Raw genomic sequence first — 57,671 nt, 5'->3', positions numbered from 1 at the left:
CTTTTAGTTAGTAAGACTGTAGGTTATACGCAATACCAACTTTACCGTGTTAAGATTCTGTACCCTGCTTCATTAGTAGACTTCAAAGGAATCTTAATAGAGGAGAAAGTAAAGATTAACGCTTATGGTGTTGTCGCTATCATCTTTATAGGGCATGAACAAATCTATTATGATAGCGGCCATTTATCGGCCCAAAATTATGAGGTTAACTGGCTGTTCCATAAGCTAATACGAGAGCATACAGAAGACATTAATGAGATTCGTCGAATTATCTGGGATGGTTACAGTAGGTTTTACCGCAACCCACCGTATTTCGATCCATTCAAGCATGCAGCAAACAAGATGTTAAGGCAACAGTTGAGAAGAAACAAACCCATAGAGCTCTCTTGATTATCTGAATTTAGATAATTGAGGGAGTTTTCTGTTTACAGAGACCCAAAATCAGGCTTAGTGAGAATAGGCCATAAGGAGGACTCCAAGAGTACTCCACAGGTATCAACGGTATTGATTTAGTGAAGTACGGAAATTAAAAATTTTAAGAGCGACTACTTACATTCTCTGCAAGAACTATCCGTTTAGCAACTGTTTTACGGACGCCGTACACGGCATCTTGGAGTGGCACGAAACCATCAACAATTATATGGAGGCGTTGAAACTTGGAGAAAAGACAAATTGCTGACGAGATGGTCACTCTGGTTCGTCAACTGGTAGCTCAGAACCAGATCAAGGTAGCTGGATTGGTATTGCAGACGTATTTCATTCGAGTTTGGAAAAAAGAGAAGGACATAGCAGCCCATTATGTGCGTGCTTACTTCAAAAAGCACTACCCTGAGCAGCTAGAACGACACCTTAAAAGGGTGAATAAAGTCAGTTAAGAGAGGATAGGATTAAATGCTAAAGAATTTAGAAAAGCGTAGAACAGTACTACAGCAGCTTAGGAAGCGTTTGGACGGCAATGCATCTCTCAATTCTAAGGACGGAATCATGTACATCCGTTATCTAGCATTGCTTGTAGGTATGGAAATTCAAATCGAAGGACATGAAAAAGGACGCTCGGGAAAGCGCCCTGTGTAATTCCAACTCAATATTATCTTAACCAAATATGTATTTACATTCAAGAGGAATGGCTATAGCTGCTCCTCTATTTCTTATTATCTAACAATTCGGAGGTAATTTACTATGAGAAATATGTCCACATATAAAAATCTGTTAGCGACGACACTCTGTGAGAAACCAGGAAGCTATGCTGTGGAGGAAATACTTAAACGTTTCGCCTCACCTTATGAACTAATGCAAGCTTCAGAACACGAACTTATGGAGATACGTGGCATCGGTCCAGCTAAAGCTAATCAGCTACTTGCATCCTTACAGCTTGCGAAGATGCTTAACATGCCTAAGCAAGCACCTACTGTAATCAGGAGTCCCAAGGACGTTTACGACCTACTTAGGGGGGAACTTGAGCATCTCCAGCATGAAGTATTTAAAGTGATCTTTCTTAACACTAAAAATCACATAATCGCTGTTGAAACCCTGTCTCAAGGGAGTCTCAACGCAAGCATTGTGCACCCAATGATTGTATTCCGCGAAGCATGCAAGCGCTCATCAGCAAGTATTATATGCGCTCATAATCATCCCTCTGGTCAGCCTGATCCAAGTCCTGAGGATGTTCAGCTTACTCGAAGACTTGTAGAGGCTGGTGAACTACTAGGCGTATCGGTTTTGGATCATATTGTCATTGGGCACCACCGATTCATAAGCTTAAAAGAGGGCGGTTACATGTAACGAGTATTTAGATGAGCTGATGACGGGAAAGAACATATAGGAAATTAATGCAGGAAGCCAGTCCATACGTGACTGGCTCCCCATTATTTATTATGGCCTTCGGCTAAATACTGAAGCTCGCTTCGCTCGCATTGTCTGTACCCATCATTCGTTTTCATCCGCCTTCGTTTAGCTCTTATTCATTAAGTAGACCTCGAATAGAGAAACGATAAGTTGGATCTTTAAGACGACGTTCCATAATCTCCGTACTAAAGTTGGAAAATTCGGATTCTCCACAATCATTCGGCTTTCTATTCTTCATACTCAAAAGAAACTCACGTTTGTATTTATTAGCCTCTTTCTGGGCCAAACTAGTTTGTGGCAGCGAATCTTCCAAATCCAGCGCTATTAGGAATTCTTCATCACTTATGCTCATATTGCTCATCTCCTTCTTAATTTTCAAGCCCTAGTCTTAAATATAAGCCCTCTTGATCATCCTAGTATTGTTCCGTTCATATCTGGCTCACCATCAAATATTTCTTTCCAATATGCACGTTGTGTTTCGATATCCATGTATTCATCAGATTTCACTGATTCTACTTCATCTTCTGAATAGCTGTATATTAACTGGCCATCGACATACCAGTCCGCATACATGTACTTAGCCAGTGCGATTAAACTTTTTTTGGGAATAAGTCGCTGACCTGTTTCAATCATACTAACAGTTGATGCTGGTAAACGGAGTATCTTACCTAGTTGTTCTTGAGTAAGCGAATCATGACAGCGTTTCGTCTTTATCTGAAGTGAAAGTGGCAAATTATCCATATGCATCATTACTTCTCTCCGTGCACCATATATACTCATCACATCATTGGGATCATTAACATAATTTTTTCTAAAGCCAAAATCTCCATACTTATCTAGATCAGAAATTTCCATAAAATCATTCCTTTTTTGGTTGTAATACCTCCCCCCTGGTGTAAGGAAGGGAGGCTATATAAGGAGAAACGATAGAGGAACAGTAGAGAACCTTTATCGTCACTCGTAACGTAACCATTTGGTCCAGAAATTACAAGATTTTTATTAAATAATTTATTAATCCTACTTACCTTTCAGCGGCAGCCACACACACCAAGCCCTTTTGACTAGGCAACACCACGCGAACACTGGATTTGTGGCAGTTGTCCGCGTATTGGTAAAGAACGGATATGACACTATCGATGGGGGGCTAGGCACAATAAATTAGTTATCACATTTAATCATAGCTAGCTAAACACCGATTGATAACCACTGAATTGCTAAGTGCTGGCTACATTCTTACGTGATATGATACTTATATAATGAATTCTGGAGGTAAGCGTATGCGAAAAAAAATAGCCAATGAGGATGCATTCAGGAGTTATCTTGACAAGACCGTAACTAGCGAAGCGCAGATCCGCGATTGCATATCCAGATGCAGAAGAGTAGAAACATCTGAGGGTACCATAATTAAGCACTACACCAATGATCGTGGAAGATCATTAATGGAACGCCTTACATATAGTAAGGAAGATGCAGCTCGGGGAGTTAAGCCTGCACATGACATTTCATTCAAGGGGACTAAGGGATATATTTCAATATATGAAGGAACCGCATCATTAAAAAATGCGGTTCAGCACTATTTCAATTTCCTTATAAACCAAATCTGATGTTGGATTTCGCACGTATACTGAGCCACCACTAGTAATTAGATAGCGGACTTCCCTACTACAAATTTTAAATGCAATTAGAGTATTAATGCCCCAATTTATCATTGAACCTTCACTGGCTATATCCATGTAAGCCGTAATGCGACATGCTTTCTTCTCATCTAGACGTTCCCAAGACAAATCACAAAGCAGAGAAGCTATGTCAGTCTTATACTGGGATAGCTTCTCTACTTGGCCTTGTTTAATTCCTTACTATTTTATATTAATGTAAAATTCGCATGAGAAACGATTGCCGCCACGGAAAGCAATACTGTAAGTGAAATCTGTCTTGCCTGAACTAGCTATCATAACCAACTGACTTAGTATTTGTAAAATGTGGCTTACGCTGCTTATGTTCATTCAGGAACTTAGAGAAGAATTCATGGTAATAAAGCTGCTTTGGGTCTTAGCTTCACTTCCACCCGTAGTAATGGCTTTCTGTGCTTTCCCCCACTCATTAGGTGAAGCCTTAACTTTAAAATAGTGGCGCGGGTAATGAACCATCTATTGTAATAGCCTGTATCTCCACTGCAAAAAAAATGTGTCTCTTCATTTGATACCTGATTCAGCCAATTAATTGCTTTACGGTGTTCCTCCCTAACCTCTTTTGATATTTCTTAGCATAAATATCAAGTGAGAATGCGCAAATTCCATGCTCAGTGGTAATTAATTCAATATCCATTCCAAGCTCTGTCACCCAATTACACCGCTCTCTTTACTTTTCCAATCAAACTCGGGATGTTGTTGCTTTAGAGTATACAACTCATTTAGACGAGAGATGAAGAAAGTTTGGATGGCATCGATGTGATCATCAGCAGGTAAGAACTCCAATAGGCTTTTATCATAATAGATGGAAGCCCAAGCTTGATTATCATCCATATCCTCAGAAGACCAGCCTTCGTTTTTCTCAACAAACCCCCTCATCGCATTGATAATTCCTGTACGATTTGTACACTTAGGATTTACTTGAAATAGAATAGATACTAAAGGATATTCGTCCTCCGTCAAATGGAATCCGAAATTAATAACGGTGTAATTGCCCTGGTCGTTCTGTTTCATATATCGATAAAATTCCTTTAACTGCACAAAACGATTAGTCCAACCTGTCGATCTATTAAAGAGAGTTGACACCGTCTCCTCTACCTTGCCTTCAAGACAAGCATCCATCATTCTTATTAGCCTTTCCATATGTTGAATTGCATAGATATCCTGCGGTACAAACCGTCTGCTATCGTTCAATTGGCTTTCCTCCATATACTCCATAATTAAATTAATAAGTTCGCTCTGATGCCCCTTTAGCCAATTGTAAACCTGATACCAACGCATTTGATTGAATGTTGCATTATTTCCGCTTTGAATGATATCGTACTTCTTCTTCGGATCATGGGCCTTCGTTATGTAAATAAGATGTGTAAAGCACCCATCAGCTTCATAACAGCGTAAATGGTCTGCGTATCGCTTTAGTTGTTGATGCCCCTCTTCCGTCCCAAGTTTATTTTCAATGAAAAGGATATGGTGCTTTTCGCCCTCCGAAAAGCGTATTATCATGTCAGGTCGGCTATCCGTCAAGTGATCATCTTGCTTAGAATATGTCTTCTGAGTTGTTACTTCACGGATTTTCGTTTGACTTACATTTATATCAGTTAGTGCATTCAAGAAATCATACAAGAGCCCTTCCTTCACAAGAACTTCTGCGAAGATTTCTGTTAAGTAATCTTCCAACTGATTCCTATCCTTGCTGCTAAGTAACTGATAAAGACGTTTAAATAGTGAACTCAGAATATTTCACCTCGATTTCTAAATACCGATGGTTCCCGACCAGATGATCGGCAAGTTTTGTGTAAACAGGACGGCAATGGTGCCGTCCTGAAATTGATTCAACAAGTTTTTGGGGAACTCTTTATTGTTAATCGAATTGACCTACCAAAATTGTGTATGTACAGATAGCAAATTGGGAATGACGCGTTTTTTAATCTCTTCTTGCATAACTTCAACCCTTTCTTTTTAATACAGCGTTTTATTGTACCCTTTGTATCTCGTTATAGTCTTCTTTTTGAAATAGCAACTGTGATGGATTTCCTTCTTTATCAAAGTAGATTGAATTTCCACGAATCTCGCCGTCCAACCACATCCCTTTGATCTTTGAGCCATCTTGGAGGTATACAACACCTTGACCGTAAGGCATACATTTTTTCATCTGTCCTTCATAACAAATTCCATTTGGAAATATCAATCTGCCCGTACCTATCGGAAAGCTACCTTCGAATAGACCACCATTTGTAAATTCGATCTTCATGTTATTTTGAGGAATTCCCTCATTGCAGACAAATTCCACATCTCCCCCTTTCATGAAAAGCGTTACTACCCCATTGGGTTTTCCGTCTCTAAACTCTCCATTCAACCTTGCAATACCATATTCATGAACTAGGTCATCAAGAGAAGCTAATTGCTTTTTCAACTCCTCTTCTTCCAACAGAGTAAAATCTAATGAAATCTCTTTAAGCTTTTGAATCAGATTAATTTTCATTCCAAACACTTCCTTTTCATTTGATGGGATGATCGTACAATATTTGTTTTAACTTGTCAACTAATGTAACTAGTATCATTATCCGAAGTGTTGTATAATATAGGAGAGGTGATTGTATGGTCGATAAAACACAACAAACGAAACCTGGATTTGTGACTCTTAAGTTAGTCGGTAAAAGTACAGGTGAAAAATTACGAATTATTCGGGAAGAGTTAGAAGAAATCTATCCAGGAGAATTCACATTGAGTAAAGTAGCTGAAAAATGTGATGAGATCACTTATCATGGATTGCGTAAATTAGAATTGGCTGAGGGGGAACCACGAAAATCCACCGTTCGTGTTCTTACAGACTTTTACAATATACCTGTATCCTTGATTTACGAAAGTGGTTTGAAACTCAATCAGCACTTTTTCTTAGGAAAAAAAGAGGACATGGAGTCATACAAAGCCATTGAATCTGAGGTGCTTTCAGTCACTCATCAGGAGTATTCCGAGCTTGATCTTACAGAAGATGGATTCATCCAGACAAATGATATATCCATTGATATTTCTATACGGGTTTACCAACAGAACACAGGAGTAAAGATCATGGAGAATCTTATCCAAGATAAGGTCCCTTTCTCAGAAGATGATCTCGATAATCTAAGGGACATGATTCGACAACAAGTGAAGGTTTTATCCGACTACTATTCTAAGCTTAAGCAATTCAAGAATAGCAACAATAACGACCCTGGAGGTAATTAGAATCTCAATTACAAACCTGCTCCAATACAATGAAAGCATTAAATCTCTCTTTTCTTTAATACCCAACTTAAAAGGATCGTTCCTAAGTGTAGACGGTAGCATTGCTTTCCCCTCACATCCTCCAATCATTGTTAAGCGTGAAAACCGCGCTAATCCTGTTATAGGGCACGCGTATGACTATCTCTTAAGAGCGTATGTACAACGCATCAATGGTGCTCATCAGGAACGTGAGGGCGAGCATCTGGCCGCATCTATTGCTGTTAATATCCTAGACAGTAAACATATCATTGAAGCCTTTAGGAGCATTGTAGAGCGACGAAATGCTTATATAACTGAGAAAACGGGGCTTACCATAGATGTAATCAAAGATGCAGTTATACTTGGACAATTGGATCAATTCTACCGAAGTGGAAATGGGGATGTTCCCACGATTCTTCAAGCCAATGATGACGATATCAATGATCTCCAAGCCCTGATACAGGCCTCAGAGAAGCATTCAGAACGGTTTATTACGAAACACGAAATTCTGTGCAACCCTAGATTTGGCATGGCTGTAACAGCCCTTGTAGACGGTGCGGACGGCGATCTAATCATTGGAAATACACTAATTGACATCAAAACTGAATCAGAGTTCCGCTGGAAGATTGGACAGAGTAGACAGCTCATTGCTTACTGGATTCTATCCTGCCTCTCCCCTTATTTCACTCCTGAAATTAAACACCTTGCATTGTGGAACCCCCGATATTGCCGTCATGTATCCATTAAAATTGAGGATGTATGCCGCGCCATAAACATGATAGAATTCACAGACTCATTCGTAGCCATTATTACCGCTGACAACTTCGAAGGCAGCTCTGATCTACCACCCACACATCGACAAAATTACATACAACAAGTAAAGGATTTATGGAATGCAGCCGACAATCCAATTAGAAAGTTGTACGGTTAAAGGGACGGTTGCCGCCGTCCCTCTACAGTTAATTAGCTAGGTTCAACCCCGTAACAACACGTTTATTTGGAACGATGATCGGAGCCCTCATTGCTCCAGTTATAGCTGGGATAGTGGACGGTCCAAGTACCATCCGACTGCTTGATTGCACTCCCCTGTCCACTTCTACAGGTAGTACAAGTGGTTTCTGATTATTAAGTGTGTTTGGAACATTTTCCATCCATGGCAACAGTAATGGCGGCAGTGGCACATCACTAATTACTGGTGCAATTCCAGCTTGGGCTAACTTCTTGAGATACTCCCTCTCCTGCCGCTCTACCCGAGCATTATCTGTATGTATACCGTTATTGCGCTTTACAATAAAGCCAAGAAGCGTACTTGCCCACTTATCGTCATACATATCCTTAAGTCTGTGATAGATATCCCGCTCATTGGACGCAACAAGGCTGGATAAATTGAGCCGCCCTAAAAACCTCTCCAGGTAGTCATTGACGAATGATTCCGACATGACATGTCCAAGTTGCTGTGACTTAACATATCGATTCATATCGTAGTGAACCACACCGACTTCAAATCGTAGCACGTTCTGGCTAAGTTCAAGGTCACGCTTATCCTGACATCCATCCTCGACAAGTTTTGACCTCTTATCGTAGAACTTGCAGTCCTTTGAACCGTTCTTAAAGGCCGCAGTTTCAAACCGATAATTAACTGGCTTGTATCCCGCTAAAGAAAGCTGTGCAATAGCCTGTACTTGAGCCGCAACATCGGGTACCTTGAAATCATAGTATACATCCCCACTTCTAACCTTCCACTGATCGGCGGGCCGCAAAAATTCAATAGTTAAGTCATTAACGAATGATTGCTGTAACTTATCGATAAAGGCAGATACATGAGTAGCATCCATACGCTTCATACGGTATCCGAACATGAAATATGAGCAGCATGGAATGGTTATAGTTACTCGCCCTCTATCCCTATTGAACTTGAGTCTAGGCATAAGTGGATCGTTCTGTAGCTCGTAGGAGAAGGTGGTTAGCTCATCCTCTTCTTCTTCCCCTGGGTTAAGATACTTTACCCTTGCTCTCTGCTCCATCATACGTTTTAGTCCTTCTTCTGGTATCTTACATTCCGCTACTAAGGTGAGTGTATCGAACATAATGGTTTTCCTCCTACGAGAATTCGTATAACATTCGGGTTATTATATTGGAGCATGAACGCTTCTACCTGATCTGCATGTATCCAATCTAAGTGAAGCGTAAGGAAGTTGCGCATAGCGAACCATCTCCGTTTCAAGTTTGTTACGACAGATCATAACACGTCATTTTCATTTACGCAATACATATTATTGCATTTACGCAACAGTCATGATATGCTATTCCTACAGTAAAGAAAGGAACGTGAAGCCAGATGGGATCAATACCTTATGTAATAACAGAAGAAGACCTTAGGACACTCAGCGAATTCCAACAGCTCGGCGAAATCCACAAATACATCCGTGAGAAAGCGGAGTCACAGAATCCTGGTAAGTTTACGATTAATGCCTTGGCCGACAAGATCGGTACATCCCCTTCTACGCTTTCCAGATTTGAATCAGGCAAACAGTATGGTTTGAAAGCAGCGTTGCTCGCGAAGATCGCACAAGTCATGGCCGTACCGATAGAGGCTTTCCAGCTAGATTTCTATAGAAATAATCCAGTGTCATTCACGATCTGCGGAATTACGTCATCAATTAAGAACTTCGACATCTTAGAACCCACTCACCGCATGCATATGAACCTTAAAGCATACTCCCCTGCTGGTGTAATGCATGAGGAAGTCGATGAAGTAGTAGAAATGAGTGTGCTGGAGTATGAAGAATTCATCGAGGAAGTTAACAATTTAATTAATAAAGTCAGGGTTCGCCGTCAAACATGGGCAAGGAAAAAAAGTGCCATTGATGAACTAAATAAATAGTGGTGAGAAAGGGATGATTATTATGAATAACAACCAGGACCAACTTCGACAATTATTAAATGACTTCTTGTCTAGTGATGAATATTCCTTAGATCAATTATCAAAAGTGACTGGCAGGGGAATAAGATTACTTGAATCGTTCATTACTGGAAATTACATCCTATCGGAAGACATTTGCGGTCAGATAATTAATTCACTAATTTCAGATAACGAATCTGCAATAATATTGCTAAGAAAACTGGATGAAGAATTTGTAGACCTCCCGTTACTGAATCGGAATAATATCTAGCCCTCCCTCCTTCCGTCCCCCTAAAGCGGGGACACACAGGATTACTACTCCTGCACCCCGTCAAGGCTAAGACGACTGCTTCGCAGCCTTGACTGAGAGGATAGGCTGCGTTGTATCGAACAATATTGAAGGGAGAGGCAGTGATAAAATTTTACTCCCAGCCTCGCCGTAAGGTCATAATATATAATTTCTTGCCTGAATCCCAATGGATTCGGGCTTTTTTGCGTTTACAGCGAACACTCGGCGGTGAGATGTGCCGAGACAAAGAAAGGAGGATAGGCAGGGCTGCATCGAACAATATCGAAGGGAGTAAACAAAATGAGGGTTATAATCTACCTAAGAGTGTCATCAGAACAACAAGCAGAACGCCAACTATCCATCCCAGCACAAAGAGAGGCACTGGAACGTTATGCACTTGAGAAAAACTGGACTATTATTGATGAATTTATTGATGAAGCTAAGTCCGCAAAGAACGATGATCGTCCTGACTTCAAACGGATGATATCTGTGGCACAGAAGTCTGACAAACAATTTGAAGCAATCTTGGTTCACAAGTTTGACCGCTTTAGTCGTAAACGTGCAGATCATGTAATCTACAAGGCCCTGCTAAAAAAGCAGGGTATTTCTGTTATTTCGGCAACTGAACATACTGATCCTGAGACCCCACACGGCATGTTGCTTGAGGGAATGCTTGAGGTAATCTCCGAATTCTACAACATGAATCTGAGCTTCGAGACTGTAAAGGGGATGAAGGAAAACGCAGAACAGGGATTCCATTGCGGCGGTCGTGCTCCCTATGGCTATAGACTTCAGAGACTGGGTAGCAAAGTATCTTATGTGCTCGGCCCTGAAGAGGAGGTAAAGAGGATAGAACTCATATTCCAATCCGCTGCTGATGGCGCTGGCGGTAAAAAAATTGCTCGTATGCTGAATGTGATAGAGGCTAGTCACGGAAGTGGTCGGCGTTGGAGTCCATCTACTGTCTTATCCCTGCTCAGTAACCAAGCTTATCTCGGCTATCGTACATGGAATAAGAAGTCTGAGGTGAATGGATGCAAGAATAACCMTGTGGACTGGATAATAACCAAGGACAGTCATACAGCAATTATTACTAAAAGTTTATGGAATCAAGCTCAAGTTCAGCTTGATAGTAGAAGAAAGTAAGTATGACTTACATTTGCGCATAGAAACTCCATTGTTTAGTTCCCCTTGTCGTTCTAATATAGAATCAACAGGGGGGATTAAGATGAATCGAAATGAACTCTTAGCTAGAGCCGCAGAAGAAAACATTCCACTTACAGAGAGTAAATTACGTAGATATATAAACCTTGGCTTAATTATTTCACAGGTCAGAGGTAGAGGACGAGCAAGAGGAACATCTGCTTATTATAATGAGCGTACAATAGATACACTTAAGGAAATCCAACGTCTATCACATATTAAGCAAGAAGCGCTAATCTTAACTTTGTACTGGAAGGGTTACCCTGTAGCGTGGGAAAAGCTTAAAGGAGCATTACGAGGTTTTGTTTCCACAATAGACTCAACCTTTATCGATGCTTTCAAAGTAGTATCCGATCCAGATAATGCCGATTTTGCTATACGAGAAATCGCAAAAGATGCTCTCCCTCCCAAAAAACCTGGTAGACCAACTAAGGAAGATGAGGCTGAGCTGGAACATATCTATAATCAAGAAATGAAACATGCAAAGGGGATGCTAAACTTCGTTATCGATCTCGGAACACAAAGGATGTTGACAGTAGCTAACATGCTTAGTTTCTTTGAGATTAATGAAATCACTGTACCAGCTGACCCATCTGCTCTATTTAGCGAGACGATTAATTGGACAAGCCTTGATCTCATATTTACATCAGTACTTAAGTCAGAAGAACAGGATTTTATTGAGATGACTGAAGTCATTAGTACTTTGAAATGGTATTGGAATGAATTAGAGAGAACGCTTATTGATCCTATAACTATCCCGTATTTCTCGCAACTTTTCGAGTTGATAGACAAGCATTGTCCTGGTGGATTCGTTGCTGAAAACACTGCATTAATAAAATACCTACTACTTGTCCTATTATTACTAAATCAGCAACTACCAATTAAGGATTTTCTTCAATCCGAAGTCATTAAAACAGTATTTATATTGATTTGCCAGCAACTTAGTACACTTGAATTAGATGTTACCGAAAGGAGGTGATTACATTGAGCAAAATTGGAATTGCATTAGGCGGAGGAGAAGCATTCAGCTTGCCTACTGTTTTTGTCGGACTGATCATCGCCCTAGCAATAATCGGCTTTAAGACTGTCTACAGAAGCGTTAGATAGCTATGCAGTAAGTTAGTAATTTGCACGTTGCAGGTACACCATTCGGTGTATCTGTTTTTTTATGCCCAAAAACCACTATACAAGGAGCTGTTATCAATGAAAGTAGCCATCTATGTCCGTGTATCATCTGACCGTCAGACAGAAAAGGAATTATCGATCCCTGCCCAAGTCAAGGCTATCCAGCAATACTGCCAGGAGCAAGGGCACATTATCACTAATGAGTTTATCGAGAAAGGCAAGTCTGCCAAGACAGACGACCGCGCAGAGTTCCAAAGGATGATCGCTATTGCTAAGCGTAGCAATCGACCATTCGATGCAATCCTAGTTCATAAGTTCGATCGCTTTTCCCGTAAGAGGGACGATCATGTGATATACAAAGCTCTTCTAGCCCAAGTGGGCGTAAAAGTCATATCCATCACCGAGCGAACAGAAGCCGAAACTCCGCAGGACAAGCTCCTAGAGGGCATGTTAGAGGTTATGTCGGAGTTCTTCAACGCCAACCTTGCCAAAGAAGTAAGCAAAGGAATGACTCAGAATGCCAAGCAAGGATATAGCAACGGCGGGACACCCCCCTATGGCTATCGTACGGAGCATATTGCGTTCAGCAACCAGAAAACCAAAGCAGTGTGGGTTCTTGGCCCGCGGGAAGAAATCGACATTATACGTTGGATCTTTAATCAGTACGCTTACGAGAACATAGGGTACAAGAAGATTTCAAACTTGCTCAATGAAAAAGGAGTACCTACACAGAAAGGTGGTCAGTGGTCGGCCAGTACCATCCGTGCCATCATCTTCAATGAAGCATACATTGGACGAAGATGCTGGAATAAGCAAGAGTATCAAACGAAAGGAGTTAAATGGAGAGATCGCTCTGAATGGGTAATAACGGAGAATGCTCATCCCGCGGTCATTACAAAAGATTTATTTGAATTATGCCAGTCAAAAGCTAAGGATCGCCATAATGGCGGCGGGCAAACTCATAATCCTTTTCAAACCAAGCCTCACTCTCCTTTTTGGATGAGAGGCTTTTTGTATTGCGATAAGTGCGGTTCCAGAATGGTCGGCAACTCTACTTCAACAACTAAAGTGCACGGCGGGCAGAAATACTATCTTTGCGGAGGCTACATGCGTAAAGGAAAAGCATTCTGTCCATATGTAGGTTGGCGGAAGGAGACACTGGAGAATCTTGTAGCAAACAAACTACGCGTTACTCTTGTTCAATTAATTCTGAATGACCAGTTGGAAGAGAAAATATCACAGTACCGTAAAGAACAGCAGGAGAATACCTCAACAGCCGATCTCGAAGCGGAAACCCAGTTCCTCGAGAAGCGCATCAAGCAGATGGAACAAGAAATGGCCGATGGCCGCGGCAAAGCTTACTACTCAGATGCTATCTTAGAAATGAAGCAAGAACTGCATCTTAAAGAATCTGAGCTTGCTGCACTAAGCCAGTCAGTAAAAGCAGAGAATTTACCAGAACACTACATGCTTACATTGAAGGAAGACATCCGTGGGCTCATTAGTTTGCTGGATGACGATTCTCCGAATCCACAGTCTTTACATGCTACTGTTCCCAAGTTCATTACAAGTGTCGTAGTTCATCGGGAGACGAAAATCATCCATTTAACGTTTCAGATTAAATCCGAGGAGACCGTGCTATATCAGAAGGTATTAGTAGCCGACTGGCCTAAGAAGTAGCTCAATAGCAGGGGAGTATAGCGGTTCTGGCACTCCCCTGCCCTTCTGCTTTAAGTATGTACTATGTGAGGGAGACTTTCGCTAATGTCACGTATTAGAAACCGTATTAAAGCAAAGTTTTACCCCACTTATCTAAATACCACCCATCGTATTCTTCAAGATTTTCGCTTGGAACCCATTCCTTCCCCATTGAGTTCACTCTTGTAATTGCCTCTGCCATTTCATCTTGATAACCTTTACCGTTGCATATTCTCTCTATTTCCTTTTCTTCATCGTCTAACAAGATAATCCCCTTGTATACAAGATCGGCAGAGTTACCTTCAGAAGTGTCATCATAATCCCAATCACAATCAATTGTTATTTTACCTTCAAATTCCGATTCAGTTAGTGTTTCTTTAAGTTTACCCACTGCATCCACACCTCATTTGTCATTTTTTTCAAAATAATAATATACTAAAAACTTAAACTATTCAATTAAATATACACTCTCACCCCATGGTACTCATGAGGTTGTGAGTATCTATAGCATGAGAAACTTGCTTGGATTCATCATCACAACAGCCAAGATACTTTGATATAGAAGGCTTACCAACCCCCATGAACATTAAGAGTGTTGCTCAAAATAGAAAAAGAGAGAGCCCAAAAGCGAGCTCTCTCAAAATCTGTATGGAGGTGAGGGGAGTCGAACCCCTGTCCGAAAATATTGCCACACAGGCATCTACGGGTGTAGTCACAGTTTTGATGTCACCCGAGCATCGCCCCGTAACCGGCTATGCGTTAGGTCAGCCTGATTGTCTTCCTACGTCTGACCCCAGGCGGAGACCAAACGTCGTATCCCACTATAGTTGAGCCCCTATCCCAGTCACATGGGCGATGCTGAGTAGAAGCACGCTAACAGGTTATTAAGCTGCTAAAGCGTAGTTGTTTTGTGTTTTGCCATTTAATAGGCTTTAGCGTTTTATAGTGGACGCGGCCCCACTACCCGCAACCCGCGCTCAAACTATCCCCGTCGAATCCAAGAACACCCCCGGATTGCCTTCGTAACCGTCAGAGACGGTGAAGGTTAAAAGGACAAGCTGTAGAGCCAAGTTACACTTGAAATCTCTTCGTTACATTTACTAGTATACCATAATCGGATGAAATATGAACACTAGGTTCATGGAAGACAAGGTGTTACCTTCCAATACACCCAAGCTATCTGGCAATCTTCTGCTTCTCACGCAATGCGCGTTGAATATCGCGCTGTGCATCTTTCTTGGCAGCAGACTCACGCTTGTCGTATTGTTTCTTCCCTTTACCAATGCCAATAAGAAGCTTCGCGTAGCCATTCCGGATGTACACTTTCAATGGAACGACCGTATAGCCTTCTTGCTTAGCCTGGCCTAGTATTTTGGCGATTTGTACTTTCTTCAACAATAGCTTCCGCGTCCGTGTAGGATCTTCCGGATTGCTGCGGTTCCCTTGTTCGAAAGGGCTAATGTGCATATTATGTACAAATGCTTCGCCATTCCGAATCGTCGAAAAGCTGTCGCCAATGTTGGCTTTACCTGCCCGTAAGGATTTGATCTCCGTGCCAGTCAGGACAAGACCGCATTCATACGTATCTTCGATGAAATAATCGTGTGAAGCCTTTTTATTCTGGGCGAGTAGCTTGCCATCAGCCTTTTTAGTTGCCACGTGAGATCCTCCTCCCGCACGCTAAAATGCAGGTAAATCTTGCTACAATGTGCAACCTATTGTAGCAAGATCAAGCCCGAAAAGCAAGAAGCGGCGACTATCTCCGCCGCTTCTTGCTACCATCGCCGTCGTCGCTCCGGCGACGACCGCCCTTGGCGAGCGCGTTCACGCCGCTCGCCCAATCCATGCCGCTGCGCTCCGATGCAGCGCTACCGCCACCGCCCGCTTGGGCTTCGCCCCCAAGCGAAACCCCACGGCCACGCTCGCCGCCTTGGCCAACCCCGCTATCAGTCCGCCCTGCGCCGACTGACTGCAATCGTTGGCGCAAGCTGCCGCCTTCGCCAATCTTTCCGCCTTTTTCGCGCTTGTCGCTCCAAGGCTTACTACCACCCTTGCCGCGGCGTGATTTCCCTTGACCTGCTGAATTACCTTGGAAGGCTCCACCTTGACCTTCTCCCACTCCAATGCCAGCAATGTACTCTGCTTTGCCATCCMCGCTTCCAGTAAAGCCCTCAGCTTTTCTTTGTTCTTGTCCTTGGCCACTTCCTTGGCCCTGACCCTGGCCGCCCTTACCCCTAGATCTTCTACGACCTTTCTCTGTTCCTGCCGCGCCCTCTGTACCAACAGCGCCTTCGACAGCCCCGCGAGCAGCCATTTCAATCCGTCGAGCAGCACCACTATCGGCACGCCCACGCTTCTTCCCTTGACCTATCCCTGACGAGTCTCCGCGTTTCCCTGGATTTCCGTTTGTTTGGTTCCCAGAAGCATCACCCTGATTCGCAGCCCCACCTTGCCCAACCACAGGTTGCGCCTTCGCAAAGCCACCTTTACCTTTGTACCCGCCTTTGCCCTTCTCAGGTCTCCCGTTCGTTCCGCCCTTGCCTTTATCGGCTCTACCACTATCCGACTTACCACGGAAACCTTTAAACCCGCCTGCACCTTTGAACTTGCCTCCACCACCGCCGCCGCGGTTAAATGCACCCTCTTTGCGAGGCTTCATATCCAACAATTCAAAATCAATCGTATGATCTTCCATACTCACGCGCGCAACGCGCACCTTAATGCTGTCGCCAAGTCGATAAATTTTGGAGGTACGCTCACCAATTAGAGCATGTTGCTTCTCATGATGATTGTAGTAATCATCCGTCAAATCACTCAATCGAATTAAGCCTTCAACTGTGTTGTCTAACTCAATGAACATACCGAAGCCCGTCACGCTCGAGATAATACCCTCGAACTCCTCACCAACTTTATCCAGCATGTACTGTGCTTTCTTCAAAGCTTCTGTATCACGTTCTGCATCAACAGCAACACGCTCACGCTCGGAGGACTGCTGGGCAATATCGTTCATACGCGAAGCTAAATAATCATGTCGTTTATCTGGAAGGGTGCCACCATTCTCCAACACTTCACGAATAACCCGATGGATAACCAAATCCGGATAACGACGAATCGGTGATGTAAAATGGGAATAAAACTCCGCAGCTAGGCCAAAATGGCCCAAACTCTGTGCATCATACTTAGCCTGCTTCATTGAGCGCAGCATCACTTTACTAATCACGGTTTCTTCCGGTGTTCCCTTAATATCTTCTAACAAAGCCTGCAAGGAACGCGCATGAATTGCCCCACCTTTACCCCCACGCATCGCATAGCCAAAGGTTGTAACGAACTCCATGAAGTTCATCAATTTCTCGGAATCCGGATCCTCATGCACGCGATACAAGAACGGCACTTTCAACCATGAGAAATGCTCAGCAACCGTCTCATTGGCGGCTAGCATGAACTCCTCGATCATCATTTCAGCGACAGAGCGCTCTCTTTTGACAATATCAGTTGGCTTACCATCCGCATCTACGAGGATCTTAGACTCTTCAAAGTCGAAATCAATCGCACCGCGCTTCATCCGTCTGGAACGCAATCTAGCTGCTAGTTCTTCCATCCGTTTGAAGTCTTCCATTAAATACGCATATTTCTCCACGATTTCTGGCTCTGCCTCACCTGTCAGCAGCTTGCGTACATTCGTATAGGTCATTCGTTCTTTTGTTTTGATGACACTGGTGAAAATCTCATGATTAACGACCTTCAAATCCGCGTCAAATTCCATTTCACACGACATGGTCAACCGGTCTACTTGCGGGTTCAACGAACAAATCCCGTTCGATAAACGGTGAGGCAGCATCGGAATCACACGATCGGTCAAATACACGGAGCATCCGCGATTGTAAGCTTCAATATCAAGTGCCGTACCTTCTCGCACATAGTAACTCACATCGGCAATATGCACGCCAAGTCGAACGTTCCCATTGTCCAAAAGCTCCACATTCACAGCATCATCCAAATCCTTGGCATCTTCACCATCAATCGTTACAATGGTTTTCGCACGAAGATCACGACGACCTTGCCCGATGATTTCTTCTTCTGTAATCGAATCTGGCGCCGCTTCTGCTTCCGCCAAAACTTCTGGTTGGAACGCCTCCGGCAATTGATGTTTGCGTATGATCGCCAAAATATCGACACCTGGATCATCCTTATGACCCAGAATCTCAATCACTTCACCCTCAGCCGCGGAACGGCCTTCTGGATAATTCACAATTTTCACGACGACCTTTTGTCCAGAGACTGCTCCCATAAAAGCATGCTGCGGGATGAAAATATCTCTTGTCACCCGTTTATCATCTGCAATGACGAAGGCATACGTATCTTGGCTTTGAAAAACGCCAACGATCTGCGAGTTCGCCCGTGTAATCACACGTACAACTTCGCCTTCTAGACGGCCGCCGCCTTGGCTGCGCGATGTGACTTTCACGAATACGATATCGCCGTTCATCGCTGTATTTAGGTCGTGTGCATTAATGTATACGTCCGGGTGTTCACGGTCTTCAGGAATTAAGAATGCAAAACCCTTCGCATGGGCCTGCAGCTTGCCTCGCACCAAATTCATCCGTTCAGGAACGCCATAACGATCATTGGGGCTCCTTACGATATGGCCGCTTTCTTCTAATTGATTGAGCATTTTTATAAAATATTTAAACTCATTCGCACTGCCAATTCCGAAGTGTTTCTCAAGTTCTTTATAGGACATAGGCTTATAAGCCTCTTCTTGCATCAAACTTACGATTTCGTTCTCTTTTATCATATACACTCTTCACCTTCTTGTTGTTGTTCTAGTCCGCCGTTCTCATGTCCCTTAATCCATAGTATGCCGTTTGCAGCGAAAGGATAAACGCAGAAATATCCGCATATATCTGCTCCCGCTCTTGATCTAGCAATAAACCATGGGAGGATTCCTTATAAAAATGCAATTCCGATACCTGTGACCCGACGCTATTCCGTAGATACACTGCGCTGTTAGGATGGACGATTCCATCCTTATTTCCTTGCCCGATCCAGATCGGAGCATCTACCCGCGGTAGCAATTTCTTTACTTCCTTGACTAACTTTCTTAAGCTGACGACACAGCGAATCGGCGTTTTGGTATATGCACATGACTCGTCCAACAATGTGGAGATCTTCTTGGGTTTTTTCTCTATGTAAGGCAATACATACTGCATAACTCCAGCTAGCGCCAATTTCCTTGTCGTAAAGAAAAACGGTGTAGCCAGTGAGATAATGCCCGCAGCAGCGCGTTCTCCCCCCAATTTCAAAGCAAGGAGTCCGCCCATCGAATGTCCCATGATCACAACTCGCTTGCAGCGAGCGGCTAGCTCATCGTAACTCTCCAGCACATGCCCATACCAATCCGTCCATCCGGTGCGCCTCATATCCTCAGGCGAAGTGCCATGCCCTGGCAATCTGAGCGCTTGAATCGTGTACCCTTCGTCTCGCAAGATATAGCCAATTCTTCTGAATTCCGAAGGTGATCCTGTGAAGCCATGAATCATCAAAATGCCTGTTCCCTGCTTCTCGCCATGCCCTTTCCAGTAGAAGGGCTCTGTCGACCTATAAATCCGCTCTTCCTTAATGATGACTCATCCTTTCACCAACACTTATACAAAAATGAAAAAACAGCAGGAGTATAGTTCCCCTGCTGTTATCGTTTTATGTGTGTTAGCTTTTCACTACGTATGCTACGACAATAGAAAGAATAAAGAATGCAGCAGCAAGACCCATTGTTGCACGGGACAAAAATAGTTCCAAACCACGAGCTTTTTGTTTACCAAATAAGTGCTCAGCGCCACCGGAAATGGCACCGGACAAGCCTGCGCTTTTCCCTTTTTGTAAAAGGACAATCGCAATTAATCCAACCGAAGCTATGATTAACAAAATTTTCATAAAGATTAACATATTAGCACCCCAATTGCCGATTCTTTGCCTTATACAACTAGCATAAGTATTTTAACATAGTTCGTCCAGGAACACAACAAAACTGCCTAAACGAAGCATTAGCACCTAGTCGCGATATGACCCCATCGCAGTAGGCCTACTACTTGCATTTCTAGCTCTCTTGCTTCGCCCTAAGAAGGCACCAACCGCTTGCTTCGCACACCACAGCGCGAACAGCGTAAACCCGATCGCCCAAACAATGGCAGGTATCCCTGTGTGGTTGGCCAAATTACTCGCATCACCAGCACTCCGGCTGTTTTGCAAGGCATATACGATCAGCGAGCCCGGACCGAACACCGACTCCTCCAAGCATAAGAACGCCAGCAGCAGGTAGTAAAAATCGCGCAGCCACCTCGGCGCGAGCGCCAAAGCCAGCACGGTCATAAGAATAAAACCGAGCAGGAACGAAACGCCGAAGCTATTCCGTACGAACAGCACCAGTGACAACGCAGACAGCGCCGTCATCACTTGCAATCCCAGCTTCTGCTTGCCTCTAGCGTACGCCGAGAACAAAAACCAAGCAAACAGCGAGGCGGTCATATATCCCGCCAGCGAGACTGGGATGACCGCCCATGACTTGGTCATGGACGAGTAGGTGACGCCGCTGTGGTCCCTGTACAGCTCGATGTACATGACCTTGCCGGACAGTGCAAGTGTCGCAACTGCATGCCCGAACTCATGTACCATCGTGTCCAGGTTCCGAAAAAATGAGGAAGGAATCCAGTGCGTGAGCACCGCGGAGCCTATTAGGAACAGGATCGTTTTTACCCAGTTGCTCAAAAGCATAACCTCCCTGCTATCTGACGACTTTACCCTCATTATACGCCAAAACGGGCAGGTGTAAGCCACCTGCCCGCCATATAATTACATACGGATGTTATTACTTGAAGTTTCTCAAGTTGTAGAATGCTTTTTTACCAGCGTATTGAGCCACAGTGAACAACTCGTCTTCGATACGAAGAAGTTGGTTGTATTTCGCTACACGGTCCGTACGGGACGGAGCACCTGTTTTGATTTGACCAGCGTTCGTAGCAACCGCGATGTCAGCGATTGTGCTGTCTTCGCTCTCACCGGAACGGTGGGAGATAACAGCTGTGTAACCAGCGCGTTTTGCCATTTCGATCGCATCAAAAGTTTCAGTAAGCGTACCGATTTGGTTAACTTTAACCAAGATGGAGTTACCGATGTTTTCTTCGATACCGCGGGATAGACGCTCAGTGTTCGTAACGAACAAGTCATCACCAACGAGTTGAATTTTGTTACCCAATTTCTCAGTAAGCAATTTCCAACCTTCCCAATCGTCTTCGGAGCAACCATCTTCAACCGTGATGATTGGGTATTTATCAACCCATGCAGCCAAGAAGTCAACCCACTCAGCGGATGTGAAGGATTTGCCTTCGCCTTCAAGGTGGTATTTTCCATCTTTGAAGAACTCCGTGGAAGCAACGTCCATACCCAAGAATACGTCAACACCTGGTTTGTAACCAGCGTTTTCGATAGCTGTAAGGATTGTAGTGATTGCTTCTTCGTTGGATTTGAAGTTAGGAGCGAATCCGCCTTCGTCGCCAACTGCTGTGTTAAGGCCTTTTTCTTTCAATACGGATTTCAAGCTATGGAAAATCTCAGCGCCAATGCGAAGAGCTTCTTTGAAAGTTGGAGCGCCAACTGGCAGAACCATGAACTCTTGAACGTCAACGTTGTTGTCAGCATGTGCCCCACCGTTGATGATGTTCATCATTGGAACTGGAAGTGTTTTGGCATTGAATCCACCAAGGTAAACGTACAATGGCACGTCCAAAGCGTCAGCAGCTGCGCGAGCAACAGCCATGGAAACAGCTAGAATTGCGTTAGCTCCCAATTTAGCTTTGTTAGGAGTACCGTCAAGCTCGATCATTTTGTTGTCGATGCCAACTTGATCAAGAGCGTCTAGACCGATGATTTCAGGAGCGATGATTTCATTTACGTTCTCAACAGCTTTCAGAACGCCTTTACCAAGGTAACGACCTTTGTCACCATCACGAAGCTCAACAGCCTCGTATGCGCCTGTGGAAGCGCCTGAAGGGACGATAGCACGGCCGAAAGCGCCGGACTCTAGGTATACTTCTACTTCAACCGTTGGGTTACCGCGGGAATCCAATACTTCGCGTGCGTAAACATCAGAAATAATTGTCATTGTGATAAAACACTCCTTCAATAAAATAAGTTTAGTTTTACTTGTTTACAATTGTTGTGCCGGTCATTTCTTCCGGAAGCTTTACTTCTAAGAAGTCTAGCATCGTTGGTGCAATATCTGCCAGAATTCCGCCATCTCTTAGTGTAACAGATTTGTCTGTCACAATAAAAGGCACCGGATTCGTTGTATGTGCTGTGTTGCGTGAGCCGTCTGCATTCGTAACGACATCGGCATTTCCGTGATCCGCTGTGATGCAGACTACGCCGCCTTTAGCTAGAATAGCTTCGACTACTTTACCCAGACACTCGTCTGTCGCTTCAATTGCTTTGACCGTTGGCTCCAGCAATCCAGAGTGACCTACCATGTCAGGGTTGGCAAAGTTCAAGATGATCACATCATGACGCTCCGCTTCTACTTCTTTAACCACTGCATCTGCCAATTCATAAGCGCTCATTTCCGGTTGCAAGTCATACGTAGCAACCTTCGGTGAAGGAATCAACAAGCGAGTCTCGCCTGGCAATTCAGCATCACGACCACCGCTGAAGAAGAACGTCACGTGCGGATACTTTTCAGTTTCTGCTGCGCGAAGCTGTTTCAAACCGTTCTGAGCCAACACCTCACCAAGCGTGTTATCGAGATTTTTCGGTTTGTACGCTACGAAACCGTCTACAGACTCGCTGAACAGCGTAAGACAGACGTAGTAGAGGTTTTTAGCGACTTTAGGACCACGATCAAAGCCGCGGAAGTCTTCATTCGTAAAGACCTGCGAAAGCTGAATCGCGCGGTCAGGACGGAAGTTAAAGAAGATCACGGCATCGCCTGACTCTACAAGTCCTACCGGCTGACCATCATCACCAACGATAACCGTTGGCATAACGAACTCGTCATAGACGGATTTCTCGTAAGACTCCTCGATCGCTTTCATCGGATCCGTGTAGGTTGGGCCATCGCCATACACCATGGCACGGTAGGATTTCTCCGTACGCTCCCAGCGTTTGTCGCGGTCCATCGCATAATAGCGGCCTTGTACAGTCGCAATTTTGCCTACGCCGACTTCTTCGATTTTGCTCAAAAGACTCGCCATATACCCCTTCGCAGAGTCTGGAGCCACGTCGCGGCCGTCCAGGAATGCGTGGATGTAAACGTCATTGAACTCTTCTTTTTTCGCTAATTCCAATAGAGCAAACAAATGTTGAATGTGACTGTGTACGCCGCCATCAGAAAGTAAACCGTACAGGTGCAGCTTCTTGCCGTTCTCTTTGGCATGACGAAGTGCGCCGACAATCGTTTCATTATCGTAAAATTCACCATCACGAATCGATTTAGAAATCCGCGTCAGATCCTGATAAACCACACGGCCAGCGCCGATGTTCAGGTGTCCTACTTCAGAATTTCCCATCTGGCCTTCTGGCAAACCTACAGCCTCACCACAAGCCGTGAGGGTTGTATGAGGGAACGTAGACCAGTAACGGTCATAGTTAGGCWTTTTGGCATGAGCAACCGCATTCCCCTGCTCTTCCKAGCGGAGTCCGAAGCCATCGAGAATGATGAGTGCTACCGGTTTCGGTCTGGACATGTTACTTCGCCCCCTGGACGAGTTGGATGTAGGAAGTGGACTCAAGGCTCGCTCCGCCTACAAGTGCGCCGTCAATGTCAGGCTGTGCCATATACTCAGCGATGTTGTTCGGCTTCACGCTGCCGCCATATTGGATGCGAACTGCATCTGCAACTGCTGGGCCATAAAGACCGCTAACCAAAGTACGGATGTAACCGATCACGTCTTGTGCATCTTCAGCTGTTGAAGATTTACCTGTACCGATCGCCCAAATTGGCTCATAAGCGATAACAACTTGTGCTGCTTGCTCTGCACTCAGACCAGCGAAAGCTGCTTCTGTTTGTACTTTACAAACGTCTTTGGTTTGACCCGCTTCACGCTCTTCCAACTTCTCGCCTACACAAAGAATTGGTTTCAAGCCGTGTTTGAAAGCCGCAACGACTTTCTTGTTCACGATTTCGTCGGACTCAGCGAAGTAAGCTCTACGCTCGGAGTGACCGATGATGACATACTCAACGCCAAGGTCTTTCAGCATTACGCCGCTGATTTCACCAGTGAATGCACCGTTATCTTCAAAGTGAAGGTTTTGTGCGCCAACATGAACGTTAGTACCTTTTGTAGCTTCAACAAGCGCAGGAAGGTTTGTGAAAGGGGAGCAAATAACGCTCTCCACGCCTTCTACTGTGCTGCCTTTTACTTCGTTCACGAAGCTGATTGCTTCGGAAACGGTTTTGAACATTTTCCAGTTACCCGCGATAATCGGTGTTCTGCTCATGGTTTGGCTCCTTAAAGTTATTCGTCAGAATAACTGACGTCGTATGCATACGCTTTTGTTATAATAAAAATTGATATTATTTGTCGTTAAGTGCTACTACGCCTGGCAATGCTTTACCTTCCATGAACTCCAATGAAGCGCCGCCGCCTGTGGACATGTGGTTCATTTGCTCAGCCAAGTGGAATTTCTCAGTTGCAGCAGCGGAATCGCCACCACCGATAACTGTGTAACCTTCAGTGTCTGCACATGCTTGTGCTACTGCACGTGTACCGTGGGAGAAAGGCTCAATTTCGAATACGCCCATCGGTCCGTTCCAAACAACAAGTTTGGATTTTGCGATAACGTCTGCATACATTTCACGTGTTTTCGGTCCGATGTCAATGCCTTCCCAATCTGCAGGAATGCTGTCAATGCCAACGATTTGCGTGTTCGCATCTGCGCCGAATTTATCAGCAACAACGATATCCACTGGAAGTAAGAAGTTAACGCCTTTTTCTTTGGCTTTCGCAATAAAGCTAAGCGCTAAATCAAGCTTCGAATTGTCCAGAAGTGATTTACCGATTTCGTAGCCTTGTGCTTTCAAGAATGTATAGGAAAGACCGCCGCCAATCAAGACGTTGTCTGCAATGTTCAGAAGGTTCTCAATGACTGCAATTTTGTCTTTTACTTTGGATCCGCCAACGATCGCTGTGAAAGGACGCTCTGGGTTGTTCAATGCTTTACCAAGAACATCAAGCTCTTTCTCCATCAAAAGACCGGAAACAGCTGGGATATAAGAAGCAATGCCTGAAGTCGAAGCATGTGCACGGTGAGCAGCACCGAAAGCATCATTCACGAATAGATCAGCTAGATTAGCAAAAGCTTTTGCCAATTCAGGATCATTCTTCTCTTCACCTTCGTTGAAACGAACGTTTTCAAGCAAAAGAACGTCGCCATTTTCAAGCGCATCAACTTGTGCTTTCACGATTTCACCAACGGATTGATCCGCTTTGATCACGTTTTGACCCAGAAGCTCAGCCAATTTCGCAGCAACTGGTGTTAAACGAAGCTCCTCAACCACTTGACCGTTTGGACGACCAAAATGCGCAGCAAGAATTACTTTAGCGCCTTGCTCAACTAAGAATTTAATCGTAGGAAGCGTTTCTCTGATACGTGTATCGTCAGTGATTTGTCCGTTTTCTACAGGCACGTTGAAATCAACGCGAACAAATACTCTTTTACCAGCTACTTCAACATCGCGAACACTTTTCTTATTCATCGTAAAGGCCTCCTAAAAGTTTTCGTCAGAAAACTGACTTCGTAAGCATTAGCTCTGGCATGTATGGTTATCTACCGGTTCTATCTTTTTCCATGTGTAAATCGCACATAAAGAGGAGAATCTCTTCTCCCCTTCATGTGGTTTTCCAGTTGATGAATTATGAAATTACAGACCTTTTTTCGCGATGAAAGCTACCAAGTCAACAACGCGATTGGAGTAACCCCACTCGTTATCGTACCAGGAAACAACTTTCAACATGTTGTCGCCAACTACCATTGTAGACAAAGCGTCGATTGTGGAAGAAGCTGGGTCACCATTGAAGTCGCTGGATACAAGTGCATCTTCTGTGTAGTTAAGAATGCCTTTAAGAGGGCCTTCGGAAGCTGCTTTCAAAGCTGCGTTTACTTCGTCAACAGTTACGTTAACTTTAAGCTCAACAACCAAATCAGTTACGGATACGTTAGGTGTAGGAACACGCATTGCCATACCGTTCAATTTGCCTTTAAGCTCAGGAAGTACTAGACCGATTGCTTTTGCTGCGCCAGTGCTGGAAGGAATGATGTTCTCAGCTGCTGCACGAGCACGACGAAGGTCTTTATGTGGAACGTCTAGAACGGATTGGTCATTTGTATACGAGTGAACAGTTGTCATCATACCTTTTACGATTCCGAAGCTATCGTTGATAACTTTCGCGAAAGGAGCTAGACAGTTTGTTGTACAAGAAGCGTTGGAGATGATTGTGTGTGCAGCTGGATCGTATTTGTCTTCGTTAACACCAAGTACGATTGTGATATCTTCGTCAGAAGCTGGAGCGGAAATGATAACTTTCTTAGCTCCACCTTTCAAGTGAAGTTCTGCTTTTTCTTTCGCTGTGAAAATACCAGTGGATTCGATTACGATTTCAGCGCCTACAGATGCCCATGGCAGATCCCCAGGGTTACGTTCAGCAAAAACCTTGATGGAACGACCGTTAACGATCAATTCGCCTTCGCCAGCTTCAACTGTAGCGTCTAGTTTACCGTGAGTAGTGTCATATTTAAGCAAGTGAGCCAATGTTTTAACGTCTGTCAAATCGTTAACTGCTACGATTTGTACATCTGGGTTGTTCAATGCTGCGCGGAATACGTTACGACCAATACGTCCGAAACCGTTAATACCTACTTTTGTTGTCATCGTCATTTCCTCCTAAGATTACATAAATATTATATTTCAAAACGCAGCCATGAATGGCTTACGTTATGATGGCAACTTTCAGCTATACATGCTTCATGATTTCTAAGGCAGCTGCTTCATCTGTAACAAGCACATCTTCTTGCCCATGTCGTAGTACAGAAGCGATCGCTTCCCCCTTGCTCTTCCCGCCAGCAACACCAATCACAACCTCAACACGCTGCAGATCTTCCAGTCGAAGTCCGACTGTCGGCATCTTATGAACCACATTTCCTTGGCGGTCAAAATAATAACCAAGCGCCTCAGCAAGTGCACCATCAGCTCTCAGACTACTCGTAGTATCATTATCTACTTTACGTCTGCGTGCCATGACCATAGCATCTCCGATACCATGTACAACAATGCGACAACTGCGCACCGCGTTCACAACTTCCTGAATCTGTGGATCTTGAATCAGCGATTGATACGCTTCTTCCCCAAGATGATCTGGCACATGCAGCAACCTGTATTTCCCACCAGTTTTCTTGGCCATGATGGAAGCAATCGTGTTCGCTTGCATATCCACACTTTCACCAAGTCCTCCACGTGCAGGAACGAACCAACTACCTTTCATCGAAGACGAGATAGCTAGGTTATTGGCGATCTGAGCCATGGTCGACCCACCTGTTACCGCGATGATATCATCTTTGGCGACATATTTACGCAAGGCGGCCGCGCCAGCGCGTCCAAGCTCTTTCTTCGTAAATACGGAAGTGTCGGAATCCCCAGGTACGATAATCACATTGGAGATGTGAAAAGCTTTGGCAATGCTATCTTCCAGATCTGTTAAGCCAAACGCCATCTTAATGATCGGCTGCATGTCTTCCAGCAGTTGACGACCAGACTCGCTGATCTTCATGCCGCTTGTGTCCGACTCCAGAAGCCCTAGCTCCTTCAGGAAATCGACTTCACCGCGCAGTACGCGCTCCGTCATGTCGAGTGAGGACGCTAACGTCCTTCGTCCGACAACACCGGAGACCAAGATGTGTTGCAGAATCGAGTAGCGTTTCTTCATGATGTCCATAAGATCAGGCATGAGCTGTTTCTGAATGTCTAGAATCTCTCTCATAGGACGACTTCCAACGCTCCCGATCCAATGTAGGACGTTTTTTGTCCCAGGTATACATTTTATGTCCCACCCGGGTGAAAAAAAAGTTCCTTGCACAATTCCGTATTTCGTTTCTCGTTTACAGTTCTTATTATAACCATTTCCTTCGCAACATTCAACATTTGTTCAAACATTTTTCTCCAAATAGGCCTGTAAGGGCTTACCATCTTGCTTTTTATGGAAAGCTGACTTATAATAACCCTTGCTTCACTTTTTCTACTACTATGCGCCCGTGGTCCAATGGATATGACGTAGGCCTCCGAAGCCTGAGATAAAGGTTCGATTCCTTTCGGGCGCGTCCAACAAATCAGCTACAAGAGTTACGGTTTAATCGCCAAATCAGCTCTGAAGCTGATTTTTTTTGTGTTTAGTTTGACCTTTCTTGACCTTCAGACGTTTTTTCGTTATCATACTTGTAGATACTGTAAATAGTATGTACCCAATAGTAGGTAATCCAACCCCAAGGAGGTCATTCTCATGAGTTTTATTCCTATGGTCGTCGAACAGGACGCGCGCGGTGAAAGAGGATATGACATCTACTCTCGCTTGCTGAAAGACCGCATTATATTCTTAGGCACGGGTGTCAACGATGTTGTGGCGAATTCCATCATTGCTCAGTTGCTCTTCTTGGCCGCTCAAGATCCTGATAAAGATATCTCGCTTTACATTAACAGCCCAGGCGGCTCCATCACAGCCGGTATGGCGATCTTCGACACTATGCAGTTCATCAAACCAGACGTATCCACGATCTGTGTAGGTATGGCCGCTTCCATGGGTGCATTCTTGCTCACTGCTGGTGCCAAAGGCAAGCGTTATGCGCTTCCGAACAGCGAAGTCATGATTCACCAACCACTTGGCGGCGCAGAAGGCCAAGCCTCTGATATCGAGATTCGCGCTAAGCGTATTTTGAAAATGAGAGACAACCTGAACACGATCCTAGCAGAGCGCACGGGACAAACGTTCGAGCGCATCGAGAAGGATACGGACCGTGATAACTTCATGAGTGCTAAAGAAGCAGCCGAATACGGACTCATCGATAAAGTCATCGAGCGCGTCTAATCATTTCATACATGAAAAAAACCAGCCTGAACTTCATTGCTCACATGAGCTTTGATGTTCGGCTGGTTTTTTTTAATTCATCATTTCTTCTCATCCAATGGGTAGAAAATCAAATCAATCGGGAACGCTGAGCCCGCGGGAGGCGTAAACTCAATATCTAACGCATCTTCCGTACCAGTCGTACGTGCCAGTACTACCAAGCCATCGAAGGCCGTAATAACACCGGAATACGGTACAGGAATGATTTCACCGTTGATTTTAAACGGCCCTTTGAAGACGCCGCCTCTAGCCATGATCATCACAGCCATTTTGCGAGGCTTATCCGCATGAATTTTGTAGACGACGCCGTAATTACCACCATTCTCTACAACTTGCTTACGCATCACGTCGTAGCCTTTGACGAATGGATCCGTCTTATTGTCACCGATCGTTAATCTGGAGGCTTTCGTAAAGCTCGTAGCATCAATTTTCCATTCAATCTCGGAAACGGGGAAAGTACCGCGAACATGACCGTTAAAGGAGAGTAAAGGCAACTCCTTCACTATCGTTGGTGTTAGCATCTTATCCGTTGCGATAAAGGACATTTGAAGCTCGCCGTCTGTTTCGACATCATAGAACAAATTCACGCCTTGCCCTGGATAAAAATCAGGAAGCTTCGCATAGACATAACTTGCATGAGGCGGAACTGTCATTGTATCTGTATAAACGTTGTTTAGAAGGAAATCAACCGAAGCTTCGCTGCCGATCAAATTCGCATAAACCGAAGGGTATACTTCGCCTTTATTTGTTGTTTTAATCGTAATCGGCTTATCTGTGTTGTTTGTTGCAAAGATGGCAAATGTCATCTTCTGTTGCGTGCCATTGATATGATCCGCGTATAAGCGCGCTTTACCATTAATATTGTCTTGATACAAAATACCGCTTGACGTGAATTCTTCTGGACTGTCGCTAACAAGCAGCGTACGTCCTTGTACTTCTTTCACGTCTTTCGGAAGCATCGGTAACTCGTTAAAATGGGACCAAATCGTCGTCCAGTTCGTTTTGATGAACCCGCCAACTGGTTTCATATATATCGGGTATTCAACTTCTGACAAATACGGTTCATTTACAACAGTAACAAAGCTTTTGAACAACTTACTCACATGACCATGGCCATCCTTAACCGTTAAAGTTACTGGATATTGGCCTGCTTTGAAGAATGCTTCTTGTTTCCCTGTCCAATCGAAAGACACGATACCCTCTGCATCTGGATCATAACTCAAATCCAAATACTTAACAGGCTCTCCAAGCCTGTAGGTAGGCTTCGCAGTGGCGAATTTGGCAACTGGGCGAGAATTACTATCTTGATCGATGTAGATGCCCTCTGGCGCTTTAAAATGCACGATCTCTACACGTCTTAGCTCGCTATTGTAGGTATACTTTGCACCCATGTAATCAGCCAACCATGTCAGCTTCACAAGCAACTTGCCATTCACGATAGCGGCTACGGATTTAAAGGGTACATCCACCCCATTCGTTGTCACCGTCTTATGATCGGGATCAAGCACGATGTTGTAACCTGGAGGCGCCATTTGAATGGTACGGGATAAATCATTCCATTCTACTTGAAATCCTAATGTATCACCCAGGAACTTGGCTGGAACAAAGGTGCTTCCATCAATGATGGTAGAGGGGGATTCTAGATGGATTTGCTCTTGATTTACGAAAGCTTCTGACTTGTCGATATAAAGTAAAATAAAGGACGAACTTGTTGATACCGCATGCGCGGCTGGTGCAGTAATCGTACTAACTAGAAATACGAGTACAGCCAGTAAGGCAATCATTTCTTTCTTTACTACATTCATTTCACTTCGGCTCCTTCTTCAAGCTTGGGATAGGGGCGCTATTTGGAAATACAAATAGCCTTATCCATCACGACCACGTTTATTAGACGTAGCCAAATGAAAAAGGTTGCCCCATGCCACTATTTGTTAACAATTTTGACACTTTTAGAAAGTTAGCGTTTTACTTCTACAATGCAAAAAAGCCCCCTCGAAAGGTAGGCTTTTAAAGGATTATTGGTTTTCCAACTCTTCCTTACTGACTAATGTGACTAAAGCGTTTACAGCCTGCTCTGCATCCGAACCTTCTGCACTTATGAAGACTTCGGTCCCTGTGCTGATCGCAAGACTCATAATTCCCATGATGCTCTTCGCATTCACTTTCTTCTCATCTTTCTCAACAAAGATCTCCGATGAAAACTTATTCGCCTCTTGAACAAACAATGCCGCAGGTCTGGCATGAAGTCCTGTTCTCAACTTCACAACGACTGGACGTCTGGACATGGAACTAATTCCCCCTAGTGTGGAGCTTATATGGATTACTATTAATAACAGCGTYTACCTTATGTTTTAATATTATAGCATTTTTCCTTCAAGTACACTAGAAAAAATGCGAAAAACTTATACAAGCGTTGTACAGCCCCGACTTTCCTACGAATTCCGGTGTTTTTCGGCTAATTCGTCTATTTTCCGCAGGCGATGATTCACACCTGACTTGCTGACACTGCCCGAAAGCATGTCGCCAACTTCCTTCAAATTCAAGTCAGGATGCGCAAGTCTAATCTCCGCAACCTCTCTTAACTTCTCAGGTAAGCTGTCTAGACCGATCTCCCGCTGCAACAATCGAATATTCTCGATTTGTCTGACGGCTGCCCCGATCGTTTTGTTCAAGTTCGCCGTTTCACAGTTTACGATGCGATTAACGGAATTCCTCATATCCTTCATAATCCGGACATCCTCGAAGCGCAGCAGCGCCTGATGGGCCCCAATGATATTGAGAAACTCGATAATTTTCTCGCCTTCCTTGATGTACAGCACGAACCCTTTCTTACGTTCAATGAATCGGGCGTTTAAGTCAAACTTATTCGCAAGCTGTGTTAAAGCTTTGCAGTGCTCTTCATAAATCGAAGCAATTTCCAAGTGATAGGAAGATCCCTCCGGGTTATTGACAGAACCGCCAGCCATGAAGGCTCCTCGAAGATAAGCACGCTTGCAGCAATTGCCGCGAATAATGTCCTTGTTAATCCCCGTCGTAAAAATAAAACCTTCCGAGACGATCTTCAAATCACTGAGCAGTTCCTGTACTTGGCCAGGCACCCTAACAATGTACACATTATTCTTCTTTAGACGCATCTTCTTACGCACGAGCAACTCCGTGTGTGTATTATACGTCTTCTTGATCAGCGAGTAAATTCGCCGCGCAATCGCTGCGTTCTCCGTGGATACATCCAACACGACACGCTGGCTTGTTAACTGAACAGCGCCATTCATTCGAATGAGCGCGGACAGCTCCGCTTTTTCACAGCATGACTCCGAATCATTAATTAATGTTAATTCTTTTTTGGTTGTTGCCGCAAAGGACAAGGGACTCACTTCTTCCTTAACAGCCAGCTTTCGACGAGCTGATAGATATGGTCACTCAATTTCTCTGCATCATGACGAAGATAAGTACGGAATAGCACAAGTCGATCTGCAATTACCCGATATCCTCTTTTTGTCACTTCATCCAAATCTAAATGAACCGCTTTTGAACCTTTTTCCGCATACTTGGCTTGCACCTGCGGTGGAATTTCACCATTATTCACGATCACATAATCAAACAAATGCTGACCTAAGTGATCATAAATCGCATCCAGATGATCGCTCACAGAATAATCATCGGTTTCGCCTGGCTGTGTCATGACATTACAAATGAACAATTTCACTGCGTTCGATGCCACGATCTCCTTAGCAATCCCTGGAACAAGTAAATTCGGCAGCAAACTTGTATATAAACTGCCAGGACCGCACAAGATGGCATCTGCTTCGCGTATCGCTTGAACGGCTTCTGTGAGGGGTGTTACCCCCGCCGGTTCAATGAATACTCTCTTGATCCGTCCATCGGCCTTCGGAATTTTGGACTCCCCAACAACTAAAGTCCCGTCCTCCATAATGGCTTTCAACACGATGGCTTGATTCGAAGCCGGGAGAACTCTCCCACGAACAGCAAATACGCGATTCATTTCTTGCACGGCAGTAACAAAATCACCTGTAATATCTGTCAATGCCGCTAGTATTAGATTTCCCAGACTATGTCCGGCTAAACCTGTACCGTTCTGAAATCGATATTGAAGCATTAATGACAACAATGGCTCCACGTCAGCTAACGATGTTAACACATTTCGAATATCCCCTGGAGGCGGCATCTGCAATTCACTTCGCAAGATACCAGAGCTTCCTCCATCGTCTGCAACGGTCACGATAGCTGTGATATCAACCGGCTTTTCTTTCAACCCTCTCAGCATAACCGAGAGCCCTGTTCCACCGCCAATAACGACTATTCTGGGCTTACGTTGTAATTGACCAAGCTCCATACTTCTTTCACCCTCTTACTCACATAGCCGTCTATAAACGGTCCCGCTCGGAATCTCGATGACTTAGACGCACGGTCTCAGTCTCACTGTTCCCCATAACTTTACCTAGATACTCCGTAATGGCAACCGATCTATGTTTACCTCCTGTGCAGCCAATACCAACAACAACCTGGCTCTTGCCTTCCTTCTTATACTGAGGCATTAAGAAGTTCAGCATATCGAGCAGCTTCGTCAGGAATTCTTGCGTCTCTGACCACTTCATCACATAGTCATAAACATCTGGATCCTGACCCGTCTGCGGACGCAATTGTTCCACATAGTGAGGATTAGGCAAGAAGCGTACATCAAAGATTAGATCAGCGTCAATAGGGACACCATACTTGAACCCGAAAGAGATTACATTTATAGATATGCGATTAGCTTCTAGATTGGTGAACCGGGAAATGATTCTTTCTTTCAACTGCACCGGTTTCAGGCTGCTAGTATCAATCACCTGCGTCGCCAGACCCTTGAGCTCTTCAAGCAACTTACGCTCAAGACCTATTCCCTCAAGCGGCGCCCCGTCTGGTGCCAATGGATGGCGGCGACGGCTCTCTTTGTAACGCTGAACGAGCGTCCCATCCGTTGCGTCTAGGAATAAAATTTCATAGCTAAGTGTGTAATTTTCTTGGATATAGCGTAAAGACTCTTGGAGCGCAGTGAAAAATTCACGTCCGCGCAAATCAATAACCAAGGCGACTTTGCCGATTTTACCCATCGATTGCACAATCAATTCAGCAAACTTCGGAATCAAGACGGGAGGCAAGTTATCAACGCAGAAGAATCCAAGATCCTCCATGCTTTGAACAGCTATTGTCTTGCCTGCACCCGACATCCCTGTAATAATGACCAGTTTCGCTAAAGGGTGGTTTTCTTCCATGCATGACACCTTCCTTTGGGGTGCTTTCACAGATCAGCTTTTCTTAACTACATCTGCGAACCCGGTCTAGCCTTCTATCGTAAATTCAATCCTGCAGCTCCAACAACACCAGCATCATTACCAAGAGTAGCAGCAACAATCTCAACACCCTCAGCCGCAACTTCTGGTGTAAATTTGATGAACGTTTCACGAATTGGTTGGAATAGAATTTCCCCTGCCTTCGAAACACCACCGCCGATAATAAAGCGCTTAGGATTAATGACAACAGCCAGGGCTGCCATCGAACGTCCGATATAATAAGCAGCGCGATTCACGATGCGCAAAGCTACTTCATCTCCGCTTTTTGCATCATCAAACACATGCTTAGCTTCAATCTTCTCGTGAAGAGCCAGTGATGTACGCTCGCCGCGTTCCACCGCTTCCTTCGCCATGCGAACAATACCTGTTGCGGAAGAAACGGTTTCAAGACATCCCATTTGACCACAGCCGCACTGAATCGCTTCAATGTCAGGCACGATGGACATATGTCCAAGTTCGCCAGCCATACCAGCAGAACCTTGATAAATTTTACTGTTAATAATGATACCGCCGCCAACACCTGTTCCAAGTGTGTAGCATACAACGTTCGGGATACCCGCTCCAGCTCCAGCCCAAGCTTCGCCAAGCGCAGCTACGTTCGCATCGTTATCAATCTTAACTTGTTTACCCAGAAGTGCTTCAAGCGTCTTCTTCGCTGGTACGTTATGCCATTGCAAGTTCGGTGAGAATTTCACGAAGCCTTCTGGAATATCCATAAATCCAGCCAACCCCGCGCCAATTCCAGCTACTTGCTCCCACGAATAGTCGGATTCTTCGACAACCTGACGTACATATTGCGCAATACGCTCAAGAACCGAATCTGCACCTAGTTCAGGGGAAGTAGGACCTTCTAACGTTTTAAGAAGCTTGCCTTGCTCATCACAAATACCCACTTTAATATTCGTGCCGCCTAGATCTACACCGATATAAATTTGATTGGACATTACAAGGTCACCTCATGAATAATCATAAAATTTTCGGGCATGTGCTCCTGTTCCCACTATAAGACAACACTGCCGGGAGGTCAAGATTCATCCACACCCTGTCTAAATGAGAAAACGTGGAAAGCGTAGCCCTCCACGTTAACTGAATTGCCAAAATGACTTACAAAGAAATACTCCAGTCGTGTACGCTGTTGCCTTCAAGGAACTTCTCAGCTTCCAACGCTGCAGCACATCCACTTCCAGCTGCTGTGATAGCCTGACGATACTTCGTATCTTGCACGTCACCACAAGCGAATACGCCTGGGATGTTCGTTTCTGTTGTTCCTGGCTTCACGACGATGTAGCCATGCTCATCTGTGTCGATTTGTCCACCGAGGAACTTCGTATTCGGCGTATGACCGATCGCTACGAAGATACCGTCTGTTTCAAGGACTTCATCTTCACCTGTTTGGTTGTTTTTTACTTTAAGGCCAGTAACACCTTTATCACCCGCTACAACTTCTAACGGCGTGTTATTCAGTGACCACTTCACCTTCTCGTTTCCACGAGCGCGGTCTTGCATAATTTTGGATGCACGAAGCTCATCGCGGCGATGAACCAAACGCACTTCGGAAGCAAAACGAGTCAAGAAGTTTGCCTCTTCCATAGCAGAGTCACCGCCACCAACGACGATAATCTTTTTGCCGCGGAAGAAGAATCCATCACATGTTGCACATGTACTTACGCCGCGCCCGATGTTTTCTTTCTCGTTCGTGATGCCAAGCAATCTTGCAGACGCACCTGTTGAGATGATCAGTGTTTCTGTTTCGATCTCTCCAAGCCCCTCTACTTGAAGCTTAAACGGACGGTTCGTCAATTCAACGGAATTAACCCAACCTGTTTTGAATTCAGCGCCAAAGCGTTCAGCCTGCTTGCGCATGTTTTCCATTAATTCTGGTCCCATAATCCCTTCGGGAAATCCTGGGAAGTTCTCTACTTCGGTAGTTGTCGTCAACTGACCGCCTGGCTCTGGTCCTTCAATAACAAGCGGGCTTAGGTTCGCACGCGCCAAGTAAATGGCTGCTGTTAGACCGGATGGTCCTGTTCCTACTACGACTGATTTATACATATGATTTCCCTCCTAGGTGCTTTCCTAAGGAAAGCTCTCTTTAATTAGCATGGTTGATCAGCGATTGCTCACCGCCGTTTAGGGCAAGAACAATCAGTTCATCTATATGTATGAAAGCCGAGGCTTTCATGATGCATCAAGCTCGGCTATCAAAGACTCGTAAACTTATTGAAAATCGCATCCATTTTCTCACGCAAGCCACAGGTATCATCGATATGCTTCACATGCCGACTGACCGTGGAAACCGTGACGCCATAGCGTGTAGCTACTTCCTGATAGGAAATCGTACGGCGATGCATTTTGGCAATCAAATATTCTAACGCCGCTGCCCAGCCTGCTGATTTGTGAATCTTCGGCACGTTCGGGTACACCTTCGTCAGAAACTCAACCCACAGAATTTCTAAGTCATACTGTTGAACCATATCGTAACGCTTATGCATATGCGATAACGCTGTTTCCATCACTCGCTGCCATGTTGCATCCCACACGGGAAGATGAGGCGAGTACGGAGAAGCCTCTACCATGATGTCTTTATTTTCAAGATAAGCTGGAAGCGACTCTCGGATGCCCATACTTCGCAGAACGAATATGGCAACCTTCTTCAAATAGTCATCCTCTTTGTGATCCAGAATGAAATCCTGAAGCGCGTCTCTCACTTCGTTGTCCGCAATCAAGCCAAAGGCTTGAATGACTTGAAGCTTCGTTTCTACGTCGCCATGTCGCAAAGCCCAGAAGAAGGATGACCGCACAAGCGGGTCTTTCTTCAACTGATCAGGAATTCCTTGCGTCGACTTCTCAAGCGCACGGAACTGTTCCTCGAACGGAAGATGATAGTGGTAGCTCCAAGTAAGCGGAAGCGCCGACTTCTCTCTGACCCGCAATTGCTCTAAGTAGAACTTCGAAATTTCAGCACCCGGATCTAGCTTCTGAACCTGCTTCCACAAGCGGTACGCTTCTGCGAAACGACCGATATGGCAGGCAGCAACAGCCGCATAATGGTACAAACAAGGATCTGTTCCCCCGTCCCCCGCCTTCAATAGACGTTTAAACAGATGGTAGGCTTTCTCATGCTGAGCAAGAATCCCCATCGTCGTAGCCAGCTTGAACACATGTTCTTGCTGGAACGGAAAGGTCTTGCCTAGCAGTGCAGTCAGCTCAGCCAGTTCCTTCTTGTTGCCAAAATGCTGATGGAAAATCGCCATATTGCAAAGTGCATGCAGATTACCAGGATCAATAACCAGCACTTCGCGGATGGTTTCCATCGCCTTCTCGAATTGGCCCATGTAATAATAAGCCAGTGCCAGATTGTTGCGAGCCGCTGTGAAGTCAGGCTGCTTCTTCACCAACTTCTCCAACTGCCTTACGGCTTCTGCGAACTTACCTTCCTCGAGCAACGCACGGGCTTTATCATGCTCGAACAGCCCTTCTCGACTCTTGATGCTAGTGAGAGGGGCGGGACGATCAAGCTCGTAGCTCAGCATTTCCATCATTTCTTCGGATTCGTCCATGAATTGCCCTGTTGGGTCATTCTCCAAATACCGAACCAATGCCTGTTCCGCCTGCTCGAAGTTTTCCATGTTGGCATAGTTGTTCGCCATATAAAAGTGACATTCTGTCATCTCGGGATCAATGGTTTCAAGGATATGCTGCAAAATTTGGTTCGACTCGTCATAATTGCCCACTTCGGAGAGAACTCCTGCGAGATTGCAGTGATTCACAGGATTATCCTGCTCATACTCTGCAGCCCGCCGGAAATATTTCAATGCCTTATCATAATGAAACCGATCCAAAGATTGAACCGCTCTCTCGAAAAAGAATGCGGCATCCATGTTTATTGAGATAACTTTTGGTTTTGGCGCTTCGGATTTGCGCTTTTTCTTTTCCATAGCAAGACACCTCCGGCAATTTGATTACCATCAAATTATACCATAGATCTCCTAGAAGCCAAAAACATTATCCGAAGGTAAGATTTGGACCTATACGCCGCCGTATTTAAATAGGGAGGATAGGGATCCGCCTTCTGTAATGATGCGAACCGCATCAGATAACAAAGGCGCAACAGAAAGGACATTAAACTTAGATGAATGGCCCTCTGGAATCGCGATCGAATCCGTAATAATAACTTCTTTAATGCTTGGGTGATCCAACCGTTGCAGTGCTGGGCCAGAGAACACAGGGTGTGTCGCACAGATGTAGACATCAAGCGCACCGCGTTCTTTCAGGCTTTCCACAACATTAACGATCGTTGTACCTGTATCAATAAGATCCTCGATAATGATTGGCGTGCGTCCCGCAACATCCCCAATGACGTGTGTAATCACAGATTCATTGTGCTCAGGGCGCTTCTTAATCATCATAGCGAAAGGCGCATCGAGAATGTTAGCCATTTTCTCAGCTGTTGTCGCACGACCCGCATCTGGAGAAACGATAATGGGGTTCGGTAAATTTTTTCTTTTAATACAATCACTAATCAGATCAAGCGCTGTCAGGTGATCCACAGGGATATTGAAGAAACCTTGGATCGCTGGCGCATGGAGATCAATCGTAACAACACGAGTTGCGCCTGCTGAAGCAAACAAGTCAGCGACTAATTTAGCTGAAATCGGCTCACGCGGAGCTGCTTTACGTTCTTGACGAGAGTAACCATAGTAAGGGATGACAAGGTTGATCGTTTTTGCAGATGCTCTTTTCGCCGCATCCATCATGACCAAAAGCTCCATCATATGCTCATTAATCGGATGGGAGAAGGTTTGTACCAGAAACACGTCGCAGTTACGAATCGTCTCTTCGTAAAGGCAATAAATTTCTCCGCTTTTGAAACGTGATAATTTAATTTGTCCTAGCGGCTGGCCGAGCTCTTTACAAATACTTTCCGCAAGCTTCGGATTCGAAGATCCGGAAAAAATTTTAACATTGTCGCTATGCATGGTTAATGGTTACCTCCGAAGGTTCATTAAATAGATTATAGAGTCCTACTCATTATACATGATACGTGTCGGAATTAAAAAGTCACAAGTTGTCGTTTTCGAGCAGAAAATGTGGCTATTTCGTTAAATCCAATCGCTTTTAACAGCACTCTAGCCTCATCCAAATACTGAGACAACCGTTCCGGCTGATGCGCATCAGATCCGAGCGTCACTGGAATTCCCACCTTATGGCAATATTCCAGCATACGATGGCTTGGGAACATCTCTTTACAAGGGTGCCGCAGGCCTGAAGCATTCAACTCAATCGCAAGTCCATACTCTTTAACGGTATCTAACGCCGCTTTTTCCAATTCCCACGTATCACGATCTGGCACATAACCAAACCGTTTGATCATATCGATGTGACCGATATAGTCATACAGTCCGGTTCGGACTGCTTTCTTCACTGCCTCGTAGTATTGGGTATAAACTGCAAAAATATCCTTACCTTCCCAACCTGCCAGCTGCCTAAAATCAGAAATATCCCACTCGCCTAGAAAATGAACCGAACCGATCACATAATCCCATGGGTAGGCGTTAATGATGGCCGCAATTTCGTTTTCGAAACCTTCCACATAATCGCCTTCTAAGCCCACGCGAATATCAATCTGGTCCTTGTACTTCTCCTTGAGATGAAGGCATTCTTCCACATAACGAGGAAGCTCCTCCATCGGCATCGMCATTTCCGGCCAATACGTTTGCGGGTCGACATGCAAAAGCGGCATATGATCAGAAAGCCCCAATTGGGTAAGCCCGATCTCGATGCCGCGTTTGACGTATTCCTCCAGTTCCCCAGAGGCATGACCGCAGCGCACATGATGTGTATGATAATCAATCAACATCGTGAATTCACTCCAGGTCGTTTACTTTATTTTTTGACGTGTCTGTTAGCCAGCTCTTTCATAATATCATCCAATGGCAATTTATTATTACGTAAAAGGACCATTAAGTGAAAAATAAGATCGCTCGCTTCATAGCGAAGCTCTTCATTGTCTTTATTTTTAGCTGCAATAATGACTTCTGCTGTTTCTTCGCCCACTTTTTTGAGGATTTTATCGACCCCTTTTTCGAAAAGGTAGGTCGTATACGCACCCTCTGGACGCTCCGCATCACGGGAAGCAATAACCGCTTCTAGTTCAGCTAAAATAGCGAAACGGTCGCCGCCAGTAGCAGGTGCAGCTTCCTCAATAGAACCTTCCACTGCGATGTTTGAAGTGAAACACGTGTACGAACCATTGTGACAAGCAGGTCCTACTTGTTCAACTAGTACCAATAACGTATCCGCATCACAGTCGTAGCGAAGTGCTTTGACCTTTTGCGTATGACCGGAAGTTGCCCCTTTATTCCAAAGCTCATTCCGTGAACGGCTCCAGAACCACGTGTCACCCGTTTGAATCGTGCGCTGCAAGGACTCACTGTTCATGTAAGCCAGCATAAGAACTTCTTTACTTACCGCATCTTGCACGATGGCAGGTACAAGCCCCTGCGCGTCATATTTAATTTGATCCACTGAAAATGTCATCGAATTTCAACCCCTTTACCTTTTAGGTCTGCCTTGACCCCGTCTATCGTTAATTCTTTATAGTGAAAAATCGTTGCCGCCAACCCTGCATCAGCCTTGCCTTCGGTAAACACATCGTAGAAATGCTCAGCTTTTCCCGCTCCGCCAGAAGCAATCACAGGGATTGTCAGCAGTTCGGATACTGCGCGTGTCAGCTTCAGATCGAAGCCGTCCTTCGTCCCGTCTGCATCCATGCTCGTCAGCAAAATTTCGCCAGCACCTAGCTCTTCTACCCGCTTCGCCCATTCCAGTGTCTTGATGCCTGTCGGTTTGCGTCCACCATGGGTATACACTTCCCACTCGCCCCACTCGGGATTGAACTTCGCGTCAATGGCTACCACAATACACTGGGAACCGAACTTCCGTGCACCATCGGATACGAGCTGAGGATTAAGCACCGCTGCCGTGTTGATTCCGATTTTGTCCGCACCCGCACGAAGAAGACGTTTCATATCATCGACACTTGAGATCCCGCCGCCAACTGTGAACGGAATCGTAATCTCGCCAGCCGTTTGACGGACTACCTCGACCATCGTCGCGCGCCCTTCAACGGAAGCGGAAATGTCGAGAAACACGAGCTCATCCGCACCTTCTTTATCATAAATCGCCGCAAGCTCTACGGGATCACCGGCATCACGTAAATTTACGAAATTTACGCCTTTCACCACTCGGCCATCCTTGACGTCGAGGCAAGGGATAATTCTTTTGGCTAACATGCTCAGCACCTCCTTGAGACTATTCTCACCTTATTTACACAGGGTCAAAAAATTGCCCAACAGCTGCATACCGTTATCACCGCTTTTCTCGGGGTGGAACTGCATGCCGTAGACATTATCACGGCCTACAATCGCCGTTACAGGTTGATAGTAGTCGGTCACTGCCAACAGATCGCTCTCCCGTTCAGGCTTCACATGGTAGGAGTGTACGAAATACACGTGCCCTTCCTCTATGCCTTTGAAAATAGGACTCTCACTCTGCTTGTAACTGAGAAGATTCCAGCCCATATGCGGTACCTTGTAGTCTCCGCGGAAACGTACGACCGACCCAGGCAGAAGCCCTAGCCCCTCATGCTGACCATGTTCTTCACTGCTAGTGAACAACAACTGCATGCCTAAGCAGATGCCTATCAATGGCTTGCCAGACGCTGCATATTGCTTCACAACCTCGTCCAAGCCCGATTCGCGCAGATGCTCCATCGCATCGCCGAATGCGCCGACACCGGGAAGGATCGCGCCTTCTGCAGCTAGAATTTGTTCCGGATCTCCCGTCACAACCGCTTCATAGCCGAGCCGCTCAACAGCTTTGCTCACGCTATGTAAATTACCCATTCCATAATCAATAATGGCGATCATGCCTACAGCACTCCCTTCGTCGAAGGAACCCCCTGCACACGAGGATCAATCGATGTTGCTTCATCCAGCGCACGTCCCAACGCTTTAAACACACCTTCGATCATGTGATGCGTGTTTTCACCGTAATGCACAATAACATGCAAAGTAATACGAGCTTCTAGCGCAAATTTCCAAAGGAACTCTTTTACCAGTTGTGTTTCAAAGCTGCCAACATTCGCTGTAGGGTATTCTGCGCGGTACTCAAAATGCGGACGGTTGCTGATATCAATCACAACTTGTGCCAATGCTTCATCCATGGGGACGAATACACTTGCATAGCGTTTGATGCCTCTTTTGTCGCCTAGCGCTTTGCGCAGGGTCTGGCCTAGACAAATCCCGATGTCTTCTACGGTGTGATGATCATCGATTTCGATATCGCCTTTGGCATCTACTTTCAAATTGAAGATACCATGTTTCGTGAACAAATCAAGCATATGATTTAGAAATGGAACATCTGTTTGGAGCTCCGAAATTCCTGTACCGTCTACTTCAAAAGAAAGTTTAATGTCCGTTTCATTCGTCCTACGGGCTACACTCGCTGAACGTGCTCTTACTTGATCCTGTTCCGCCATCTAGGTCAACTTCCCTTCCTTTTTAAGTCTGATCTCTACCGCACGCGCATGGCCTTCCAAGCCTTCATTCCGGGCCAAAGTCATGATCATGTCGCCGTTCGCGAGTAACGCTTCCTTGCTATAGTGAATGACGCTTGATTTTTTGAGGAAATCGTCCACATTCAGTGGCGATGAGAATCTGGCTGTGCCATTCGTCGGCAGCACGTGGTTCGGACCGGCGAAATAATCGCCGACAGGCTCTGTGCTGTAAGCGCCTAGGAAAATGGCACCTGCATTTTCAATGCGCGGCAGCCATGTGAAAGGATCCTGCACCAGCAGCTCACAGTGCTCCGGCGCCAAGCGGTTGATGACGTCGACGCCTTCGTCGAGTGAGTCGACAAGCAGAATCGCGCCTTTCGTCGCGGTCGAAACGGCAGCAATGGCTTTCTTCGGCAGCACATCCAGCTGCCGCCATAGCTCTAGCCGAACCTCTTCGGCTAGCTCGCGGGAAGGTGTCACCAGTATCGACGGTGACATCTCATCATGCTCGGCCTGCGCCAGCAAATCGGCCGCGACGTACTCAGGATCGGCGTGCTCGTCGGCGAGCACGACAATGTCCGTTGGTCCGGCGATCATGTCGATATCGACGACGCCGAACACGAAGCGCTTCGCCAGCGCTACGTAGATGTTGCCCGGGCCGACGATTTTGTCGACCGGCGCGATCGATTCTGTCCCGTAGGCCAGCGCGGCAATCGCCTGCGCCCCGCCTACGCGGTAGATCTCTTTCACACCCGCTTCGGCTGCAGCCACAAGGATATGCGGGTTAATGCCTTCTTCGCCCGCGGTGGACGGTGGCGTCACCATCGCGATCTCTGGCACCCCTGCGACGATCGCAGGGATGGCGTTCATGAGCACGGAAGACGGGTACGCCGCCTTCCCGCCAGGCACGTACAATCCGACCCGCTTCAGCGGTCGGATGATTTGGCCCAGCAGACTGCCGTCTGGCTGCAGGTCCATCCACGAATTGCGTTTCTGCTTCTCATGAAACGCACGAATGTTAGCGGCGGCTTGACGCAGCGCCGCTAGGAACGCGGCGTCGACTTGTGCGTACGCCGCTTGGATCTCTTCGTCGCTGACGCGAAGCTCAGCGACTTGTACGCCGTCGAACTGCTGCGCTAGGCGGCGCAGCGCAGTATCTCCGTCCTGCCGCACCTCATCGATGATGCGGCGGACGGACTCATTTTGCTCGGGTGAGCCGTATTCGACCTCGCGGTTTAATTGAAATTCGGAGGCGGGCATAATCCGCATCTTCATCTTCCTCTCATCTTTACTAGCTAATGCTATAGCTTCACTATCGGCAATACGTCCTGCAGCATATCACATAACCGTTGGATGGATTCGTTCTTCATCCGATAACTCACACGATTCGCAATTAAGCGGCTCGTGATTTGAAAGATTTCCTCTTGCTCGACAAGGCCATTTTCCTTCAAAGTTTGACCTGTCTCCACCATATCTACGATGCGGTCAGCTAGTCCAATTAAAGGCGCCAGCTCGATCGAACCATTCAACTTAATGACTTCGACTTGTTGTCCCTTTTCCCGGAAATACTGGGACGCCACATTTGGATATTTAGTCGCAACGCGTGGGTTGATTACCTGTTTCCAATCCGGCAGTCCAATCACCGACATGCGGCACCTTGCGATCCCTAGATCAAGCAATTCGTAAACATTCCGATTTTCTTCCATTAGAACATCCTTGCCCACAACCCCGATATCCGCAACGCCATACTCAACATAAGTAGGAACATCGACCGGTTTTGCCAAAATAAATTCCATCTTCGCCCCTGGTACAGGAATGATCAAACGGCGCCCTTCTTCCAGATCCTCAGGAATAGGCAATCCTGCTTTCGTAAACAGCTTCGCTGCTTGTTTATAGATACGGCCTTTCGGCATCGCTACTTTAAGAATGTCATCCACCGTTCCAACCTCCTCCAAACTTCCCTCATCTTTACTGAGAGGTTATTCCGTTATCAACTTCACTACTTGGTATCCCGCTCTGTCCAAATCTTCGCTTTGTTCCTTCGTCACTAGCTGTGTGATAACGATGCTCACATTATTAATTTCATCGCTCCGCATTTGCTTCGCTTGTTTCAACGCTTCCTCACGATGCTCCGCATCGTAGGCGATAAGCACACGAACCGGTTGTTCCACCTGCTCTTTACCCGTTACTTCAAGGATGCGATTCGTTTTCAATGCAAACCCTGTAGCTGGAGCTGGCCGTCCAAACTGACTCAATAAATTGTCGTAGCGGCCTCCACTGCAGACAGGGAAACCTAGTTCAGCAGCGTAGCCTTCAAACGTCATACCTGTATAGTAGGAGAAATCCCCAATCATCGTTAAATCAATTACCACGTGCTCGCTAACACCGTAAGCTTTCAGCACATCCCATACTTCGCATAGATGTCGGATCGCGTCCTGTGCGATTGGATGCTGGGAAACCATACGAGCTTGTTCGCAGATTTCATCGCCGCCACGAAGCCTCAATACTCCGTTCAGCTCTCTCTCTACATCAGGTGCCAGAGAAAGCGTCTTAATCGCTTCCCGGTATCCGACGTAATCACGGCCGAGTAAATGCTCTTTCAAAGAAAGCTGCGCATCGGTGCGTCCGTCCAATGTTTCTTGGAATAATCCATTAAGAAAACCAACGTGACCAAGCGCAATCTTAAACTTCTCAACACCAGCCGCCTGTAGAGAAGCAATCGCTAGCGCCACAACTTCGGCATCCGCTTCCGATGTAGCATCACCGATCAACTCAACACCAGTTTGATAGAACTCTGAATCTCTACCCGCCTCTTCTTCAATGGAACGAAAAACATTCGAATGATAAGAAAGACGGAGTGGAAACTCCTGTTCCTTTAAAAGCGAGGAAGCTACACGAGCGATTGGAGCTGTTAACTCCGAACGCAGCACGAGCGTTTTCCCTTTGCGGTCAAGCAGCTTGAACAGCTTCTTATCCTCTGTCGAGCTTGCTACACCAACTGTATCGTAATATTCAAGTGTAGGTGTAATAATCTGGTTGTAGCCCCAGCGTTCCATACAGGCCAATACACGGAATTCTATATTTCTGAGTTTCGTAACCGCATCAGGCAAATAATCTTTCGCGCCTAACGGTTTTTCAAATACTTTTGGCTTCGACACCGTCTCACCTCTATAAGTAGGAGTATAATCAGTTATTCTCATTCTATTGTTGATCAGTTACTTTATTGCGTTAACGTGCTACCATACTACCAAAATAAAGAATGTACGGCTATTTTAACACGTATCTTTAGGACCGTCAATCGTCTACGCCTTGTTCAGCGCTTTAAGAATGGCATATAAACCCACACGCCGTCAACTGTATATGGAGAAGCCTTATTTCATTGCTTTTTGCTATAACCTTTTGGATATTCCCGCTTTTTATATTGTAAAGTAGCCATCCCCTTACCTCCACCACCTGTACGGATTCTTGATGCGCATTGAGGCGCTGACGCATGTCGGCGGTCAAACCCTAACTCACAACCGCTCAACAATCACAGATGCCGTGCCATTGAAGACGTAAGTGTAATGCTGACGATAACGACCCCCTAACTAACTGGAAAACCTACAGTTAATTTGGAGCAAATCCACGCTTTTCAACGATTAGCTGTATTTTCTACATCTATTTTCGTCGAAAGTAGCTCATCGAGCTCAATTGGCTGAAATTAACAACAGAAAATCCATCTATTTGCTTTTACCGCCGAAATTCTGCCCATTTAGATGTATAAAATCCAGTTATTCGACCGCTTAGGTAGAAGTCTTTCCCTTTCACACCGCATATGGATTCTTGGTGCGCATTGTGGCGCCGGGCAATAGGAAAGGGCATGCTGCCGCGGCAGTATGCCCTCTCCAAGAGATAAATCTAGATTAATCTTCCTCTACAGGTTCGTTCGGAGTTTTCCCACCACCATTAGGTCCTGGTTCTTGTGTCGCACTCGGCCCTTGACCGTGGCCTCCTCTGTTACCGCCACCATCGCATAATTTGAATGCTGGGCTTTCTTCTCTACAACAAAAAATGAACCCAACATCACAACGATGTTGAGTCCATTTTTGTATATTTCATACACTAAGCACTGCCCGACCGAATTACCTGCATCGGATTACCTGCCACGAAGCTATTCGGGGCTACATCCTTATGAACGACAGATCCAGCGCCAATAATCGCATAATCACCAATCGTCACACCTGGCAGAATTGTCGTATTAGCCCCCACCATCACATGAGATCCAATACGAACGTCACCTAAACGATATTCCTTCGTTAAATACTCATGCGCCAAGATCGTCGTGTTATAGCCAATTATTGTATTGCTCCCAATGTAGATCCTCTCTGGGAAAAACACATCCACCATCACCATCAAGGCAAATGCCGAGTGCTCACCAACCGTCATGCCCAGAACACGACGATAGATCCAGTTTTTCAACCGCAACGATGGTGAATAACGGGTGATTTGAATCCAAACGAAATTTCGCATGGCCTTCCACTTACTCACCGTTTGGTAAATTTGCCATAGCGCATTGGGGCCATCTACGGGATACTTCTCTGTCTGCCTCAATCAACCTTCACTTCCGACGATATCCCAACTAGCGGCAACAGGTCAAACATATCATCGACGATATGATCCGGGTTGTACTGCTCTAAATAAGAGCGCCCCTTCCAGGACCAAGATACGCCAACAGAAGTAACTCCAGCATTTTGAGCAGCTTCAATATCATAATGACTATCGCCTACCATCATCGCTTCTTCAGCCGAGCTGCCAAGCTCTTTCAGCGCTGCAAAGATACCCTCAGGACTCGGCTTTGGTTCTTTTACATCATCAACTGTCACAATCGCGCTGACGTAAGAATCTAACCCGCAGAGTTTAAGTCCCATCAATGTGGTAAGCCTGATTTTGCTCGTCACGATACCGATTTTGATACCATTTTCGTGAAGCTTAGCCATTACCGTACGCACGTTCGGGAACTCCTGCACAAGCTCATCATGTTTAGCAAGGTTGAATGTACGATACTTAGTAATCAGTGCTTCAACTTCTTTCTTTCCTGTAAAAAACTCCATTTGCTCCACTAGCGGCCGCCCCATATTGGGAATAATAAGCTCACGACTAATAGGTTCCGGTGTTTCACCTTCCAAGCTATGCAAGAACGATTGTACAATTAACTCATTCGTGTCTACAATCGTCCCATCCAAATCAAATAGTACGGTTTGAATCATAGTTGACTCCTTTATCTGTCTCTTCTTCATTGACTACGTTGTTTTTATCAATCGCTAGCTTAGATACAATTGGATCCGAGTAACGTTCATTGGAATAGCCTTTTTTCCTTCTAATAATGATCATGATCACGGCCGCAATGACAATCAACAAGGCAAGCAGTTGGGAGAATCGAATATTCCCTCCATATGTCAGTACGCCTGGTTCAAACACGATTTTCATAGGTGACCATAACGCATTCATTAATGAAGCCAACCAACCCGGCCCCGTGATGTCTAAGCTATCCGTACGAATCCCTTCAATAAAGAAACGACCGATCGAATACCAGATGAAATAACTTAGAAATAGCTCCCCTGCCCGCAAAAACGGCCTGCGACGAAGCCAGAACAAGATCAGCAGACCTACAAAGCTCCATAATGATTCATAGAGAAATGCAGGGTGGTAGAATGTCCCCTCGATATTCATTTGATTCACGATAAAATTCGGTAAATGCAAGGTATCTCTCAAGAACGACTCTTCTACCGGACCGCCGTGAGCTTCCTGATTCATAAAATTGCCCCAACGACCGATTGCTTGTCCAACAATTAGACCTGGCGCAAGGATATCCGCAATTCGAAAGAAGTTGTATCCTTTGGCCCGAATATAGAATGAAGTACCGATAATAGCTCCGATCAGAGCGCCATAAATTGCAATCCCGCCGTGCCATATCATGAATACTTCCCATAAATTATCCTTATAATCAGCCCATTGGAAAGCTACATAATATATTCTAGCCCCAATAATGGCAGAAGGAACCCCAATTAACAATAAATCCATGAAGAAGTCAGGTACGATTTTGAATCGTTTCCCTTCCCTGATTGCCAACATTAAACCGATTAATGCGGCTGTTCCCAAAATAATGCCATACCACCTTACATGAATCGGCCCTAAGGAGAACGCAATACTTTCTAACATAGTTCCACTCCTTTATTTTGGTGAGCTTACGCCCTCTCTCAATCAAAATCCTCAAAATCTTCATTCAACGATTCCGTCAGCTTATTCGTAAACTGCAGCGCCGCGTTATAACCCATACGCTTTAAGCGATAATTCATCGCAGCAACCTCAACAATGACGGCTAAGTTTCGGCCTGGTCTTACAGGTATCGTAACTAGCGGCAGATCCGTATCGATAATCCGCGTTAGCTCCTCATCTAAGCCCAAACGATCATATTGTTTCTCTTGCTGCCAATTCTCCAATTTCACAACAACCGAAATCTTCTTCACATTACGAATCGCGCCTGCGCCGAATAATGTCATGACGTTAATGATACCTACACCGCGGATCTCTAGTAAATGACGAATCAACTCTGGGGCATTACCCGTTAATACTTTATCGCCATTTTGCCTAATCTCAACCGCATCATCCGCAATCAGTCGATGCCCTCGTTTCACAAGCTCAAGCGCTGTTTCACTCTTCCCGATCCCACTGCTACCGGTAATTAACATACCTACCCCATATACATCAACAAGTACACCATGGATCGTCGTGCTGGGCGCAAGCTTATTTTCAAGAAAACCAGTTAATCGGCTTGCAAAAATCGTCGTTGACAGCTGCGTTCTCAGCACTGGCAGATCACGCTTAGTCGCCTCCTCGAGCAATTCAACGGGAACGTCCAATCCTCGGGTTACAATAATACACGGCGTTTCCTCAGGGGCACAAAGCTGTTCAACCCGATTTCTCCGAACACCCGTCGTCAACATCTCTATAAACGTAATCTCTGTTTTACCAAGCATCTGAATTCGCTCTTTGGGATGGTAATTGAAATATCCCGCCATTTCAAGACCAGGCCGATACAAGTCACCAGTAGTAATCGGACGCTTAAGTCCACCCTCTCCTGCTAACACTTCCATATGTAGCTGTTCCATCATTTCGGAAACCTTTACCTTTTTGGCCATTGTCCTAACTCCTCCGAATTTGCTTATGTACCATTGCTTCCCCTTGCAGGCTTCCAATAGTTTCATCGTAATGGAATACCGAATTGAAATCAACTACTGTGTTCATGAACCTCGAAATAAACAAAAAAACCAGCCGATAACGGCTGGCCTTTCAGTACAATCCTATAGGTTTGGGTTAACCAAGATGGAAAGTGTTGATTCTTTATCGAAGAAATGAACTTTGTTCATGTCTAGTGCCAATTTAACGTTAGTACCTTCTTTGATTCCGGAACGACCGTCAACACGAGCGATTACTGTGTTAGCGCCGATACCGTTCAAGTACAAGTACATTTCGTGACCCAAGTTCTCAGTCAATTCAACGTTAACGTTGAATACTGTGTTCGGGGAAGCTTCCAAGAATACTGGCTCTTCGTGAATATCTTCTGGACGAACTCCCAGAATCACTTCTTTGCCAACGAATCCTTTGTCTTTAAGAACTTGTGCTTTACCAGCTGGAACTTCAACGTTGACAGTACCTGCTTTGAAGAATACACCGCCGCCTTCAGATGCCAATGTTCCAGACATGAAGTTCATGGATGGGGATCCAATGAATCCAGCAACGAACATGTTCACTGGGAAGTTGTAGATTTCTTCTGGTGTAGCAGCTTGTTGAATAATACCTTTATCCATAACAACGATACGATCGCCCATTGTCATTGCTTCGATTTGGTCATGCGTTACGTAGATCGTTGTAACACCAAGACGTTTTGTAAGTTTTGTGATTTCCGCACGCATTTGTACACGAAGTTTCGCATCCAAGTTGGAAAGCGGCTCATCCATTAAGAATACTTGTGGCTCACGAACGATCGCACGACCCAAGGCAACACGTTGACGTTGACCACCGGAAAGAGCTTTTGGCTTACGATCAAGCAAGTGAACGATATCTAGAATTTTCGCTGCTTCGCGAACGCGAGCATCGATATCAGCTTTTTTGAATTTACGAAGTTTCAATCCGAATGCCATGTTTTGATAAACAGTCATATGCGGATAAAGAGCGTAGGATTGGAATACCATCGCGATATCGCGATCTTTTGGAGCTACGTCATTTACAAGGCGGTCTCCGATGTAAAGTTCACCTTCAGTGATTTCCTCTAAACCTGCGATCATACGAAGAGTTGTGGATTTTCCGCAACCGGATGCACCAACAAGAACTACGAACTCTTTGTCAGCAACTTCAAGATGGAAATCTTTAACTGTTGATTCTTCTGCACCAGAATATCTTTTAACGATATGATTTAAACGTACGCCTGCCATGATTTCATTCCCCCTACAATTTATCGTTCAAAATGCTTTATTTATCTTCAACATTTCTATATACACATCTTACCCTACGAACGGCGGACTGACTATGCACAATCCCTACAAAAAAATCACTTTCTTTTCGTTACTTTGTACAATAGCAAGGCCAGACGTACCAAAACCGCATGATTAAACGTTCTAACATCCAGTCCTGTCTCGTTCTTGAACTTGTCCAACCGATAAAGCAGGGTATTGCGATGAATATAAAGCTTCTTCGCGGTTTCACTAACATTACAGTCTAGTGTAAAGAAATGCTCCAGCGTCGTTACCGTCTCGCTATCCAACACATGATCTGTGCCGCGAAGCACCTGCTCAAGGAAATCTGTCTTTTCCTCTTCCTCTATAAGGTGCAACAGCTTCTCAAGACGAAGCTCCCAACGTAAATGAATAAAGCTGCCTACATGGAAGGATCGGCCCAGCATAATGGTCTCGCGCAGCTTAAGCACGGTAGCAAACAAAGACTTCGCCGGTTTCACAGGGAAATCAATCGCAAGATGGCATTCGCCTACCCACTCATTTGCCAACATCTCATATAAGCCTGAGCCAAGTGCATCAAGGGTTTGCTCAACACTTTCTTCCTCGTCCCCATCGCGATCTTCACTTCCGCTAGTAATAAGGACCTCTGGTGCTAGGATTAACCACTCTTTTTCCAGTAAAGGAATCAGAATAATCTCCGCTTCAAAAAAAGATTCCAACAGCTTCTTAAGCTCCGTATAGGATACACGCTGGTTCTGAGGATAGTCCCCATACAACAAGAGAGGAATTTTGGTTGAATACAACGATGACTGTGAAGCAAGCGCATCAGGAAGCTCTGCGTGGCCTGTACCGCGTTCCATTTGCTGTAGCAGCCAATCTCTTAATTGATTCGACTTCCTTTCATCTTCCGACAGATAGGAGCCGAATTGCTTCTTCTCTACAGTTTGCTTGGATTCGATCGTAAGTTCGACGAGTTTGCGTTCCGAAATAGACAACTTACTCCCATTTATCTTTAGGACACGAACTTCTTTATGATCCTGTGAAATGAAGAAAAGAACTTCCTCTCCCCGGATCACACTACGAATCAATCCTTCTTGGTGCTCTCCCTGATCCTCCACAAGCTGGTGCCATTCGGAATCCGGTATCAGGCTTATCTGTATTGGCGACTGTAAGACCGCTTCCAATCGCTCCTTGACATGCTCCCAAATCATCTGCCCTCACTCCTTATTGCCTATAGCATCTTCTATATTTATCTCGCTATTGTACCATATGTCTGCCTATTCTTGTGAATCGAAAGGAACCCTCCTGCCAGAATTGGCAAGAAGGTCCTTAAGTAAAAGCATTATTTAATTACGCGGCGAGCCGTTACATAGTGATCAGCCCACCATTCTTTATTGATAGATGTAAATTTCACGCCACCCTCTCCATACGTATGAATCATCATGCCGTTACCTACATAAATACCAACATGTCCAATATTCTTACCGGAATCCACCGTTGTGAAGAAGACCAAGTCTCCGGTTTGTAAATTGCTTTTACTAACGAAAGTGCCTTCCTTAGCTTGGTCGCGAGAAACACGTGGCAGTGTAATCCCATAAGCAGCAAACACCGTTTTTGTAAAAGAGGAACAATCCATTGTTTTGGTTTGACCATATTTTGCACCAAATACGTAGGGAGTACCAAGATATTTCTGAGCGGTTAGGATCAACTCGGCTTTCAAACGATCCTTCGCTGAAAGAATGCTTCTTCCGCCAATGAAGCTGCCCTTAAGCTCACTTACATTGCGAGTGACGACTTCGTCTTTGCTCTGGGATGCCATGACCATTTTACCTTGGCCTACATAGATCCCAGCAAACGTTGGCTTTGTACCACTACCAAAGAACAAGACGTCACCTGGCTCAGCTTTATCTATTTTCGTGATTTTTGTCGATTTCATGTTGAATTGATCCGCTAAAGTTCTAGGTACTGTGTAATTTAACGTTTCATAGACATAATAAATCAGTCCGGATGAATCAAACCCAGCGGATGGTGTTTCATCACTTTTGGAGTAATCTACGCCAACCATTTTTTTGGCCAAAGAAACGGCATCCATATCATCATTTGCGGCATAAGCGGAAAGGGCAGTTGTTGCTGATAATGCGATCGTGATCGCAGCAGTTATTCCTAACGTGCGGTGTGCAAGACTCTTTAACATTGTACTTCCTCCTGTACGTGCTCTCTTGGGTGAGTTGGGTAATATGGAAATCATCTCTCTTTATTAGTACAAGATTACCATGGTAATGAAAAGACTTTCATTCCTAAATTATTTCCTAACAACCATGACATTGGCAATGGTGCCAATTGTTTCATTTCTTTATAAATACAACTTCGTTGGTGTCGTCCTCATATTCTTCATGGATTTGGAAATAATTGAAGTAGCACTTATCGGTTTTTATTCTCGTTAGCTATGGAGGTGACAAGCATGAAAGATCACAATCAATATCCAGCCTTTGATGTTATGGAACAAAGTACGAACTGGGATGTACATACGAGATCGATAGTGAATGCTCGACTTATTCGTGAACACGCATACGGATATGTAACAGTGGTTGAGGCAGAAACGCTTCGTGCTTGGTGTTCACTGCTTATGGACGATCATCGTGGAGAAATCATTCAATACGTCATTAACCATATCGATCAGGTATTATCTGAAAATAAAGGTGAAGGACATCGGAAAGTGACCACACCTCCGGTTCGACTACTTTTACGTCAAGGACTCAAAGCAATTGATGAAACAGGATGGCTCGCAAATAGTCAGCCATTCTTTCAATTAGATGAGACGAACCAACGGAGCATTATGCATCAAATTAGCAACGATAACTATCCACCTACGAAAAATTGGGAAGGCATTCCTCAAAAAATCTTATTTCAAAAGCTTCTTCAACTCTGCGTAGAAGCCTACTATGCTCATCCTTTAGTTTGGTCGGAAATTGGGTTTGGAGGACCCGCCTATCCTCGCGGATATACCCTTGCTAGTCCTGACCAACTCGAATCCTGGGAGGMTGCGAAACAATCATGAAATGGCGCTATGAAGATGAAACCGTAGACATTGTCATCGTAGGAGCAGGAGCTGCTGGAGGCGTTCTAGCCAAAGAACTCAGTGAAGCCGGGCTAGGTGTAGTTGTGCTTGATGCGGGGCCTTGGCGCGATCCTGAGAAGGATTTTGCAAGTGATGAACTGAGTATGAAGCACTTAGCTTGGGAGGATACACGCCTTGTTGATGCAGCGGAGCCATTCGTAACTGGTAAGCATCGGTCTGGAAAAGGGATTGGCGGCGGCACCCAGAACTTTACGGGGGTTTTTCTGCGATTTCATGAATCTGATTTCAAAACGAAGGCCATTGATAGCGTTGGCGAAGATTGGCCTATTCATTACAAAGATTTGGAACCCTATTACTCGCGTATTGAAAAAGAAATCTCCGTTTCTGGCCCTAAGCATTTCCCTTGGGGAAATTTTCAGGGTCCATATCCCTTTCCAGAACTAGATTCGCTTAGCCCTAATGCTGTCTTATTTCACAAAGGCTGCAAATCCCTTGGTATTCAATCCGCACCTACACCTTTAGCCATCCTCTCTAACCCGTTAGAAGGCCGCTCTGCTTGCACCAATCGTGGGTTCTGCCTGCAAGGGTGCATGCCCAATGCGAAATTTAGCACATTGATTGTGCACATTCCTAAAGCAGTTCAGGCAGGCGCCGAAATTCTCGCAGATTGCAGAGTCACTCAAATCGAAGTAAATGACTATGGACATGCTTGCGGGGTTCTGTTCGTCCACGAAGGCATAACCTATCGGCAACGGGCGAAAACCGTTATCCTCTGCGCGCACGTTGTGGAAACACCTCGTTTGCTACTCCACTCCGCCACACCACAGTTCCCTGATGGATTAGCCAATTCCAGCGGATGGGTAGGCAAGGCGATTATGACGCATAGCAGCAACGACGTTTATGCCAAGTTTGAAGAGGAAGTCCGATTGTACAAAGGAACACCCGTGCTGGCATCTACTCAAGATTTCTATGAGACAGATCCACGCAGAGGTTTTGTCCGCGGGTATACCATACACGCTCACGGCTCTCGGCCTATTGAGATGGCAGAAGGCATTCGCAAGGCCACGGAGGCGCCTTTGTGGGGCTCGTCCTTCAGACGGGCTATGCAGGATTACAACTTCTATGGTCGTCTCAAAATGGTAGGAGAGGTACTGCCTAACTGGAACAATCACGTTGCGTTAGCTGATGAAAAAGACGAATATGGCATGCCTATGGCTTCCTTAACGTTCAAGTACTGTGATAACGATCTCAAGCTCCTAGATCATGCTGTTGACAATATGAAGTTGATCCTCCGCGCAGCGGGCGGAGAGATCTCCTATGTCGTGCCAGATACGCAACATCTGATGGGTGGTTGCCGGATGGGCAATGACCCCACTACATCCGTGGTGAACTCGTACGGTCAAAGTCATGATATTCCGAACCTTTTCATTTGCGATGCTAGCCTATTCGTCACCTCTAGTGGAGGCAATCCTACGCTTACCGTAATGGCCTTAGCAGCAAGAACTGCTGATTATATCATTGACCTCGCAAGCTCCTGATTGTTATCCTTAACAGCAAGTACACGAAAGGAAGGAGCATGTGATCCCTATGGCTATTGCTGAATTCACCATCATCCMCATCGGAACAGCCACAACCAGCCTTAGCGGCTATGTCGCTGACCTCCATAAAGAATTAGAGCGACATGCCGATGTCCGCTTTCAAATGACACCCATGGGCACCATCCTGGAAGGCCCATTAGATCGCCTACTCGAGGTTATCCGTGCCGTCCACGAGGTTCCCTTCTTGCATGGAGCTGCGCGTGTATCCACATCCATCAAAATCGATGATCGCCGCGACAAGCACKCCTCCATGGAACAAAAAATGCAGTCCGTCGCTGACAAGCTCTGAACAGCAAAAAAGCATCCTGCTATAGGATGCTTTTTCTATATATACTGGAAACAAAAAAAGACCCTACGGTCTTGTACGTTTGCTTATAAAAGTGAGTCATGTAGGATTCGAACCTACGACACCCTGATTAAAAGTCAGGTGCTCTACCAACTGAGCTAATGACTCGTAGGTGAAAGGAAAATGGAGGCTGATGGATTCGAACCACCGAACTCGAAGAGAGCAGATTTACAGTCTGCCGTGTTTAGCCACTTCACTAAGCCTCCAGATACGAGATACCCGTACTGCCGAAGCAATACAACCATCTCAATGGCTTTGGACGGAATCGAACCGCCGACACGAGGATTTTCAGTCCTCTGCTCTACCGACTGAGCTACAAAGCCAAATGATTATTTATAGCATGTCCTACATTAATTGTAAAAGAAATGGCGGAGCTGACGGGATTCGAACCCGCGGTCTCCTGCGTGACAGGCAGGCATGTTAGGCCACTACACCACAGCTCCATGCTACAAAAGGTCTTACCATAAAAATGGTGCCGTCGAGAGGACTTGAACCCCCAACCTACTGATTACAAGTCAGTTGCTCTACCAGTTGAGCTACAACGGCAAATTATTGTGGGGTCCCCGGAAAGTAATCGGAAACTCCATCGTTGAATCTACTTCACTTTTTGGGGTGAAATAATGGTGGAGGCTGACGGGATCGAACCGCCGACCCTCTGCTTGTAAGGCAGATGCTCTCCCAGCTGAGCTAAGCCTCCATCTGGTTTTTGGTTTTTATGGTAGCGGCAGAGGGGCTCGAACCCCCGACCTTACGGGTATGAACCGTACGCTCTAGCCAGCTGAGCTACGCCGCCACATAAAAGTGTATATATATTTGGAACTGGCGGAGAGAGAGGGATTCGAACCCTCGCACCGCTTACGCAGTCTAACCCCTTAGCAGAGGGTCCCCTTATAGCCACTTGGGTATCTCTCCAAGATATATATACGATTCAGGAATAGTATTCCCTGAAAACTAGATACGAAACTCAACGTAAAGTACTTTACTTAGGAATTTTGGTTAAGCCCTCGACCGATTAGTATTCGTCAGCTGCATACGTTGCCGCACTTCCACCTCGAACCTATCAACCTCGTCGTCTACAAGGGGTCTTACATACT

At 45.3% G+C, this 57,671-nt stretch carries 56 protein-coding genes, 9 tRNA genes, 1 rRNA gene and 1 other RNA gene (1 of these 67 running past the window's edge); 16 read left to right on the top strand and 51 right to left on the bottom strand.

Annotated elements, in window-relative coordinates:
* The 4 genes from AC1DLM_RS17170 to radC all read left to right on the top strand — a co-directional run.
* A protein-coding gene (locus AC1DLM_RS17170; RefSeq protein WP_477570651.1) for a hypothetical protein crosses the window boundary here: on the top strand, positions 1–390 show its 3' portion. Its footprint begins 12 nt before the window's first position; the window shows 390 of its 402 coding nt (coding positions 13–402); the start codon falls outside the window, past its left edge; its stop codon occupies positions 388–390.
* A 266-nt stretch (positions 391–656) separates the two neighbouring features.
* On the top strand, positions 657–875 hold the full coding sequence (locus AC1DLM_RS17165; protein ID WP_477570650.1) for a hypothetical protein: 219 nt from the start codon (positions 657–659) through the stop codon (positions 873–875).
* A gap of 16 nt (positions 876–891) precedes the next feature.
* Entirely contained in the window at positions 892–1,074 is a 183-nt protein-coding gene (locus AC1DLM_RS17160; RefSeq protein ID WP_477570649.1) for a hypothetical protein, read from the top strand.
* A 105-nt stretch (positions 1,075–1,179) separates the two neighbouring features.
* The gene (gene radC / locus AC1DLM_RS17155; protein ID WP_477570648.1) at positions 1,180–1,782 is read left to right on the top strand and encodes a RadC family protein; all 603 of its coding nucleotides are present in this window, start codon (positions 1,180–1,182) and stop codon (positions 1,780–1,782) included.
* Positions 1,783–1,957: 175 nt separating this feature from the next.
* On the opposite strand, the gene AC1DLM_RS17150 is transcribed toward radC, so the two are convergent.
* Entirely contained in the window at positions 1,958–2,197 is a 240-nt protein-coding gene (locus AC1DLM_RS17150; RefSeq protein WP_477570647.1) for a hypothetical protein, read from the bottom strand.
* Between the two features lie 56 nt (positions 2,198–2,253).
* On the bottom strand, positions 2,254–2,700 hold the full coding sequence (locus AC1DLM_RS17145) for a helix-turn-helix domain-containing protein (RefSeq protein ID WP_477570646.1): 447 nt from the start codon (positions 2,698–2,700) through the stop codon (positions 2,254–2,256).
* 422 nt (positions 2,701–3,122) lie between these two features.
* Between AC1DLM_RS17145 and AC1DLM_RS17140 the strand changes: the two genes are divergently transcribed.
* Entirely contained in the window at positions 3,123–3,449 is a 327-nt protein-coding gene (locus AC1DLM_RS17140; RefSeq protein WP_477570645.1) for a hypothetical protein, read from the top strand.
* Between the two features lie 732 nt (positions 3,450–4,181).
* Here AC1DLM_RS17140 and AC1DLM_RS17135 read toward each other — a convergent pair.
* Together AC1DLM_RS17135 and AC1DLM_RS17130 are read right to left on the bottom strand one after the other, a co-directional pair.
* The gene (locus AC1DLM_RS17135; protein ID WP_477570644.1) at positions 4,182–5,210 is read right to left on the bottom strand and encodes a PD-(D/E)XK nuclease family protein; all 1,029 of its coding nucleotides are present in this window, start codon (positions 5,208–5,210) and stop codon (positions 4,182–4,184) included.
* A 295-nt stretch (positions 5,211–5,505) separates the two neighbouring features.
* Positions 5,506–6,015 (bottom strand): MORN repeat-containing protein, encoded by a 510-nt coding sequence (locus AC1DLM_RS17130; RefSeq protein WP_477570643.1) that lies wholly within the window; start codon positions 6,013–6,015, stop codon positions 5,506–5,508.
* 116 nt (positions 6,016–6,131) lie between these two features.
* Between AC1DLM_RS17130 and AC1DLM_RS17125 the strand changes: the two genes are divergently transcribed.
* Complete coding sequence (locus tag AC1DLM_RS17125) at positions 6,132–6,758, top strand: hypothetical protein (protein ID WP_477570642.1); 627 nt, start codon at positions 6,132–6,134, stop codon at positions 6,756–6,758.
* 388 nt (positions 6,759–7,146) lie between these two features.
* Positions 7,147–7,707 (top strand): hypothetical protein, encoded by a 561-nt coding sequence (locus AC1DLM_RS17120; RefSeq protein WP_477570641.1) that lies wholly within the window; start codon positions 7,147–7,149, stop codon positions 7,705–7,707.
* A gap of 28 nt (positions 7,708–7,735) precedes the next feature.
* Here AC1DLM_RS17120 and AC1DLM_RS17115 read toward each other — a convergent pair whose 3' ends face one another.
* Complete coding sequence (locus AC1DLM_RS17115) at positions 7,736–8,863, bottom strand: hypothetical protein (RefSeq protein WP_477570640.1); 1,128 nt, start codon at positions 8,861–8,863, stop codon at positions 7,736–7,738.
* Positions 8,864–9,114: 251 nt separating this feature from the next.
* Here AC1DLM_RS17115 and AC1DLM_RS17110 point away from each other — a divergent pair, with 251 nt between their 5' ends.
* From AC1DLM_RS17110 to AC1DLM_RS17095, 4 genes are all read left to right on the top strand, one after another.
* Positions 9,115–9,660: a helix-turn-helix domain-containing protein gene (locus tag AC1DLM_RS17110; protein WP_477570639.1), complete on the top strand. Its 546-nt coding sequence runs from the start codon at positions 9,115–9,117 to the stop codon at positions 9,658–9,660.
* Between the two features lie 607 nt (positions 9,661–10,267).
* Positions 10,268–11,113 carry a recombinase family protein gene (locus AC1DLM_RS17105; RefSeq protein WP_477570638.1) on the top strand — a complete coding sequence of 282 codons (846 nt, stop codon included), beginning with the start codon at positions 10,268–10,270 and terminating at the stop codon, positions 11,111–11,113.
* An 82-nt stretch (positions 11,114–11,195) separates the two neighbouring features.
* Complete coding sequence (locus AC1DLM_RS17100; protein WP_477570637.1) at positions 11,196–12,149, top strand: hypothetical protein; 954 nt, start codon at positions 11,196–11,198, stop codon at positions 12,147–12,149.
* 224 nt (positions 12,150–12,373) lie between these two features.
* Complete coding sequence (locus AC1DLM_RS17095) at positions 12,374–13,975, top strand: recombinase family protein (protein ID WP_477570636.1); 1,602 nt, start codon at positions 12,374–12,376, stop codon at positions 13,973–13,975.
* A gap of 106 nt (positions 13,976–14,081) precedes the next feature.
* Here AC1DLM_RS17095 and AC1DLM_RS17090 read toward each other — a convergent pair whose 3' ends face one another.
* The 13 genes from AC1DLM_RS17090 to AC1DLM_RS17030 all read right to left on the bottom strand — a co-directional run bounded on the left by AC1DLM_RS17090 (position 14,082) and on the right by AC1DLM_RS17030 (position 28,014).
* A complete protein-coding gene (locus tag AC1DLM_RS17090; RefSeq protein WP_477570635.1) occupies positions 14,082–14,384 on the bottom strand; it encodes a hypothetical protein in 303 nt (100 codons plus the stop codon).
* A gap of 255 nt (positions 14,385–14,639) precedes the next feature.
* Positions 14,640–15,004, bottom strand: a transfer-messenger RNA (tmRNA) gene (gene ssrA / locus AC1DLM_RS17085).
* Positions 15,005–15,169: 165 nt separating this feature from the next.
* Positions 15,170–15,652 carry an SsrA-binding protein SmpB gene (gene smpB / locus AC1DLM_RS17080; RefSeq protein ID WP_028555549.1) on the bottom strand — a complete coding sequence of 161 codons (483 nt, stop codon included), beginning with the start codon at positions 15,650–15,652 and terminating at the stop codon, positions 15,170–15,172.
* A gap of 97 nt (positions 15,653–15,749) precedes the next feature.
* Complete coding sequence (gene rnr / locus AC1DLM_RS17075) at positions 15,750–18,788, bottom strand: ribonuclease R (RefSeq protein ID WP_477570634.1); 3,039 nt, start codon at positions 18,786–18,788, stop codon at positions 15,750–15,752.
* A 28-nt stretch (positions 18,789–18,816) separates the two neighbouring features.
* Positions 18,817–19,533, bottom strand: a complete 717-nt coding sequence (locus AC1DLM_RS17070) for an alpha/beta hydrolase (protein WP_441991329.1) — start codon at positions 19,531–19,533, stop codon at positions 18,817–18,819.
* Positions 19,534–19,699: 166 nt separating this feature from the next.
* Entirely contained in the window at positions 19,700–19,936 is a 237-nt protein-coding gene (gene secG, locus AC1DLM_RS17065; RefSeq protein WP_056611230.1) for a preprotein translocase subunit SecG, read from the bottom strand.
* Positions 19,937–20,041: 105 nt separating this feature from the next.
* Positions 20,042–20,761 carry a M50 family metallopeptidase gene (locus tag AC1DLM_RS17060; protein ID WP_477570633.1) on the bottom strand — a complete coding sequence of 240 codons (720 nt, stop codon included), beginning with the start codon at positions 20,759–20,761 and terminating at the stop codon, positions 20,042–20,044.
* Between the two features lie 94 nt (positions 20,762–20,855).
* Positions 20,856–22,148, bottom strand: a complete 1,293-nt coding sequence (gene eno, locus AC1DLM_RS17055; RefSeq protein WP_056611239.1) for a phosphopyruvate hydratase — start codon at positions 22,146–22,148, stop codon at positions 20,856–20,858.
* 37 nt (positions 22,149–22,185) lie between these two features.
* Positions 22,186–23,724 (bottom strand): 2,3-bisphosphoglycerate-independent phosphoglycerate mutase, encoded by a 1,539-nt coding sequence (gene gpmI, locus AC1DLM_RS17050; RefSeq protein WP_477570632.1) that lies wholly within the window; start codon positions 23,722–23,724, stop codon positions 22,186–22,188.
* Position 23,725: 1 nt separating this feature from the next.
* Positions 23,726–24,478: a triose-phosphate isomerase gene (tpiA, locus tag AC1DLM_RS17045; RefSeq protein ID WP_441991287.1), complete on the bottom strand. Its 753-nt coding sequence runs from the start codon at positions 24,476–24,478 to the stop codon at positions 23,726–23,728.
* A gap of 76 nt (positions 24,479–24,554) precedes the next feature.
* Entirely contained in the window at positions 24,555–25,736 is a 1,182-nt protein-coding gene (locus AC1DLM_RS17040; protein ID WP_477570631.1) for a phosphoglycerate kinase, read from the bottom strand.
* A 165-nt stretch (positions 25,737–25,901) separates the two neighbouring features.
* Positions 25,902–26,909, bottom strand: coding sequence for a type I glyceraldehyde-3-phosphate dehydrogenase (gene gap, locus AC1DLM_RS17035; RefSeq protein ID WP_065851307.1), 1,008 nt, complete (start codon positions 26,907–26,909; stop codon positions 25,902–25,904).
* Between the two features lie 82 nt (positions 26,910–26,991).
* The gene (locus tag AC1DLM_RS17030) at positions 26,992–28,014 is read right to left on the bottom strand and encodes a sugar-binding transcriptional regulator (protein ID WP_477570630.1); all 1,023 of its coding nucleotides are present in this window, start codon (positions 28,012–28,014) and stop codon (positions 26,992–26,994) included.
* Positions 28,015–28,279: 265 nt separating this feature from the next.
* Between AC1DLM_RS17030 and AC1DLM_RS17025 the strand changes: the two genes are divergently transcribed.
* Together AC1DLM_RS17025 and clpP are read left to right on the top strand one after the other, a co-directional pair.
* Positions 28,280–28,351: transfer RNA gene (locus AC1DLM_RS17025), tRNA-Arg, on the top strand.
* A gap of 179 nt (positions 28,352–28,530) precedes the next feature.
* Positions 28,531–29,112, top strand: a complete 582-nt coding sequence (clpP, locus tag AC1DLM_RS17020) for an ATP-dependent Clp endopeptidase proteolytic subunit ClpP (RefSeq protein ID WP_028555559.1) — start codon at positions 28,531–28,533, stop codon at positions 29,110–29,112.
* A gap of 80 nt (positions 29,113–29,192) precedes the next feature.
* Here clpP and AC1DLM_RS17015 read toward each other — a convergent pair whose 3' ends face one another.
* From AC1DLM_RS17015 to AC1DLM_RS16900, 24 genes are all read right to left on the bottom strand, one after another.
* On the bottom strand, positions 29,193–30,956 hold the full coding sequence (locus AC1DLM_RS17015) for a stalk domain-containing protein (protein ID WP_477570629.1): 1,764 nt from the start codon (positions 30,954–30,956) through the stop codon (positions 29,193–29,195).
* Between the two features lie 210 nt (positions 30,957–31,166).
* Entirely contained in the window at positions 31,167–31,436 is a 270-nt protein-coding gene (locus tag AC1DLM_RS17010; protein WP_028555561.1) for an HPr family phosphocarrier protein, read from the bottom strand.
* A 147-nt stretch (positions 31,437–31,583) separates the two neighbouring features.
* Entirely contained in the window at positions 31,584–32,516 is a 933-nt protein-coding gene (whiA, locus tag AC1DLM_RS17005) for a DNA-binding protein WhiA (protein ID WP_056611259.1), read from the bottom strand.
* Between the two features lie 5 nt (positions 32,517–32,521).
* Positions 32,522–33,505, bottom strand: a complete 984-nt coding sequence (locus AC1DLM_RS17000) for a gluconeogenesis factor YvcK family protein (protein ID WP_056611262.1) — start codon at positions 33,503–33,505, stop codon at positions 32,522–32,524.
* 31 nt (positions 33,506–33,536) lie between these two features.
* Positions 33,537–34,424, bottom strand: a complete 888-nt coding sequence (gene rapZ, locus AC1DLM_RS16995; protein WP_057310218.1) for an RNase adapter RapZ — start codon at positions 34,422–34,424, stop codon at positions 33,537–33,539.
* Between the two features lie 74 nt (positions 34,425–34,498).
* A complete protein-coding gene (locus AC1DLM_RS16990; RefSeq protein WP_171629329.1) occupies positions 34,499–35,446 on the bottom strand; it encodes an ROK family glucokinase in 948 nt (315 codons plus the stop codon).
* 160 nt (positions 35,447–35,606) lie between these two features.
* Positions 35,607–36,554, bottom strand: a complete 948-nt coding sequence (gene trxB, locus AC1DLM_RS16985; protein WP_436233562.1) for a thioredoxin-disulfide reductase — start codon at positions 36,552–36,554, stop codon at positions 35,607–35,609.
* Positions 36,555–36,703: 149 nt separating this feature from the next.
* Positions 36,704–38,440, bottom strand: a complete 1,737-nt coding sequence (locus AC1DLM_RS16980; RefSeq protein ID WP_477570628.1) for a tetratricopeptide repeat protein — start codon at positions 38,438–38,440, stop codon at positions 36,704–36,706.
* Positions 38,441–38,530: 90 nt separating this feature from the next.
* The gene (locus tag AC1DLM_RS16975; protein ID WP_441991283.1) at positions 38,531–39,481 is read right to left on the bottom strand and encodes a ribose-phosphate diphosphokinase; all 951 of its coding nucleotides are present in this window, start codon (positions 39,479–39,481) and stop codon (positions 38,531–38,533) included.
* Between the two features lie 74 nt (positions 39,482–39,555).
* Positions 39,556–40,362: a histidinol-phosphatase HisJ gene (gene hisJ / locus AC1DLM_RS16970; protein ID WP_477570627.1), complete on the bottom strand. Its 807-nt coding sequence runs from the start codon at positions 40,360–40,362 to the stop codon at positions 39,556–39,558.
* Between the two features lie 26 nt (positions 40,363–40,388).
* The gene (gene hisIE, locus AC1DLM_RS16965; protein WP_441991281.1) at positions 40,389–41,042 is read right to left on the bottom strand and encodes a bifunctional phosphoribosyl-AMP cyclohydrolase/phosphoribosyl-ATP diphosphatase HisIE; all 654 of its coding nucleotides are present in this window, start codon (positions 41,040–41,042) and stop codon (positions 40,389–40,391) included.
* A complete protein-coding gene (gene hisF, locus AC1DLM_RS16960; RefSeq protein ID WP_056611288.1) occupies positions 41,039–41,797 on the bottom strand; it encodes an imidazole glycerol phosphate synthase subunit HisF in 759 nt (252 codons plus the stop codon). Before hisF ends, hisIE begins: the two co-directional genes overlap by 4 nt.
* A 30-nt stretch (positions 41,798–41,827) precedes the next feature.
* Positions 41,828–42,433, bottom strand: a complete 606-nt coding sequence (gene hisH / locus AC1DLM_RS16955) for an imidazole glycerol phosphate synthase subunit HisH (RefSeq protein WP_441991280.1) — start codon at positions 42,431–42,433, stop codon at positions 41,828–41,830.
* A gap of 2 nt (positions 42,434–42,435) precedes the next feature.
* Positions 42,436–43,044: an imidazoleglycerol-phosphate dehydratase HisB gene (hisB, locus tag AC1DLM_RS16950; protein ID WP_477570626.1), complete on the bottom strand. Its 609-nt coding sequence runs from the start codon at positions 43,042–43,044 to the stop codon at positions 42,436–42,438.
* Entirely contained in the window at positions 43,045–44,331 is a 1,287-nt protein-coding gene (gene hisD / locus AC1DLM_RS16945) for a histidinol dehydrogenase (RefSeq protein WP_441991328.1), read from the bottom strand. It lies immediately after the preceding gene.
* A gap of 32 nt (positions 44,332–44,363) precedes the next feature.
* Positions 44,364–44,999, bottom strand: a complete 636-nt coding sequence (gene hisG, locus AC1DLM_RS16940) for an ATP phosphoribosyltransferase (RefSeq protein ID WP_171629322.1) — start codon at positions 44,997–44,999, stop codon at positions 44,364–44,366.
* Between the two features lie 42 nt (positions 45,000–45,041).
* Positions 45,042–46,220 carry an ATP phosphoribosyltransferase regulatory subunit gene (locus AC1DLM_RS16935; protein ID WP_441991279.1) on the bottom strand — a complete coding sequence of 393 codons (1,179 nt, stop codon included), beginning with the start codon at positions 46,218–46,220 and terminating at the stop codon, positions 45,042–45,044.
* A 943-nt stretch (positions 46,221–47,163) separates the two neighbouring features.
* Positions 47,164–47,652 (bottom strand): acyltransferase, encoded by a 489-nt coding sequence (locus AC1DLM_RS16930; protein WP_171629320.1) that lies wholly within the window; start codon positions 47,650–47,652, stop codon positions 47,164–47,166.
* Complete coding sequence (ppaX, locus tag AC1DLM_RS16925; protein WP_477570625.1) at positions 47,649–48,308, bottom strand: pyrophosphatase PpaX; 660 nt, start codon at positions 48,306–48,308, stop codon at positions 47,649–47,651. The genes AC1DLM_RS16930 and ppaX overlap by 4 nt, the downstream gene beginning before the upstream one ends.
* A complete protein-coding gene (lgt, locus tag AC1DLM_RS16920; RefSeq protein ID WP_441992549.1) occupies positions 48,286–49,260 on the bottom strand; it encodes a prolipoprotein diacylglyceryl transferase in 975 nt (324 codons plus the stop codon). The genes ppaX and lgt overlap by 23 nt, the downstream gene beginning before the upstream one ends.
* Before the next feature lie 38 nt (positions 49,261–49,298).
* Positions 49,299–50,240: an HPr(Ser) kinase/phosphatase gene (gene hprK / locus AC1DLM_RS16915; RefSeq protein WP_436233550.1), complete on the bottom strand. Its 942-nt coding sequence runs from the start codon at positions 50,238–50,240 to the stop codon at positions 49,299–49,301.
* A gap of 162 nt (positions 50,241–50,402) precedes the next feature.
* The gene (locus AC1DLM_RS16910; RefSeq protein ID WP_173120442.1) at positions 50,403–51,533 is read right to left on the bottom strand and encodes an ABC transporter ATP-binding protein; all 1,131 of its coding nucleotides are present in this window, start codon (positions 51,531–51,533) and stop codon (positions 50,403–50,405) included.
* A gap of 116 nt (positions 51,534–51,649) precedes the next feature.
* The gene (locus AC1DLM_RS16905) at positions 51,650–52,765 is read right to left on the bottom strand and encodes a PucR family transcriptional regulator (RefSeq protein WP_441992550.1); all 1,116 of its coding nucleotides are present in this window, start codon (positions 52,763–52,765) and stop codon (positions 51,650–51,652) included.
* 131 nt (positions 52,766–52,896) lie between these two features.
* A complete protein-coding gene (locus AC1DLM_RS16900; RefSeq protein WP_441992551.1) occupies positions 52,897–53,748 on the bottom strand; it encodes an NlpC/P60 family protein in 852 nt (283 codons plus the stop codon).
* Between the two features lie 267 nt (positions 53,749–54,015).
* On the opposite strand from AC1DLM_RS16900, the gene AC1DLM_RS16895 reads away from it, so the two are divergent.
* The 3 genes from AC1DLM_RS16895 to AC1DLM_RS16885 are packed head-to-tail and all read left to right on the top strand — an operon-like array spanning position 54,016 to position 56,520.
* Positions 54,016–54,612 (top strand): gluconate 2-dehydrogenase subunit 3 family protein, encoded by a 597-nt coding sequence (locus AC1DLM_RS16895; RefSeq protein ID WP_477570624.1) that lies wholly within the window; start codon positions 54,016–54,018, stop codon positions 54,610–54,612.
* Positions 54,609–56,171 carry a GMC family oxidoreductase gene (locus AC1DLM_RS16890; protein WP_441992553.1) on the top strand — a complete coding sequence of 521 codons (1,563 nt, stop codon included), beginning with the start codon at positions 54,609–54,611 and terminating at the stop codon, positions 56,169–56,171. The genes AC1DLM_RS16895 and AC1DLM_RS16890 overlap by 4 nt, the downstream gene beginning before the upstream one ends.
* A gap of 49 nt (positions 56,172–56,220) precedes the next feature.
* A complete protein-coding gene (locus tag AC1DLM_RS16885) occupies positions 56,221–56,520 on the top strand; it encodes an MTH1187 family thiamine-binding protein (protein WP_477570674.1) in 300 nt (99 codons plus the stop codon).
* 92 nt (positions 56,521–56,612) lie between these two features.
* Here the strand turns inward: AC1DLM_RS16885 and AC1DLM_RS16880 are convergent.
* The 9 genes from AC1DLM_RS16880 to AC1DLM_RS16840 form a co-directional block, all read right to left on the bottom strand.
* Positions 56,613–56,685, bottom strand: a tRNA-Lys gene (locus AC1DLM_RS16880).
* Between the two features lie 16 nt (positions 56,686–56,701).
* Positions 56,702–56,783 (bottom strand) — tRNA-Tyr (locus AC1DLM_RS16875).
* A 44-nt stretch (positions 56,784–56,827) separates the two neighbouring features.
* Positions 56,828–56,900: transfer RNA gene (locus tag AC1DLM_RS16870), tRNA-Phe, on the bottom strand.
* 43 nt (positions 56,901–56,943) lie between these two features.
* Positions 56,944–57,020: transfer RNA gene (locus AC1DLM_RS16865), tRNA-Asp, on the bottom strand.
* 27 nt (positions 57,021–57,047) lie between these two features.
* Positions 57,048–57,123 (bottom strand) — tRNA-Thr (locus AC1DLM_RS16860).
* 75 nt (positions 57,124–57,198) lie between these two features.
* A tRNA-Val gene (locus AC1DLM_RS16855) sits at positions 57,199–57,274 on the bottom strand.
* A 19-nt stretch (positions 57,275–57,293) separates the two neighbouring features.
* Positions 57,294–57,370, bottom strand: a tRNA-Met gene (locus tag AC1DLM_RS16850).
* A gap of 27 nt (positions 57,371–57,397) precedes the next feature.
* A tRNA-Ser gene (locus AC1DLM_RS16845) sits at positions 57,398–57,489 on the bottom strand.
* 80 nt (positions 57,490–57,569) lie between these two features.
* Positions 57,570–57,671: ribosomal RNA gene (locus AC1DLM_RS16840) — 23S ribosomal RNA — on the bottom strand; the annotation flags it as partial.

The sequence above is a fragment of the Paenibacillus sp. 01T442 genome (assembly GCF_056398345.1).
This window is presented reverse-complemented; position numbering and strand designations above follow the sequence as displayed.

Bases quoted from the DNA above. Each gene is read 5' to 3' on its own strand.
- AC1DLM_RS17030 (WP_477570630.1), bottom strand. From the start codon at position 28,014: ATGAGAGAGATTCTAGACATTCAGAAACAGCTCATGCCTGATCTTATG.
- AC1DLM_RS17130 (WP_477570643.1), bottom strand. From the start codon at position 6,015: ATGAAAATTAATCTGATTCAAAAGCTTAAAGAGATTTCATTAGATTTT.
- gap (WP_065851307.1), bottom strand. From the start codon at position 26,909: ATGACAACAAAAGTAGGTATTAACGGTTTCGGACGTATTGGTCGTAAC.
- AC1DLM_RS17115 (WP_477570640.1), bottom strand. From the start codon at position 8,863: ATGTTCGATACACTCACCTTAGTAGCGGAATGTAAGATACCAGAAGAA.
- AC1DLM_RS17060 (WP_477570633.1), bottom strand. From the start codon at position 20,761: ATGCTTTTGAGCAACTGGGTAAAAACGATCCTGTTCCTAATAGGCTCC.
- AC1DLM_RS16980 (WP_477570628.1), bottom strand. From the start codon at position 38,440: ATGGAAAAGAAAAAGCGCAAATCCGAAGCGCCAAAACCAAAAGTTATC.
- AC1DLM_RS17140 (WP_477570645.1), top strand. From the start codon at position 3,123: ATGCGAAAAAAAATAGCCAATGAGGATGCATTCAGGAGTTATCTTGAC.
- secG (WP_056611230.1), bottom strand. From the start codon at position 19,936: ATGTTAATCTTTATGAAAATTTTGTTAATCATAGCTTCGGTTGGATTA.
- trxB (WP_436233562.1), bottom strand. From the start codon at position 36,554: ATGTATAAATCAGTCGTAGTAGGAACAGGACCATCCGGTCTAACAGCA.
- AC1DLM_RS17100 (WP_477570637.1), top strand. From the start codon at position 11,196: ATGAATCGAAATGAACTCTTAGCTAGAGCCGCAGAAGAAAACATTCCA.
- AC1DLM_RS17040 (WP_477570631.1), bottom strand. From the start codon at position 25,736: ATGAATAAGAAAAGTGTTCGCGATGTTGAAGTAGCTGGTAAAAGAGTA.
- tpiA (WP_441991287.1), bottom strand. From the start codon at position 24,478: ATGAGCAGAACACCGATTATCGCGGGTAACTGGAAAATGTTCAAAACC.
- AC1DLM_RS16890 (WP_441992553.1), top strand. From the start codon at position 54,609: ATGAAATGGCGCTATGAAGATGAAACCGTAGACATTGTCATCGTAGGA.
- AC1DLM_RS17095 (WP_477570636.1), top strand. From the start codon at position 12,374: ATGAAAGTAGCCATCTATGTCCGTGTATCATCTGACCGTCAGACAGAA.
- AC1DLM_RS17015 (WP_477570629.1), bottom strand. From the start codon at position 30,956: ATGAATGTAGTAAAGAAAGAAATGATTGCCTTACTGGCTGTACTCGTA.
- lgt (WP_441992549.1), bottom strand. From the start codon at position 49,260: ATGTTAGAAAGTATTGCGTTCTCCTTAGGGCCGATTCATGTAAGGTGG.
- AC1DLM_RS17150 (WP_477570647.1), bottom strand. From the start codon at position 2,197: ATGAGCATAAGTGATGAAGAATTCCTAATAGCGCTGGATTTGGAAGAT.
- rapZ (WP_057310218.1), bottom strand. From the start codon at position 34,424: ATGGAAGAAAACCACCCTTTAGCGAAACTGGTCATTATTACAGGGATG.
- eno (WP_056611239.1), bottom strand. From the start codon at position 22,148: ATGACAATTATTTCTGATGTTTACGCACGCGAAGTATTGGATTCCCGC.
- hisH (WP_441991280.1), bottom strand. From the start codon at position 42,433: ATGATCGCCATTATTGATTATGGAATGGGTAATTTACATAGCGTGAGC.
- AC1DLM_RS17125 (WP_477570642.1), top strand. From the start codon at position 6,132: ATGGTCGATAAAACACAACAAACGAAACCTGGATTTGTGACTCTTAAG.
- AC1DLM_RS17000 (WP_056611262.1), bottom strand. From the start codon at position 33,505: ATGGAGCTTGGTCAATTACAACGTAAGCCCAGAATAGTCGTTATTGGC.
- AC1DLM_RS17160 (WP_477570649.1), top strand. From the start codon at position 892: ATGCTAAAGAATTTAGAAAAGCGTAGAACAGTACTACAGCAGCTTAGG.
- AC1DLM_RS16905 (WP_441992550.1), bottom strand. From the start codon at position 52,765: ATGATTTGGGAGCATGTCAAGGAGCGATTGGAAGCGGTCTTACAGTCG.
- hisD (WP_441991328.1), bottom strand. From the start codon at position 44,331: ATGCGGATTATGCCCGCCTCCGAATTTCAATTAAACCGCGAGGTCGAA.
- AC1DLM_RS16900 (WP_441992551.1), bottom strand. From the start codon at position 53,748: ATGTTAAAGAGTCTTGCACACCGCACGTTAGGAATAACTGCTGCGATC.
- radC (WP_477570648.1), top strand. From the start codon at position 1,180: ATGAGAAATATGTCCACATATAAAAATCTGTTAGCGACGACACTCTGT.
- ppaX (WP_477570625.1), bottom strand. From the start codon at position 48,308: ATGATTCAAACCGTACTATTTGATTTGGATGGGACGATTGTAGACACG.
- AC1DLM_RS17145 (WP_477570646.1), bottom strand. From the start codon at position 2,700: ATGGAAATTTCTGATCTAGATAAGTATGGAGATTTTGGCTTTAGAAAA.
- hprK (WP_436233550.1), bottom strand. From the start codon at position 50,240: ATGGCCAAAAAGGTAAAGGTTTCCGAAATGATGGAACAGCTACATATG.
- clpP (WP_028555559.1), top strand. From the start codon at position 28,531: ATGAGTTTTATTCCTATGGTCGTCGAACAGGACGCGCGCGGTGAAAGA.
- AC1DLM_RS17010 (WP_028555561.1), bottom strand. From the start codon at position 31,436: ATGTCCAGACGTCCAGTCGTTGTGAAGTTGAGAACAGGACTTCATGCC.
- AC1DLM_RS17110 (WP_477570639.1), top strand. From the start codon at position 9,115: ATGGGATCAATACCTTATGTAATAACAGAAGAAGACCTTAGGACACTC.
- AC1DLM_RS16975 (WP_441991283.1), bottom strand. From the start codon at position 39,481: ATGCATAGCGACAATGTTAAAATTTTTTCCGGATCTTCGAATCCGAAG.
- AC1DLM_RS16910 (WP_173120442.1), bottom strand. From the start codon at position 51,533: ATGGCAGGCGTACGTTTAAATCATATCGTTAAAAGATATTCTGGTGCA.
- hisIE (WP_441991281.1), bottom strand. From the start codon at position 41,042: ATGACATTTTCAGTGGATCAAATTAAATATGACGCGCAGGGGCTTGTA.
- AC1DLM_RS17070 (WP_441991329.1), bottom strand. From the start codon at position 19,533: ATGATTCATGGCTTCACAGGATCACCTTCGGAATTCAGAAGAATTGGC.
- hisF (WP_056611288.1), bottom strand. From the start codon at position 41,797: ATGTTAGCCAAAAGAATTATCCCTTGCCTCGACGTCAAGGATGGCCGA.
- AC1DLM_RS16990 (WP_171629329.1), bottom strand. From the start codon at position 35,446: ATGTCCAATCAAATTTATATCGGTGTAGATCTAGGCGGCACGAATATT.
- hisB (WP_477570626.1), bottom strand. From the start codon at position 43,044: ATGGCGGAACAGGATCAAGTAAGAGCACGTTCAGCGAGTGTAGCCCGT.